This window comes from Nostocoides sp. HKS02, from assembly GCF_009707485.1.
GTDB lineage: Bacteria > Actinomycetota > Actinomycetes > Actinomycetales > Dermatophilaceae > Pedococcus.
This window is the reverse complement of sequence record NZ_CP046121.1, coordinates 3,416,057-3,471,667: the sequence shown is the minus strand read 5'-3', so window position 1 is coordinate 3,471,667 and position 55,611 is coordinate 3,416,057. Positions and strand designations below refer to the sequence as shown.

59 protein-coding genes and 4 pseudogenes (2 of these 63 only partly in view) are annotated in these 55,611 nt (G+C 70.7%); 23 read left to right on the top strand and 40 right to left on the bottom strand.

Features of this window, described 5'->3' with window-relative positions; all coding sequences use genetic code 11:
- Both GKE56_RS16735 and GKE56_RS16730 read right to left on the bottom strand, forming a co-directional pair.
- Positions 1-78 carry the beginning of an NUDIX hydrolase gene (locus tag GKE56_RS16735; RefSeq protein ID WP_154685512.1) on the bottom strand. Its footprint begins 621 nt before the window's first position, so the window shows 78 of its 699 coding nt (coding positions 1-78); its start codon is at positions 76-78; the stop codon falls past the left edge of the window.
- Positions 75-1,202 carry a glycosyltransferase gene (locus GKE56_RS16730; RefSeq protein ID WP_154685511.1) on the bottom strand — a complete coding sequence of 376 codons (1,128 nt, stop codon included), beginning with the start codon at positions 1,200-1,202 and terminating at the stop codon, positions 75-77. Before GKE56_RS16730 ends, GKE56_RS16735 begins: the two co-directional genes overlap by 4 nt.
- A 35-nt stretch (positions 1,203-1,237) precedes the next feature.
- Here GKE56_RS16730 and GKE56_RS16725 point away from each other — a divergent pair, with 35 nt between their 5' ends.
- On the top strand, positions 1,238-2,056 hold the full coding sequence (locus GKE56_RS16725; RefSeq protein WP_154685510.1) for a PIG-L deacetylase family protein: 819 nt from the start codon (positions 1,238-1,240) through the stop codon (positions 2,054-2,056).
- Positions 2,057-2,315: 259 nt separating this feature from the next.
- On the opposite strand, the gene GKE56_RS17735 is transcribed toward GKE56_RS16725, so the two are convergent.
- A complete protein-coding gene (locus GKE56_RS17735; protein ID WP_230209055.1) occupies positions 2,316-2,492 on the bottom strand; it encodes a hypothetical protein in 177 nt (58 codons plus the stop codon).
- A 35-nt stretch (positions 2,493-2,527) separates the two neighbouring features.
- Here GKE56_RS17735 and GKE56_RS17730 point away from each other — a divergent pair, with 35 nt between their 5' ends.
- Positions 2,528-3,127 carry a lysylphosphatidylglycerol synthase domain-containing protein gene (locus tag GKE56_RS17730; protein ID WP_230209054.1) on the top strand — a complete coding sequence of 200 codons (600 nt, stop codon included), beginning with the start codon at positions 2,528-2,530 and terminating at the stop codon, positions 3,125-3,127.
- 161 nt (positions 3,128-3,288) lie between these two features.
- On the opposite strand, the gene GKE56_RS16715 is transcribed toward GKE56_RS17730, so the two are convergent.
- Positions 3,289-3,972, bottom strand: a complete 684-nt coding sequence (locus tag GKE56_RS16715; RefSeq protein ID WP_154685509.1) for a response regulator transcription factor — start codon at positions 3,970-3,972, stop codon at positions 3,289-3,291.
- A complete protein-coding gene (locus GKE56_RS16710; RefSeq protein WP_154685508.1) occupies positions 3,969-6,524 on the bottom strand; it encodes a DUF4118 domain-containing protein in 2,556 nt (851 codons plus the stop codon). Before GKE56_RS16710 ends, GKE56_RS16715 begins: the two co-directional genes overlap by 4 nt.
- Positions 6,525-6,638: 114 nt before the next feature.
- Here GKE56_RS16710 and GKE56_RS16705 point away from each other — a divergent pair, with 114 nt between their 5' ends.
- Positions 6,639-7,391, top strand: a complete 753-nt coding sequence (locus GKE56_RS16705) for a DUF4118 domain-containing protein (RefSeq protein ID WP_154685507.1) — start codon at positions 6,639-6,641, stop codon at positions 7,389-7,391.
- Between the two features lie 27 nt (positions 7,392-7,418).
- Here the strand turns inward: GKE56_RS16705 and GKE56_RS16700 are convergent, their stop codons facing one another.
- From GKE56_RS16700 to GKE56_RS16670, 7 genes and pseudogenes are all read right to left on the bottom strand, one after another.
- Positions 7,419-8,150, bottom strand: coding sequence for a type 1 glutamine amidotransferase (locus GKE56_RS16700; protein ID WP_154685506.1), 732 nt, complete (start codon positions 8,148-8,150; stop codon positions 7,419-7,421).
- Positions 8,147-9,448, bottom strand: a complete 1,302-nt coding sequence (locus tag GKE56_RS16695; protein WP_154685505.1) for a Mur ligase family protein — start codon at positions 9,446-9,448, stop codon at positions 8,147-8,149. The genes GKE56_RS16700 and GKE56_RS16695 overlap by 4 nt, the downstream gene beginning before the upstream one ends.
- 87 nt (positions 9,449-9,535) lie before the next feature.
- A complete protein-coding gene (locus tag GKE56_RS16690) occupies positions 9,536-10,243 on the bottom strand; it encodes a 1-acyl-sn-glycerol-3-phosphate acyltransferase (protein ID WP_230209053.1) in 708 nt (235 codons plus the stop codon).
- A gap of 88 nt (positions 10,244-10,331) precedes the next feature.
- On the bottom strand, positions 10,332-11,363 hold the full coding sequence (locus GKE56_RS16685) for a YihY/virulence factor BrkB family protein (protein ID WP_154685504.1): 1,032 nt from the start codon (positions 11,361-11,363) through the stop codon (positions 10,332-10,334).
- A 139-nt stretch (positions 11,364-11,502) separates the two neighbouring features.
- Positions 11,503-13,114 (bottom strand): annotated as a pseudogene (guaA, locus tag GKE56_RS16680) (glutamine-hydrolyzing GMP synthase).
- Positions 13,115-13,204: 90 nt separating this feature from the next.
- Positions 13,205-13,543 carry a DUF3817 domain-containing protein gene (locus GKE56_RS16675; protein ID WP_230209052.1) on the bottom strand — a complete coding sequence of 113 codons (339 nt, stop codon included), beginning with the start codon at positions 13,541-13,543 and terminating at the stop codon, positions 13,205-13,207.
- A complete protein-coding gene (locus GKE56_RS16670; RefSeq protein ID WP_154685502.1) occupies positions 13,536-14,279 on the bottom strand; it encodes an SURF1 family protein in 744 nt (247 codons plus the stop codon). The genes GKE56_RS16675 and GKE56_RS16670 overlap by 8 nt, the downstream gene beginning before the upstream one ends.
- Before the next feature lie 129 nt (positions 14,280-14,408).
- Between GKE56_RS16670 and GKE56_RS16665 the strand changes: the two genes are divergently transcribed.
- Both GKE56_RS16665 and GKE56_RS16660 read left to right on the top strand, forming a co-directional pair.
- Entirely contained in the window at positions 14,409-16,175 is a 1,767-nt protein-coding gene (locus GKE56_RS16665) for an ABC transporter ATP-binding protein (RefSeq protein WP_154685501.1), read from the top strand.
- A 38-nt stretch (positions 16,176-16,213) separates the two neighbouring features.
- Complete coding sequence (locus GKE56_RS16660) at positions 16,214-18,010, top strand: ABC transporter ATP-binding protein (protein ID WP_154685856.1); 1,797 nt, start codon at positions 16,214-16,216, stop codon at positions 18,008-18,010.
- 138 nt (positions 18,011-18,148) lie between these two features.
- Here the strand turns inward: GKE56_RS16660 and GKE56_RS16655 are convergent, their stop codons facing one another.
- The 7 genes and pseudogenes from GKE56_RS16655 to guaB all read right to left on the bottom strand — a co-directional run bounded on the left by GKE56_RS16655 (position 18,149) and on the right by guaB (position 27,444).
- Positions 18,149-18,358, bottom strand: a complete 210-nt coding sequence (locus GKE56_RS16655; RefSeq protein ID WP_154685500.1) for a hypothetical protein — start codon at positions 18,356-18,358, stop codon at positions 18,149-18,151.
- A 40-nt stretch (positions 18,359-18,398) separates the two neighbouring features.
- Positions 18,399-20,108 carry a GMC oxidoreductase gene (locus tag GKE56_RS16650; RefSeq protein WP_154685499.1) on the bottom strand — a complete coding sequence of 570 codons (1,710 nt, stop codon included), beginning with the start codon at positions 20,106-20,108 and terminating at the stop codon, positions 18,399-18,401.
- Positions 20,105-20,647 (bottom strand): annotated as a pseudogene (locus GKE56_RS18455) (aldehyde dehydrogenase family protein); the annotation flags it as partial. The pseudogene GKE56_RS18455 and the gene GKE56_RS16650, both read right to left, overlap by 4 nt.
- Positions 20,648-20,768: 121 nt before the next feature.
- Positions 20,769-21,563: pseudogene (locus GKE56_RS18450) on the bottom strand (aldehyde dehydrogenase family protein); the annotation flags it as partial.
- A 145-nt stretch (positions 21,564-21,708) separates the two neighbouring features.
- Entirely contained in the window at positions 21,709-24,477 is a 2,769-nt protein-coding gene (locus GKE56_RS16640; protein WP_154685498.1) for a penicillin acylase family protein, read from the bottom strand.
- Between the two features lie 83 nt (positions 24,478-24,560).
- A complete protein-coding gene (locus GKE56_RS16635; RefSeq protein WP_154685497.1) occupies positions 24,561-25,682 on the bottom strand; it encodes a GuaB3 family IMP dehydrogenase-related protein in 1,122 nt (373 codons plus the stop codon).
- Between the two features lie 234 nt (positions 25,683-25,916).
- Positions 25,917-27,444 (bottom strand): annotated as a pseudogene (gene guaB, locus GKE56_RS16630) (IMP dehydrogenase).
- 257 nt (positions 27,445-27,701) lie between these two features.
- Between guaB and GKE56_RS16625 the strand changes: the two are divergent.
- Both GKE56_RS16625 and GKE56_RS16620 read left to right on the top strand, forming a co-directional pair.
- Entirely contained in the window at positions 27,702-27,995 is a 294-nt protein-coding gene (locus GKE56_RS16625) for a WhiB family transcriptional regulator (protein ID WP_154685496.1), read from the top strand.
- 32 nt (positions 27,996-28,027) lie between these two features.
- On the top strand, positions 28,028-28,267 hold the full coding sequence (locus GKE56_RS16620) for an RNA-binding S4 domain-containing protein (RefSeq protein ID WP_154685495.1): 240 nt from the start codon (positions 28,028-28,030) through the stop codon (positions 28,265-28,267).
- Here the strand turns inward: GKE56_RS16620 and GKE56_RS16615 are convergent.
- The 4 genes from GKE56_RS16615 to groES form a co-directional block, all read right to left on the bottom strand.
- On the bottom strand, positions 28,236-29,285 hold the full coding sequence (locus GKE56_RS16615; RefSeq protein ID WP_154685494.1) for a hypothetical protein: 1,050 nt from the start codon (positions 29,283-29,285) through the stop codon (positions 28,236-28,238). The genes GKE56_RS16620 and GKE56_RS16615 overlap by 32 nt on opposite strands.
- Positions 29,282-29,833: a SigE family RNA polymerase sigma factor gene (locus tag GKE56_RS16610; protein ID WP_154685493.1), complete on the bottom strand. Its 552-nt coding sequence runs from the start codon at positions 29,831-29,833 to the stop codon at positions 29,282-29,284. The genes GKE56_RS16615 and GKE56_RS16610 overlap by 4 nt, the downstream gene beginning before the upstream one ends.
- 153 nt (positions 29,834-29,986) lie before the next feature.
- Complete coding sequence (gene groL / locus GKE56_RS16605; RefSeq protein ID WP_154685492.1) at positions 29,987-31,603, bottom strand: chaperonin GroEL; 1,617 nt, start codon at positions 31,601-31,603, stop codon at positions 29,987-29,989.
- 100 nt (positions 31,604-31,703) lie between these two features.
- A complete protein-coding gene (gene groES / locus GKE56_RS16600) occupies positions 31,704-31,997 on the bottom strand; it encodes a co-chaperone GroES (protein ID WP_154685491.1) in 294 nt (97 codons plus the stop codon).
- Positions 31,998-32,252: 255 nt separating this feature from the next.
- On the opposite strand from groES, the gene GKE56_RS16595 reads away from it, so the two are divergent.
- The gene (locus GKE56_RS16595) at positions 32,253-33,482 is read left to right on the top strand and encodes a class I SAM-dependent methyltransferase (RefSeq protein ID WP_154685490.1); all 1,230 of its coding nucleotides are present in this window, start codon (positions 32,253-32,255) and stop codon (positions 33,480-33,482) included.
- Positions 33,483-33,486: 4 nt separating this feature from the next.
- Here GKE56_RS16595 and GKE56_RS16590 read toward each other — a convergent pair whose 3' ends face one another.
- A complete protein-coding gene (locus GKE56_RS16590) occupies positions 33,487-34,023 on the bottom strand; it encodes a cupin domain-containing protein (protein WP_154685489.1) in 537 nt (178 codons plus the stop codon).
- Between the two features lie 87 nt (positions 34,024-34,110).
- On the opposite strand from GKE56_RS16590, the gene GKE56_RS16585 reads away from it, so the two are divergent.
- Positions 34,111-34,767: a TetR/AcrR family transcriptional regulator gene (locus tag GKE56_RS16585; RefSeq protein WP_154685488.1), complete on the top strand. Its 657-nt coding sequence runs from the start codon at positions 34,111-34,113 to the stop codon at positions 34,765-34,767.
- Here the strand turns inward: GKE56_RS16585 and GKE56_RS16580 are convergent.
- Together GKE56_RS16580 and GKE56_RS16575 are read right to left on the bottom strand one after the other, a co-directional pair.
- Entirely contained in the window at positions 34,760-35,341 is a 582-nt protein-coding gene (locus GKE56_RS16580) for a GNAT family N-acetyltransferase (protein ID WP_154685487.1), read from the bottom strand. The genes GKE56_RS16585 and GKE56_RS16580 overlap by 8 nt on opposite strands.
- Before the next feature lie 20 nt (positions 35,342-35,361).
- Positions 35,362-36,360 carry a molybdopterin-dependent oxidoreductase gene (locus GKE56_RS16575; protein WP_154685486.1) on the bottom strand — a complete coding sequence of 333 codons (999 nt, stop codon included), beginning with the start codon at positions 36,358-36,360 and terminating at the stop codon, positions 35,362-35,364.
- A 57-nt stretch (positions 36,361-36,417) separates the two neighbouring features.
- Here GKE56_RS16575 and GKE56_RS16570 point away from each other — a divergent pair, with 57 nt between their 5' ends.
- The 4 genes from GKE56_RS16570 (at position 36,418) to GKE56_RS16555 (ending at position 40,566) form a co-directional block, all read left to right on the top strand.
- Positions 36,418-38,172 (top strand): MFS transporter, encoded by a 1,755-nt coding sequence (locus GKE56_RS16570; RefSeq protein WP_154685485.1) that lies wholly within the window; start codon positions 36,418-36,420, stop codon positions 38,170-38,172.
- Positions 38,169-38,627: a MarR family winged helix-turn-helix transcriptional regulator gene (locus GKE56_RS16565; RefSeq protein ID WP_154685484.1), complete on the top strand. Its 459-nt coding sequence runs from the start codon at positions 38,169-38,171 to the stop codon at positions 38,625-38,627. Before GKE56_RS16570 ends, GKE56_RS16565 begins: the two co-directional genes overlap by 4 nt.
- A gap of 125 nt (positions 38,628-38,752) precedes the next feature.
- Positions 38,753-39,082, top strand: coding sequence for a VOC family protein (locus GKE56_RS16560; RefSeq protein ID WP_154685483.1), 330 nt, complete (start codon positions 38,753-38,755; stop codon positions 39,080-39,082).
- 98 nt (positions 39,083-39,180) lie between these two features.
- Complete coding sequence (locus GKE56_RS16555) at positions 39,181-40,566, top strand: pyridine nucleotide-disulfide oxidoreductase (protein ID WP_230209051.1); 1,386 nt, start codon at positions 39,181-39,183, stop codon at positions 40,564-40,566.
- A gap of 15 nt (positions 40,567-40,581) precedes the next feature.
- Here GKE56_RS16555 and GKE56_RS16550 read toward each other — a convergent pair whose 3' ends face one another.
- Together GKE56_RS16550 and GKE56_RS16545 are read right to left on the bottom strand one after the other, a co-directional pair.
- Positions 40,582-41,217, bottom strand: coding sequence for a dihydrofolate reductase family protein (locus GKE56_RS16550; protein ID WP_154685481.1), 636 nt, complete (start codon positions 41,215-41,217; stop codon positions 40,582-40,584).
- 36 nt (positions 41,218-41,253) lie between these two features.
- On the bottom strand, positions 41,254-41,769 hold the full coding sequence (locus GKE56_RS16545) for a nitroreductase family protein (protein ID WP_154685480.1): 516 nt from the start codon (positions 41,767-41,769) through the stop codon (positions 41,254-41,256).
- 179 nt (positions 41,770-41,948) lie between these two features.
- Between GKE56_RS16545 and GKE56_RS16540 the strand changes: the two genes are divergently transcribed.
- Positions 41,949-42,437, top strand: a complete 489-nt coding sequence (locus GKE56_RS16540; protein WP_154685479.1) for a hypothetical protein — start codon at positions 41,949-41,951, stop codon at positions 42,435-42,437.
- A gap of 153 nt (positions 42,438-42,590) precedes the next feature.
- Complete coding sequence (locus GKE56_RS16535; RefSeq protein ID WP_154685478.1) at positions 42,591-42,794, top strand: hypothetical protein; 204 nt, start codon at positions 42,591-42,593, stop codon at positions 42,792-42,794.
- Between the two features lie 48 nt (positions 42,795-42,842).
- On the opposite strand, the gene GKE56_RS16530 is transcribed toward GKE56_RS16535, so the two are convergent.
- From GKE56_RS16530 to GKE56_RS16520, 3 genes are all read right to left on the bottom strand, one after another.
- A complete protein-coding gene (locus GKE56_RS16530) occupies positions 42,843-43,475 on the bottom strand; it encodes a phosphatase PAP2 family protein (protein WP_230209353.1) in 633 nt (210 codons plus the stop codon).
- 180 nt (positions 43,476-43,655) lie between these two features.
- Entirely contained in the window at positions 43,656-44,084 is a 429-nt protein-coding gene (locus tag GKE56_RS16525) for a cyclic nucleotide-binding domain-containing protein (RefSeq protein ID WP_154685476.1), read from the bottom strand.
- 177 nt (positions 44,085-44,261) lie between these two features.
- Positions 44,262-44,717: an ester cyclase gene (locus GKE56_RS16520; protein WP_154685475.1), complete on the bottom strand. Its 456-nt coding sequence runs from the start codon at positions 44,715-44,717 to the stop codon at positions 44,262-44,264.
- A 225-nt stretch (positions 44,718-44,942) separates the two neighbouring features.
- On the opposite strand from GKE56_RS16520, the gene GKE56_RS16515 reads away from it, so the two are divergent.
- Both GKE56_RS16515 and GKE56_RS16510 read left to right on the top strand, forming a co-directional pair.
- Positions 44,943-45,086: a hypothetical protein gene (locus tag GKE56_RS16515; RefSeq protein WP_154685474.1), complete on the top strand. Its 144-nt coding sequence runs from the start codon at positions 44,943-44,945 to the stop codon at positions 45,084-45,086.
- 60 nt (positions 45,087-45,146) lie between these two features.
- Positions 45,147-46,190 (top strand): NADPH:quinone reductase, encoded by a 1,044-nt coding sequence (locus tag GKE56_RS16510; protein WP_154685473.1) that lies wholly within the window; start codon positions 45,147-45,149, stop codon positions 46,188-46,190.
- Between the two features lie 45 nt (positions 46,191-46,235).
- On the opposite strand, the gene GKE56_RS16505 is transcribed toward GKE56_RS16510, so the two are convergent.
- From GKE56_RS16505 to GKE56_RS16485, 5 genes are all read right to left on the bottom strand, one after another.
- A complete protein-coding gene (locus GKE56_RS16505; RefSeq protein WP_154685472.1) occupies positions 46,236-47,105 on the bottom strand; it encodes a hypothetical protein in 870 nt (289 codons plus the stop codon).
- Complete coding sequence (locus GKE56_RS16500; RefSeq protein ID WP_154685471.1) at positions 47,102-47,665, bottom strand: dihydrofolate reductase family protein; 564 nt, start codon at positions 47,663-47,665, stop codon at positions 47,102-47,104. The genes GKE56_RS16505 and GKE56_RS16500 overlap by 4 nt, the downstream gene beginning before the upstream one ends.
- A 74-nt stretch (positions 47,666-47,739) precedes the next feature.
- Positions 47,740-47,994 carry a helix-turn-helix transcriptional regulator gene (locus GKE56_RS16495; protein ID WP_154685470.1) on the bottom strand — a complete coding sequence of 85 codons (255 nt, stop codon included), beginning with the start codon at positions 47,992-47,994 and terminating at the stop codon, positions 47,740-47,742.
- The gene (locus GKE56_RS16490; protein ID WP_154685469.1) at positions 47,994-48,479 is read right to left on the bottom strand and encodes a DUF2975 domain-containing protein; all 486 of its coding nucleotides are present in this window, start codon (positions 48,477-48,479) and stop codon (positions 47,994-47,996) included. Before GKE56_RS16490 ends, GKE56_RS16495 begins: the two co-directional genes overlap by 1 nt.
- Before the next feature lie 77 nt (positions 48,480-48,556).
- Positions 48,557-49,096, bottom strand: a complete 540-nt coding sequence (locus tag GKE56_RS16485) for a TetR/AcrR family transcriptional regulator (protein WP_230209050.1) — start codon at positions 49,094-49,096, stop codon at positions 48,557-48,559.
- Positions 49,097-49,273: 177 nt separating this feature from the next.
- Between GKE56_RS16485 and GKE56_RS16480 the strand changes: the two genes are divergently transcribed.
- Positions 49,274-49,789, top strand: coding sequence for a cupin domain-containing protein (locus GKE56_RS16480; protein ID WP_154685467.1), 516 nt, complete (start codon positions 49,274-49,276; stop codon positions 49,787-49,789).
- Between the two features lie 34 nt (positions 49,790-49,823).
- On the opposite strand, the gene GKE56_RS16475 is transcribed toward GKE56_RS16480, so the two are convergent.
- The 3 genes from GKE56_RS16475 to GKE56_RS16465 all read right to left on the bottom strand — a co-directional run bounded on the left by GKE56_RS16475 (position 49,824) and on the right by GKE56_RS16465 (position 51,662).
- Positions 49,824-50,687 carry an alpha/beta fold hydrolase gene (locus GKE56_RS16475; RefSeq protein WP_154685466.1) on the bottom strand — a complete coding sequence of 288 codons (864 nt, stop codon included), beginning with the start codon at positions 50,685-50,687 and terminating at the stop codon, positions 49,824-49,826.
- A 126-nt stretch (positions 50,688-50,813) separates the two neighbouring features.
- Positions 50,814-51,242 (bottom strand): VOC family protein, encoded by a 429-nt coding sequence (locus GKE56_RS16470; RefSeq protein WP_154685465.1) that lies wholly within the window; start codon positions 51,240-51,242, stop codon positions 50,814-50,816.
- A 57-nt stretch (positions 51,243-51,299) separates the two neighbouring features.
- Positions 51,300-51,662, bottom strand: a complete 363-nt coding sequence (locus GKE56_RS16465; protein ID WP_154685464.1) for a response regulator transcription factor — start codon at positions 51,660-51,662, stop codon at positions 51,300-51,302.
- A gap of 161 nt (positions 51,663-51,823) precedes the next feature.
- Between GKE56_RS16465 and GKE56_RS16460 the strand changes: the two genes are divergently transcribed.
- A complete protein-coding gene (locus GKE56_RS16460) occupies positions 51,824-52,291 on the top strand; it encodes a hypothetical protein (RefSeq protein WP_154685463.1) in 468 nt (155 codons plus the stop codon).
- Positions 52,292-52,316: 25 nt separating this feature from the next.
- On the opposite strand, the gene GKE56_RS16455 is transcribed toward GKE56_RS16460, so the two are convergent.
- Positions 52,317-52,940, bottom strand: a complete 624-nt coding sequence (locus tag GKE56_RS16455; protein WP_154685462.1) for a class I SAM-dependent methyltransferase — start codon at positions 52,938-52,940, stop codon at positions 52,317-52,319.
- Between the two features lie 105 nt (positions 52,941-53,045).
- On the opposite strand from GKE56_RS16455, the gene GKE56_RS16450 reads away from it, so the two are divergent.
- The 4 genes from GKE56_RS16450 to GKE56_RS16435 all read left to right on the top strand — a co-directional run.
- Entirely contained in the window at positions 53,046-53,540 is a 495-nt protein-coding gene (locus GKE56_RS16450; protein ID WP_230209049.1) for a sugar O-acetyltransferase, read from the top strand.
- A gap of 470 nt (positions 53,541-54,010) precedes the next feature.
- The gene (locus tag GKE56_RS17955) at positions 54,011-54,787 is read left to right on the top strand and encodes a hypothetical protein (RefSeq protein WP_304650404.1); all 777 of its coding nucleotides are present in this window, start codon (positions 54,011-54,013) and stop codon (positions 54,785-54,787) included.
- A 121-nt stretch (positions 54,788-54,908) separates the two neighbouring features.
- On the top strand, positions 54,909-55,550 hold the full coding sequence (locus GKE56_RS16440; protein WP_154685460.1) for a hemerythrin domain-containing protein: 642 nt from the start codon (positions 54,909-54,911) through the stop codon (positions 55,548-55,550).
- A 58-nt stretch (positions 55,551-55,608) separates the two neighbouring features.
- Positions 55,609-55,611, top strand: the beginning of a protein-coding gene (locus GKE56_RS16435; RefSeq protein ID WP_154685459.1) for a hypothetical protein. It continues 717 nt past the right edge of the window; only the first 3 of its 720 coding nucleotides appear in the window; its start codon is at positions 55,609-55,611; its stop codon lies off the right edge, out of view.

Genomic DNA, 55,611 nt, shown 5'->3' with positions numbered 1-55,611 from the left:
GCCGTGTCCGACGAGGAAGCTGGCGACCACGCGCTCGCCGTCCGTCGTCGCGTGCACCCGGATCGACACCTGCGTCATGACGCTCCCGCCCGGTGGTACTCGCTCTCGGCCAGCGCCGCGACCGCTGCCCAGCTCTGCGCGGGGGCGACCGTCGAGTTCTCGTCGGCGATCCGGCGGCGCAGGTCGGTGTCGGTGACCAGCGCGGCCAGGGCCGAGGCGAGCGCGTCGTCGTCACGCCCGAGGACGCCGTTCACCCCGTCGGTCACGAAGTCGCTCACCCCCGTGTCTGCGCGGGCCAGGACCGGCAGCCCCGCCGTGCGCGCCTCGAGGGCGGCGATGCCGAAGGCCTCGAGCCGCGCCGGGGTCATGTAGACGTCACTGGCCCAGTAGTGCGACCGCAGCTCGTCACGGCTCACCCGCCCCGGCAGCGACACCCACGTGCCCATGCCGTGGCGGGCGATGTACTGCTCGAGCCGCCGTCGCTCGGGTCCGTCCCCGAACAGGTCGACGTGCAGGTCCACCGCCGAGGCCACCCGGGACCGGGCCGCGCGCGCGATCTCCAGGACGGCGCCGGGTCGTTTGCGCGCGGCGAACCGCATCGCGGCGACGACGCGCACCGGACCGCCGCCGCGCGGCATCCGGCCGACCGGGGGCGCCCATGCGGCGACGTCGATGCCGTTGGGGAGCACCCGCACCTGCGCGGCATCACCGACGACCGCCTGCACCCCGGCAGCCGCGAGGCCCGACACGGCCGACAGCGCCGCCCCGCGCCGGCCCCACCGCCGCGCGTGGCCGAGGGCACGGAAGACCGGCTGGGAGCGACCCATGAGGCAGTGCCACGTGATCGCGGTCGGCAGCCCCAGGCCCAAGGCGACCCCCGCGAGGTCCGTCGCGAACGGGCTGACCACGCCCATGTGCACGTGGGCGACGTCGAAACCGCCACCCCGCAGCCGGCGGCGCACCTCGGGCGGCGCGAGCGGGTTGACGGGGAGCTCCCAGGGCAGCCGCAACGCCATCCGGTGGACGGGCACACCATCGACGTCCTCGACCGCCCCGTGCCGCTCGCCGTGTGGGCCGGGCGTCGCGGTGAACACCTCCACCTCGTGGCCGCGAGCCCGCAGATGGGCTGCGAGGTCATGCGTCTGGACCTCGATCCCGCCCAGTCGGGGCAGGTAACAGTCCGTCAGCAGCGCCACCTTCACGGTCCTGAGCCTCCCATGCGACAGGATGACTCGTGATGACCCACACCCTCGTGGCCTTTCACGCCCATCCCGACGACGAAGCCCTGCTCACGTCGGGCACCATGGCGCGCGCGGCTGCCGAGGGTCACCGCGTCGTCCTCGTGGTGGCCACCGACGGCGACCTCGGCCTGGCCTCGGACGCGTATGCCGCCGACGGCCGGCTCGGCGCGCGGCGGCTGGACGAGCTGCGCACCTCGGCCGCGGCGCTCGGCGTGGCGCGGGTCGTCCACCTCGGGTACGCCGACAGCGGGATGGGCCCCGAGCTGTTCCCCGACCCCCCGGGCCGGGTCCGGTTCATCAGCGCTCCGGTCGACGAGGCCGCCGCCCGGTTGGCCGACGTGCTTCGCGAGGAGCAGGCTGCCGTGCTGCTCAGCTACGACCGCCACGGCGGGTACGGCCACCGCGACCACGTGCGGGTCCACGAGGTCGGCGCACGCGCCGCAGAGCTCGCCGCCACGCCACGAGTGCTGCAGGCCACCGTGCCGCGCGACCTGCTGGTCCGGGCCATCGACCTGGCCGCCAAGGTCTACCGCTTCCCACCCGACTTCGACCGCGACGGGTTCACCCGGGCGTACAGCGCGCGCGCCGAGATCACCCACCGCATCACCGTGCGCCGGTATGCCGCCGCGAAACGGGCGTCCATGCGGGCCCACGCGTCGCAGGCGAGTGCGCAGGACGGTGCCGACCGCACCCTGGCCGCGTTCGTGCGGATCCCGCGCCCGCTCTACGACCTCGTGTTCGGGCGCGAGTGGTTCATCGACCCGGCCCGGCCGCCGGGGCTGCGCGTGTCACGAGACATCTTCGAGGGCCTGTGAGCGCCGAGGTGGGACGCGTCAAGACCGAGCGGGCAGGCCGGAGCCGGGCGCGCACGGCCGTCCAGGCAGTTCTGGGTCTGGGCCTCGCGGCGTTCCTGCTGGTCTGGGGGCTGCCACACTTCGGCAACACCTCCTGGGGTGCCGTCTGGGGCGTCCTGCAGCAGGTCCCGACCGCCACCGTCCTCCTGCTCGTGAGCGGGGTCGTCCTGGGGCTCTACTGCTACACCTTCACGCTGACCGGGTCGATGCCGGGGCTGCGTCACTGGCAGGCGCTGATCGTCAACGTCGCCGGGTCTGCGGTCGGCAACCTGCTCCCCGGCGGCGGCGCCGTGGGCCTGGCGGCGACGTACACGATCTGCCGCACGTGGGGCTTCTCGAGGCGCGACATCTCGACCTCGGCGATCGTCACCGGCGTCTGGAACGTCCTCTCGCGCATCGCGCTGCCACTCCCTCGCCATCATCGGCCTGCTGGTGGGTCGCTCCGCCGACGTGCCCGCGACCCTCGCCGATGCGGCCATCGCGGCCACGATAACCGGGCTGGTGATCCTGACGACGTTCATCTCGATGGTGGCCTCGGAACGCGCCGCGCTCGCGATCGGCCAGGGCATCGACCGGCTGGCCGGCCGGCTCTTCCACCGGCGCTCCATGAGCGTCCGGGCGCTGGTCGTGGACCTGCGCGCCCGGATCAACGAGGTCGTGCGCACCGGGTGGCTCAAGATGACCCTGGGACTGGTGGGCTACTTCGGCATCTACTACCTGCTCTTCCTGCTGTGCATGCACACCACGGGGGTGCACCTGTTCTACGGGCAGCTCTTCGCGGCATACGCCATCGGCCGCCTCGCCACCGCCGTCGGCGTCACCCCGGGCGGTCTCGGCGTGACCGAGTCCGTGACGGTCGCGGCGCTCGTGGCCTGGGGGGCCGGGCACCCCGAAGCAGTGGCGGGGGCGGTGCTGTTCTCGGTGTTCACCCACGTGCTGGAGGTGCCGCTCGGGGCGCTCGGCTGGCTGGCGTGGTCGCTCAGCCCCAAACAGGCACCCGCCGACAATGCTGCCCACCACCTCGCGTCCTGATCTCTGGCTCCTCCCCCTCCCTCGCTCGCTCGCTCGGCAGGAACCTCTGCTTGCAGAGGGTCGTGCCGCCAGGGCAGGTTGCACCATAGTCTCGCTGCAGCAACCTCTGCAAGCAGACCTTCCTGCAGCGGGGGCGGCACCGAACTGCGGGGGTATGCCGGTCAGTCGCCCACCAGCCGGTAGCCCTGGCCCGGGTCGGTGAGCAGGTACCGGGGACGACCCGGGTCGGGCTCGAGCTTGCGGCGCAGCTGGTTGGCATAGACCCGCAGGTAGTTGGACTCGCGTCCGTAGCGCGGACCCCACACCTCACGCAGCAGCTCCTGCTGGGTGACCAGGTGGCCCGGCGTGCGGGCCAGCACCTCGAGGAGGCGCCACTCGGTCGGTGTGAGGCGCACGGGTGACCCAGCGACCACGGCCTGCCGCTCGTCGAAGTCGAGGGTGAAGCGGTCGGTGGCGAACGGTGGCAGGGTGGGTTCGGACGTGTCGCGGTCTCGGCGCAGGGCGACCCGGACCCGGGCCAGCAGCTCCTCCATGGCGAAGGGCTTGGTCACGTAGTCGTCCGCCCCCTCGTCGAGCGCCTCGACCTTGTCGACCGAGTCGGTGCGCGCCGACAGGACGATCACCGGCACGTCCGAGACCTGTCTGATCCGCCGCAGGACCTCGACGCCGTCGAGGTCCGGGAGCCCGAGGTCGAGGACGATGAGGTCCGGCGGGGACTCGTGGAACGCCGTGAGGGCTGAACGTCCGTCGCCGGCGGTCTCCACGGCGTACTCGCGGGCCCGCAGGTTGATCGCGAGGGTCCGGACGAGGTGTGGCTCGTCGTCCACGACGAGGATCGCGCTCACGTCCTCATCCTGTCAGCCGGCTGGGCCGGCGACGCCGCGCTGGCGGGCGACGGCCTGCCCGCCGCCGCGAGCTCGAGGACCACCGTGAGGCCACCACCTGGGGTGTCCTCGGCGACGATCGTGCCTCCCATGGCCTCGACCAGGCCCCGCGCCACTGCGAGCCCCAGACCCACGCCGGTGCCCGCCCGCGGCGCGTCACCGAACCGCTGGAAGGGCGCGAAGATCAGCTCCTTCGCCTCCTCGGGGACCCCGACGCCCCGGTCCACGATCCGCACCTGGACGCGGTCTGCGACGGCCGAGGCGTGCACCACCACCTCCTGCCGTCCGGGCGAGTGGCGCAGCGCGTTCTCGAGCACGTTGGCCACCACCCGGTCGAGCAGGCCCGAGTCGGCGAGCGCCGGTGGCAGCCCGGGCGCGATGACGAGGCGCACCCGGTCGCCGCCAGGTAGCTGGGCGGCGGGCACCGACACCGCGGTCTCGACGTCGACCGGCTCCAGCCGCGGTGTGACCGATCCGCTCTGCAACCGGGACATGTCGAGCAGGTTGGTCACCAGTGCCGTGAGCCGGTCGGTCGACTCCTCGATGGTCTCGAGCAGGGATGCCTCGTCCTCCGGGCTGAAGGACACCTCGCCCTGACGCAGACCTGATGCGGCCGCCTTGATGCTGGCCAGCGGCGTGCGCAGGTCGTGGGAGACCGCGGCGAGCAGCGCGGTGCGGGCCCGGTTGTCCTTGGCCAGGGCCGACGCGCGCCGCGCCTGCTCGACGAGCTCGTCGCGGCGCACGAGCGCGCCCGCCCGGGCGGCGAAGGCGGAGACCAACCGGCGGTCGGCACCGCTGAGCACCCGCCCGAGCAGGACGAGCGAGCGTCGGTCGTCGACCGGCGCGAGGACCGACGCGGACGGGATCGCCTCGACGTCGAAGCCCTCGGTGGCGCTCACCACCGACCAGGGCTCGCGCACGTCCGACCGGCTCACCACGGCCGCCCCGTCGACCCCGAAGAAGTCCACGGCCTGGCGCAGCAGGGCGGGCAGCTGGTCGCGCTCGCCGAGCAGGGACTCCGCCGACGACGCCAGGGCGGCAGCCTCGCGCTGGGCCGCGCGCGCCGAAGCAGCACGGCGCTCGCTGAGGTGGACCACCGACGAGACCGACACCGCGACGATGAGGAACACCAGCAGCGCCACGAGGTTCTGCGAGTCGGCGATGGACAAGGTGTGGACCGGCGGGGTGAAGAACCAGTTGAGCGAGAGGCTGCCGAGCACCGCTGCGACGATGGCCGGCCACAACCCACCCAGCAGCGCCGACAGCACGGTGAGGAGCAGGAAGAGGAGCACCTCGAGGGGCAGGTCGTGCCAGTGCCCCGGGACGTGGAGTATGCCGGTCAGCCCGGCCGTGCCCAGGGTGGCCAGGACCCAGCCGAGCGCCGTGCGCCGCCGACCGAGCTCAGGTCCGAGCTGCCAGCGCACGCGCGCGCTGCGCGTCAGCTCGTGGCTGACCAGGTGCACGTCGATGTCGCCGGAGCCGTCGACCACCCGCTGGCCCACCCCGGGGGCGAACACGGCCTGCCACCGTGGGTGCCGCGAGGCGCCGATGACGACCTGGCTGGCGTTGACGCTGCGCGCGAAGTCGAGCAGCGACTCGGCGACGTCCGCGCCCTTGATGGTGGTGAAGGTGCCGCCCAGCTCGCTGGTGAGCCGGCGCAGGTCGGCGACATCCTCGAGCCGGGCGGCCACCAGCCCGTCGGGAGGGGTCACGTAGACGGCGAGGAGCTCCCCACCCGCACCTCGCGAGGCGATCTGGGCCCCACGGCGAAGGAGCGTGCGCCCCTCCGGGCCGCCGGTGAGGGCCACGACGACGCGCTCCCGGGTCGGCCAGGTCTCCACGATCGCGTGGTCGGTCCGGTACCGGTCCAGGCCCTCCTCGACCCGGTCCGCCACCCACAGCAGAGACAGCTCGCGCAGGGCCCCGAGGTTGCCCTCGCGAAAGTAGTTCGCCAGGGCCGCGTCCACCTTCTCCGCGGGATAGACGTTGCCGTGGGCGAGCCGACGGCGCAGCGCCTGGGGCGACATGTCGACGAGCTCGAGCTGGTCCGCCCGGCGGACCACCTCGTCGGGGACCGTGTCGTCCTGTCGCAGACCCGTGATCGCCTCGACGACGTCGTTGAGTGACTCGAGGTGCTGGATGTTGAGCGTGGACACCACGTCGATGCCCGCCTCGAGGAGGTCGTCGACGTCCTGCCAGCGCTTGGCATGGCCGCTGCCCGGGGCGTTCGTGTGGGCGAGCTCGTCGACCAGCACGACCTGGGGCCTGCGCGCGATGGCGGCGTAGACGTCGAGCTCGACGTGGGTCACCCCGCGGTGCTCCACCTGCCGCACCGGAAGCCGCTCCAGCCCGTCCATGAGGGCTGCGGTGTACGCCCGACCGTGGCTGTCGCACACCCCGATGACGACGTCGGTCCCCCGCTCCCTGCGGCGGTGGGCCTCCGAGAGCATCGCGACCGTCTTCCCGACGCCCGGCGCGGCCCCGAGGTACACCCGCAGCGAGCCCCTCGTCATACGGCGATTCTCGCCCCTCCCCGGCGGCGACGCGTCGTCCGACCGGCCGGTGTCCCCGTACAGATCGCGTCAAGAGCCTTGACCCGGACGCCGTCCGCGCGGCGTGATGGCGGTATGGACATCCGGAGAGTCATCTCGGAACGCCAACCAGTCATCGTGGTTACCGCGGCGGCAGCCCCGCTGGTCCTGTGCGCGGTGCTGGCGGCTTGGCGCGCGTCGGTGCCGAACGCCTCGGCCGCCTTGGCGCTGGTGGTCGTCGTCGTGGCCGCTGCCGCCACGGGGATCCGGGCCGCCGGGCTGACCGCCGCGGTGTCGAGTGCGCTGTGGTTCGACGTCCTGCTCACGGCGCCGCAGGGCCAGCTCGCCATCACCGCGCCGGCCGACGTCGAGGTCACTGTCCTGCTCGTCACCGTGGGGGTCGCCGTGGCCGAGCTGGCGTTGTGGGGCCGACGACAGCAGGCCCGGGCGAGCCGGACGACGGGGTACCTGGCTGGGCTCGTCGACTCGGCGGGCACTCTGGGCGGGTCCACGCGGGACCCGGGCAGGCTGGTCCAGGGAGTCTCCCACCGCATCACCGACGTCCTGGGGATCGACCGCTGCCACTACGTGAGCGGCTATCCCGGTAACGACCTGGAGCCGACCGTGTGGGCCGATGGCACCGTGGTCCGGTCGGGGCGGACCATCGACGTCGCCCGGGACGGTCTGCCGGTCGACACCGAGATCGTCCTGCCAGTGCGCAGCGGGGCCCGCCTCGTCGGGCACTTCCTGCTCACCGCCTCGACGCGGGTCGTCCGCCCGAGCCCCGACCAGCTGCGGGTCGCCGTCCTGCTCGCCGACCAGGTCGGCTCAGTGCTCAGCCACGCCTGACGGCGGGTCCGCCACGCCTGACGCTGCTCAGCCGCGCTTGACCAAACGTCGCACCTGGCGGGTGCGCGCCTCGTCGGCGAAGTGGTCGTCCTGCGCCGCCAGCTCGAACGGCGCCCCCGTGGCCAGCTCGGCGGCCAGCCCGATGAGCGCGTCGGCGAGGGCCGGGTTCGCCGGCAGGATCGGACCGTGGAGGTAGGAGCCGACGACATTGCCCGTCCTCGCGCCCTCGGTGCCGTCGGTGCCGTTGTTGCCGAGTCCGGAGCGCACGGTCCCGAACGGTGCCTGCCCCGCGCCGAGGGTCGTCGAGCCGGAGTGGTTCTCGTAGCCGACGACATCGCCGAACTCGGTGGACAGCACGACGGGCCCGATCATCCGCTTGGCGTTGCCCTGGGTGGTCACGTCGAGGATGCCGAGCCCCGGCAGGCGCTTGCCCTCGACGGTGATGAAGGCGTTGCCGAACAGCTGGTACATCCCGCAGATCATGAGCATGGGTGTGCCTGCCTGCGCCAGCGACCGCAGCCGGTCGGCGATCTGCTCGAGGTCGGCTTCGACGCGCACCTGCCCGGAGTCCTGTCCGCCGCCCCCGAGGACCAGGTGGGCCTGCTCGGGGAACTCGCCACCGGGATGGTGCTGGTGGACCACCGGGGTGTAGCCGTGGCGACGGATCCGGGAGGCGAGGCAGCGGGTGTTGCCGAGGTCGCCGTAGATGCTCATCTCACGCGGGTAGAGGTGGACGACGTGGATCTCACCCTTGCTCATGACGCCTCCTCGCCGATGTCGGGCAGGTCGTACCGGGCGGCCAGCGTGCGACGCAGCGCCATCATCGCCGTGTAGGTGCAGAAGATGCGCTTCGGCTCGTCCGGATGCCGGGCCAGGAACAGGTCCAGCGCGCGGTCCAGCTCGGTCTCGACCACAGCCACGGGCACGTCGTCGTACTGCAGCCGGAGCGCCATGTCGTACCCCCGCACGCCGCTGGTCACGCCCACCCCGCGCGAGCGCAAGCTCTCGAAGCTCACGTCGTAGAGCCACGAGACGTCGCGACCGTCGGCGTAGTTGTCGTTGATCGCGATCATGGTCGCGACCGGCGTCGAGCCGTAGGTGCCGAGCGCGACCGTGAACCCGGCGGGGTTCTTCACGAGGACCAGCTCGAGCGGCTGGCCGTCGACCATGACCACCTCACCGCGGCCGAACGGCGGCGTCACCGCGCGCAGCGCCTGTGCGGTCAGCTCGGGGTCGAAGTCGGCGCCCAGCAGGGCCCGAGCGGTGGTCGTCGCGGCGGTGGCGTTGATCATGGCGGCCAGTCCGCGCTGCTGGAGCTCCAGCGGCCCGACCGCGCGACCGCCGAACAGCACCTCGAACGTCCGCTCGTCGGACGGCTTGAGCAGCCCGTCGTCAGGCCCGGCAACCGGTGGCGTGAAGCCGTCGTCGAACCGGACGTCCTGCTCCTGAAGCTCGGGCAGCCGGTCGGCGATGGACGCGTCCACGCCGAAGTAGGTGACCTGCACCCCGTCGGACACCCGGTCGCGGATCCGGGAGACGAACGAGTCGTCGAGGTTGAGCACCACGCCGGTGGTGGTCTGCTCCGCGAGGGTCGCGAGCAGCTGCGCGGTGTGGTCGATCTCGGCGAACCGGTCGAGCTGGTCGCGGGCGACGTTGAGCAGCAGCGAGTGGGTCGGCCGCACCGCCGCCGCGAACTTCAGGGCGTGCGCCTCGTCGAGCTCGAGGACCGCAAGATCTGCCTGGAGCCGACCCCGTAGCGGCAGCTCGCCGAGCATCGAGGAGATGACGCCGCGGGTGAAGTTGCTCCCCGTGGGGTTCGTGAAGACCGTGTGGCCGTGGGCGCGCAGCACCGCCACGAGCATCTTGGTGGTCGTGGTCTTGCCGTTGGTGCCACTCACGACGACGATGCCGCCGCGGACCTCGGAGAGCGCGTGGGTCAGGAATCCCGGGTCGAGCCGCTCGGCGACCAGCCCGGGTAGCGCCGATCCCCCGCCGCGCAGTCGCGACGCGGCCCGTGCCGCCTTGCCCGCGACCACGGCCGCCGTCGTCCTCAACACCCGACAAACCCTAACCGCCCGCGCCCAGGTCGCGGACACGCGGCATACCTCAGGTCTGCACGCAGAGGTTGCTGCAGGAGGGCGGGGTCACGGAGAAGGGGACGTATGCCGCGCCTTGACGTCCGAGGCGTACAACCCCGAGCGTTCCTGGCCGGACAGGGCGCCGATCGCGTCCATGACGGCATCGGTGACCGCACGCAGGAGCGCGGCCTTCTGGTGGGTCTCCTTGAGGCTGTCGACGTCGACCGGAGGGCCGAACCGGACGGTCACCTTGGCGGGACGAAAGCCGTTGGACCCCGGCGGCTGGACCTTGTCGGTGCCGATGACGGCGCAGGGCACCACCGTGGCGCCGGTCGCGAGCGCCATGCGCGCGACCCCGGTGCGGCCGCGGTGGAGCCTGCCGTCAGGCGAGCGCGTGCCCTCGGGGTAGACCCCGAAGGCGTCGCCGCGGCGCAGCACCTCCTCGGCGAGCTCGAGCGAGCCGGCTGCGGCACGCGGGTCGGCCCGGTCGACCGGGATGGTGCCCGCCGCGGAGTGGAACCACCGCACCACCGCACCCCGCAGGCCGGTGCCCTGGAAGTACTCGGCCTTGCCGAGGAAGTGCACCTGGCGACCCGACGCCAGCGGGATGACGATCGAGTCGATGAACGACAGGTGGTTGGAGGCGACGATGAGGGCACCACGGGGCGGGACGTGCTCGCGCCCCTCGACCGCCAGCCGGGTGGCCAACCGCAGCGGAGGACCGACGAGCACGTGCCGCATCAGCTCACGGCTGACGAGATCGGTCGCGCTCACTGGACTACTCCTGCTCGGATGGGACTCCTGCACCACACCAACGTATCGACCACTGGGCAGTCCTTGGGCGTCGCGTCCGAATTGCGACTCAGGGGACTCTCCCCGGCCCATCGGAAGGGCTGTCGTGGTCGGCGCGGCGGGCGTTGAGGCCGTCGTTGTCGAAGCTGACGTCGACGGTCTCAAAGCCCTTTGCCCGTTGGGCTTTGGCCGAATCGGTGTAGCTGCGGCGGTCGCCCCGCGTCAGGTTCACGTCGTCGGTGAACGGTGTGAGCAGGGCACGTGGCCACAGGCGCTTGGCCAGCACCACGTTGAGCTCGACCGAGAGCGCGATGCTCACGGCCGTCACGTACAGCCACGCCACCAGCCCGAGCACGAGACCGAAGACTCCATTGACAGCCGTCGCGTTCTTCAGGACGTTGCCGACGAGCAGGGCGCCGAAAACCTGAAGGATCTGCCACGCCACGGCCGCACTCAGCGCGCCCGGGGCTGACCGCCGCCACGACACGTCGCGGGCCGTCGCAATCCGGAAGGCGAGCAGGAACACGCCGGCGTTGACCACCACTGCGGTGAGGATGAACAGTGCCTTCACGCCCACCCCGAACGAGCTGGCACCAAAGGACTCGGCCGCGGCCCCCAGAGCGGACAACACGGTCGTCGCGATCACCGCGGCGCCCGCCGTGGCCAGCAGGAGGAGGCTGCGAACGCGAGCCAAGATCGGGTTGGGCCGCCGGTTGCGCGGCACCGCCCAGGCGACGTTCATCAGGTTCTGCATGGCCTGAGCGACGCCCAGGGCCCCGTAGAGGGAGCCGAGTACGCCGATGAGGACTCCCATCCCGCTGCCGCGCAGTCCGGTGCTGCGCAGCTGGGCCCCGATGACGGGAAACTGGCTGACCGTCGAGGTCAAGATCTCCAGCTGCAGGTGCGGGTTGCCCTGCAAGGCAAAGCCGAGCAGCGACGACAGCAGCAGGAGGAGCGGAAAGAGGGACACCAGCCCGTAGTAGGCGACCAACGCGGCCAGGTAGCTGCCCTGGTCATCGAAGTACTTGTATGCCACGGCGATGGGCAGCGCGACCCAGGGCCTGTCCCGCTGAAAACGGTCGAATCGGTCCACGATCCTCACCGCTGCTCCTGACGTGCTCGAACGGCCCCGCCCTCAAGGCTATCGGTGGTGGGATGGGTAGTCGGCCATGTCGCCTGCGTCCGATCGCCGATGGCGAGCCGCGAGCCGCGAGCCGCGAGCCGCGGTCAGGCTCGGTGGCTTACTCCCACTCGATGGTGCCCGGGGGCTTGCTCGTGACGTCGAGCACCACGCGGTTGATCTCGCGCACCTCGTTGGTGATGCGCGTCGAGATCTTGGCCAGGACGTCGTAGGGAACTCTGGTCCAGTCCGCGGTCATGGCGTCCTCGGAGGACACCGGCCGGAGGACCACCGGGTGGCCGTAGGTGCGGCCGTCTCCTTGCACGCCAACGGATCTCACGTCGGCGAGCAGGACCACCGGGCACTGCCAGATGTCGCGGTCGAGGCCAGCAGCGCTGAGCTCGTGGCGGGCGATGGCATCTGCCGCTCGCAGGATCTCGAGGCGCTCGGCCGTCACCTCGCCGACGATGCGGATGCCCAGGCCAGGGCCCGGGAACGGCTGGCGCCACACGATCGCCTCGGGAACCCCGAGCTCGAGGCCGACCTGGCGCACCTCGTCCTTGAACAAGCGAACGCAGCGGCTCGACGAGTCTGAACTGGAGGTCCTCGGGCAGGCCCCCGACGTTGTGGTGGGACTTGATGTTGGCCGCCCCCGTGCCGCCGCCCGACTCGACCACGTCGGGGTAGAGCGTGCCCTGGACGAGGAACTCGACCGGGTGCTCGTCGTCGCCACGTGAGCCGACGACATCGCGCGCCGCCTGCTCGAACACCCGGATGAACTCGCGCCCGATGATCTTGCGCTTCTCCTCGGGGTCGGACACCCCGGCCAGGGCCGCGAGGAACCGGTCGCGGGCGTCGACGACGACCAGGTCGACGCCGGTCGCGGTCACGAAGTCCTTCTCGACCTGCTCCGCCTCGCCCGCGCGCAACAGGCCGTGGTCGACGAAGACACAGGTGAGCTGGTCACCCACCGCCCGCTGGACCAGGGCGGCCGCGACCGAGGAGTCGACCCCACCGGACAGGGCGCACAGCACCCGCGAGGATCCGACCTGCTCGCGGATCGCGGCGACGAGCTCGTCGACGACGTGGGCCGCGGTCCAGTCACCGGTGAGGCCGGCGCCGCGGTAGAGGAAGTTCTCGAGGACGCGCTGCCCGAACGTCGAGTGCATCACCTCGGGGTGCCACTGCACGCCGTAGAGACGTCGCTCGTCGTCCTCGAACGCGGCCACCGGCGCCCCCGCCGTCGAGGCGGTGACCCGCATACCCTCGGGGGCCTGGGTGACCGAGTCGCCGTGGCTCATCCACACGGACTGGTCGGCGGGCTGGCCGTTGAACAGCGTCGACTCGACGTCGGCGATCGCGGCTGGAGTGGCGCCGTACTCGCCGAGCCCGGTGTGGGCGACGGTGCCGCCCAGCGCCTGGGCCATCGACTGGAAGCCGTAGCACATGCCGAACACCGGCACCCCGGCCTGCAGGAGTGTCACGTCGAGCTCGGGCGCGCCCTCCTCGTAGACCGACGACGGCCCACCCGAGAGCACGATCGCCGCGGGGTCCTTCGCCAGGAGCTCGTCCACCGACGCGGTGTGGGGCACGACCTCGCTGTAGATGTTCGCCTCGCGGACCCTGCGGGCGATCAGCTGGGCGTACTGCGCGCCGAAGTCGACCACCAGCACAGGCCTGGCCTGCAACGGCGTGGTCGGGGGCTCGACCCGGTCGGCCTCCGGGGCCTCCACGCGGTCGTCGTCCTGGGCCTGCGTGATGTCGGCGGTGTCGGCGGTGTCGGTGGTCTGGTCGGCGGCTGCGGGGTCGCTCACGAGGAAAGGCTACCGGCGGGCCGGGGCCAGCCGGGCCTCGACCTCGGCGACGAAGCGCCGCTCGGCCCAGAACGGCAGCAGCGGCACGAAGCCGGTCATCATGATGCCCACCATCTTGGGCAGGCTCCAGCCGACCTTGAACCCGAGGTTGGCGATCGAGATGACGTAGACGAAGTAGATCATCCCGTGGATCGGGCTCCAGACGGCCGAGGCGCCGCCCTTCCCGAACCCGCCGTTGAGCACGATGATCGCGATCAGCACGAACAGCGCCAGGCCGGACAGGATCGCCATGACCTTGAACAGGGTCAGGGCCTTCAGGGTGCTCGCGGGGTCTTTGATGTCAGTCACGGGCAGCATCATCGCGCACCATCCTGAACCACATGAACGCGGCAAAGGCCGCGAACATCCACCACTGCACGGCGTATGCCGCGTTGCGCCATTTCAGCCCGCCCCCCACCTGCGGCGGTGGTACCCGCTGCAGGCCGGCCGCGGGCGTCACGTCGGCGCCGGTGGCGCTCCGTTCGGACTGGGCGAACACGAAGGCGTTGTAGAGCTGGGTCGGCCAGCGGTTGACCAGGATCGACAGGTCGATCGACCCGAGGGCCGGTGGCGCACCGACCGGAAGGCCCGCGGGCGCGTCGGCCGGCGACTCCCCCGGAGCGAGCGAGCCGTCCACCGTGACCTGGCCCGTTGGTGGCAGGCCGACCGCGGTGAGCGAGGTGACGAACCCGCGCACGACCACGAGGCGGGCCCCGCTGCTGGCGACATCCAGCGGTGTCACGACCCAGTAGCCACTGCGGCCGTCGAGGCGGCGCGGACCGACCACGAGCTGGTCGCTCGCGGCATACCGGCCGACGGCGGTGACCGTACGCCCGGACTGGGGGTTCGGGAAGGGCTGGTGCGGGGTGATGACGGTGTCCACGACGGCTGGTCGCGCGTCGTGCGCGGCGCGGAGCGAGTCGGCCAGACCCTTGTCCTCGGCGACGTGGAGCTGCCAGAGGCCGAGTTGGACGAACGTCACCACCAGGGCAACCAGGAGTGCGAACAGGCCCAGCCAGCGGGGCTTGAGGGCGGTTCGCAGCACGGCGTCAGGCTACGTGACCCGAGGCAGCCCCCAGAACGAGGGAGACCAGGGAGGCGCGCCGGCCAGACCGGCGGCCGCGGGAAAACCGGTATCGAACCGTCGGGGCCGCCCCCTACCGTGGGTCACCTGATGCGCCAGATCCCGTTTCCCGACCCGGGCCGCCCCGACACCCGCAGCACCGTGCGGTTCCTGCTCTGGGTCGGCCGGCAGCAGTGGCGCACCCAGATCCTGGGCATGGTCAGCGGCATGGTCTGGATGTTGTCCATCGCCCTGATCCCGGCCGCCCTCGGTCGCGGGGTCGACGAGGGCATCGTCGGGCACGACGGCACCGCCCTGGTGCGCTGGGCCCTGGTCCTGGTCGGCCTCGGCGCGGTCGCCGCCGCGATGGCCTCGGCCCGGCACTTCTTCGCCGTGCACAACTGGCTGTCCGCCTCCTACCGCGGGGCCCAGCTGACAGCTCTGGGCGCGGAACGCGCCGGGCCGGCGCTGACTCGTGCCATGCCCTCGGGTGAGGTCGTCGCTGTCTTCGCCAACGATGTGATGCGCCTCGGCGGGCTCTACGACGTCATGGGACGGCTGTCCGGCGCGGTCGCGAGCTACATCGTCGTCGGTGCGATCCTGCTGGCGGCCTCACCGCCGCTCGGGTGGCTCGTCCTCGCCGGTGGCCCAGTCATGCTGGCGAGCCTCACCCTGGTCGTCCGTCCGCTCCAGCGCCGCCAGGCCGCACAGCGCGAGGAGGCCGGCCGGCTGACGACGCTCGGGGCCGACACCGTCGCGGGGCTGCGGGTGCTTCGCGGCATCGGGGGCGAGCACACCTTCCTGCGCCGGTACGAGCAGCAGTCGCAACGGGTGCGCGAGCGCGGCGTCCACGTCGCCGGCATCCAGGCCGCGCTCGACTCGGCCCAGGTGCTGCTGCCCGGCATCTTCGTCGTCCTCGTCACCTGGTTGGGGGCGCGTCAGGCGGTGACGGGTGAGATCACCGCGGGTCAGCTCGTGGCGTTCTACGGCTACACCGCGTTCCTCACCATGCCGCTGCAGACGGCCATCGAGGTCGTGGACCGCGGCATCCGGGCCCACATCGCCGCCGGGAAGATGCTGCGGATCCTGGCGGTCACCCCGGACCACGACCGTGCGAGGTCGTCGTCGGTGCCCGTGCCGGCAGCCGACGCCGACCTGCACGACCCCGTCTCAGGGACCCGCATCCGGGGCGGCGTGCTCACGGCGCTGGTGTCGGCGCGGCCCGAGCACTCGACCGCGGTAGCCGACCGCCTCGGCCGCCACGGCCCCGGCCCGCACCAGACGACGTGGGGTGGAACCCGGCTCGATGACCTCTCGCTGACCGAGGTGCGCCGCCAGGTGGTCGTCAGCGAGTCCGACCCCAGGCTGTTCACCGGCGTCCTGCGCGACCAGCTGCTGACGCCCACAGCCACTGCCGCGTCTGAGCGGGCTGGCACGGCGACCACCACCGCGGACGCCGGCGACGACCGGCTGATCCGGACCGCCCTCGACACGGCGAGCGCACTCGACGTCCTCGACGCCGTGCCCGACGGCCTCGACGGCCTCGTCGAGGAACGCGGCCGGTCCTACTCGGGCGGTCAGCGCCAGCGCCTGGCCCTGGCGCGGGCGCTGCTCACCGACGCGCCGGTGGTCGTGCTGGTCGAGCCGACCAGCGCCGTCGACGCCCACACCGAGGCGCGCATCGCGGGTCGCCTCGCCCAGCACCGGCGTGGTCGCACCACGGTCGTGACCACCGCGAGCCCCCTCATGCTCGGGCACGCCGACGACGTCGTCCTGCTCGAGGACGGTCTCGCGGTCGCCCGGGGCACCCACCGCGAGCTCCTGGAGCACCCGGCATACCGGCGCATCGTCATTCGCGGCGAGGAGGACGACCAGTGATCACCGACCACGCCCGGCGCACCCTGCCGGTCGCCGACATGAGCTCGGTCTGGCGGCACACCCGGTCGCTCATGACCGAGCACCGCCGCCTGTTCTCCCGGGTGCTGGTCCTGCATGCGCTCGCGGCCCTGGCTGCGCTCGCCGGCCCGTGGCTCGTCGGTCGCCTGGTCGATGCCGTCAGCGGCCGCCCGGGGCCGAGCCACCTGTCCGTCGTGGACCACCTCGCCGTGGGGCTGGCCGTGGCGGTCGCGGCCCAGACCGTGCTGACCTGGGCGGCCCGGCGACTGTCGTTCATCCTCGGCGAGAGCGTGTTCGCCCAGCTGCGCGAGCAGTTCATCGGCCGCGCGGTCAACCTGCCGCTCTCGACCGTCGAGCGGGCCGGCACCGGTGACCTCGTGGCCCGCACGACCAACGACGTCGAGGCCCTGTCGCACGTCGTCCGGTTCGGCATCCCCTCGCTGTTCGTCGCGGGGGTGACCGTCGTGATGACGGTGGTCGCGGCGCTCTTCACCTCGCCGCTGGCGACCCTGCCGATCCTGCTCGGGCTGCCGTTCTACTGGTTCTCCACCCGTCGTTACCTGCGGTTCGCCGCCGACGGCTACCTCTGGGAGCGCGCCACCTACGCCCAGCTGAACGGCGTCGTCGCCGAGACCGTCGACGGCGCGCGCACGGTCGATGCCCTCTCCCTCGCCGACGTCCGCCGGGCGCGCTTCCACGAGGCGCTGCGAGAGTGCTACCGCGCCGAGCGCTACACCCTCGGCCTGCGCCTGCGGTGGTTCCCGTCGGTGATCCTGGGCTACCACGTGCCGACTGCCGGTGCGGTCGTCTGGGGCGGGTGGCTGGCGATGAACGGTCACGTGACGGCTGGGGCTGCGACGGCCGTGACGCTCTACATCCACCAGCTGACCGGCCCGCTCGACGAGGTCCTGAGCTGGCTTGACGAGATCCAGGTCGGGGCGACGTCGCTGGCCCGGGTCATCGGCGTGGGTGAGGTCCCGCCCGACCGGGTCGCGACCGGCGCCCGGCCCGACGGCTCCGAGATCGCCGTCGACGGCGTCCGCTACGCCTACCGACCGGGCCGCGACGTCCTGCGCGGGGTCTCGCTCGACCTGCGCCCGGGCGAACGGCTCGCGATCGTCGGGCCCTCCGGCGCCGGCAAGTCGACCCTGGGGCGGCTCATGGCCGGCATCGACGGACCCCGTGAGGGACGCATCGAGGTCGGCGGCGTGCCGCTGGTCGACCTCGAGCTCGCGGACCTGCGCGGCGAGGTCGCGCTCGTCACCCAGGAGCACCACGTCTTCGTCGGCACCCTGGCCGACAACCTGCTGCTCGCGCGACCGGGTGCGTCTCGTGACGAGCTTGCCTCCGCGCTGCGGGCCGTCGACGCGCTGGGGTGGGCGTCGCTCCTGCCCGACGGGCTCGACACGACGGTCGGCAGCGGCGGCCACGTCCTCACCGAGGCCCAGTCCCAGCAGCTCGCCCTCGCGCGGCTCGTGCTGGCCGACCCGCACACCCTGGTCCTCGACGAGGCCACCTCGCTGCTCGACCCGGGGGCCGCGCGTCACCTCGAGCGTTCGCTGGCCGCGGTGGTCCAGGGCCGCACCGTCGTCGCCATCGCACACCGGCTGCACACCGCCCACGATGCCGACAGAGTGGCGGTCGTCGAGGACGGCCGGGTGAGCGAGATCGGCACCCACGCCGAGCTGGTCGCCGCCGGCGGTCCGTATGCCGCGCTGTGGGCCTCGTGGCGCGACCAGGGTGCCGCGACGGCCCCCTCAGGGGCCGCGGCCGCCACCCCGGGGTCCGTCACCCAGATTTCTCCTGGCCGCGCGTAACTCCCACCCCCACAAGTCGTTTTCTGGGTGGTGCGGTTGGAGACCCATCCCCGGCTCGTCTCCAACCGCACCATCCGAAGGCGGCTGTTGCTGCGGCGCAGGGGACCTCAGCACTGGCCGCCTTCCGTGCTGCCGTGCCTACGTCGGGCGCCCGTCGCCTGCTGGCGCCAGGGCGGCGAGGACCGCGCCGGGCAGGTCGCGCATGGCGACGATGCGCTGGTCGGCCTCGGTCAGCAAGCTGGCCGGCGTCAGGGCGCAGTACGCGACGATGCGCGTGTGGGACCCCGACGACGCCACGCAGGTCTGGGCCCCCGCCTCCTGGAGGTGCCGATCGCTGTCGACCAGCACGCCGTCGCGTCGACGATGACCAGCCCACGAACCACCTGCCTCAGACCACAGCGCTCTCGTGGGTGTACCGCACCACCGCAGGGCGCCCCGCCCTGACCGGCTCGACGACGGCATACGGTTCCCGCTGCGAGGGCCGCGGGTCGGCCTCGCCCTTGTTGGGCCACAACGACATCGCGCGCTCGGCCTGGGCCGTGATCGTCAACGAGGGGTTGACGCCGAGGTTCGCCGAGACGGCCGACCCGTCGACGACGTGCAGGTCGGGGTAACCCCAGATGCGGTGGTACCCGTCGATGACGCCGCGCTCCGGGCTCGACCCGATCGTCGCCCCGCCGAGGAAGTGCGCGGTCATCGGGATGTTCACGATCTCGCCGATGCTGCTACCGGCAAAGGCACGCAGCCCGGTGGCCTCGCTGAGCCTGCGGGCCAGGGCCACCATCGCCGTCTGCCCCGCGGGGATGTACGTCGGGTTGGGCTCCCCGTGGCCCTGGCGCGAGGTGAGCCCCCGGCCGCCGAAGAGGCCGACCCGACCGCGCACCTGCAGCGAGTTGTCGCGCGACTGCATGACCAGGCCGATGACGGTCCGCTCGCTCCAGCGGTACTGCGACAGCGACCGCACGAAGATCACGGGGTGCCGCACCGCCTCGACGACGAACCGCAGCGGCCGCGGCAGCCACCCGCCGGGCACGAGGATCGTGGCCATGACACCCATGGCGTTGGAACCCTTGCCGTAGCGCACGTTCTCGACATGGGTGTCGGCGTCCGGGTGGAACGACGCGGTGATGGCGACCCCCCGCGACAGGTCGGCCGCGGGGCTGGCCTTCTCCATCATCACGCCGTTGAGGGCCTCGGAGTTGGTGCGCGTGAGGTGGCCCAGGCGCGCGGAGATCCGCGGCAGGACCCCCGTCTGGCGCATGGCATGGAGGAGCTTCTGGGTGCCCCAGGCGCCGCCCGCGAACACGACCTGGTCGGCCGTGACCGTATGCCGCGCGCGGCGGAACCACGCGCCACTCGCCTCGTGGGTCACGGCATACCCACCGCCGGCGCGGGGCGCGACCCGCACCACCGTGCGCAACGGCTCGATGGTGACCCCGAGTCGCTCGGCGAGGGCGAGGTAGTTCTTGACGAGGGTGTTCTTCGCGCCGACCCGGCAGCCGACCATGCAGTTGCCGCACTCGGTGCACCCCGTGCGGTCCGGCCCGGCGCCGCCAAAGTAGGGGTCCGGGACCCGTCGTCCCGGCATCCCGTAGAACACGCCGGTAGGCGTCTTGCGGAAGGTGTCCTCGACCCCGAGGTCGCGCGCCGTGGCCCGCATGACGTCCTCGACGACGCCCTCGCAGGGGTTGGTGACGACGCCGAGCATCGTCGAGGCCATCGCGTAGTGCGGGGCGAGCTCGCGCTGCCAGTCGGTGATGTCGGCCCACTGGTGGTCGGCGAAGAACGGCGCCGGCGGCACGTAGAGCGTGTTGGCGTAGTTGAGCGACCCGCCACCCACGCCGGCACCGGCGAGGATGACCACGTCGGGCAGGCGGTGGATCCGTTGGACGCCGAAGCACTTCAGCCGGGGCGCCCACACGTAGTTCCGCAGGTCCCACGAGGTCTTGGCGAAGTCCTCGTCTCGGAAGCGCCGGCCCGACTCGACGACGTGGACGCGGTACCCCTTCTCGGCCAGGCGCAGCGCCGTCACCGACCCGCCGAAGCCGGACCCCACGACGAGGACGTCGTAGTCAGCCGGCGCCGAGCTCGCACTCACCGGCGGCCCAGCGCCTTCAACGTCTTGAGGGCGCCGGTCATCAGCCGGACATAGGTCTCCTCCGACATCCCACGCACGGGGGCGACCGGCACGAGGTACTGCGCGGTGACGTTCTGCGACTCGGTGTACTTGAGGATGCCCTCGGCGCCGTGGCGCCGACCGATCCCCGACTGCTTCATGCCGCCCATCGGAGCGGCCACGCTGCCCCAGGCGGCGGCATACGCCTCGTTGACGTTGACGGTGCCGGCCTGGATCGCGGTCGCGATGCGCCGACCGCGCGCGACGTCGCGGGTGTAGACGGCGGCGTTGAGCCCGTAGTCGGTGTCGTTGGCGAGCCGCACGGCCTCGTCGTCGGTGTGGACGCGGTAGATCGCGACGACGGGGCCGAATGTCTCGTCGTCGCGCAGGTCCATGGCCGCGCTCACGCCCTCGAGCACCGTGGGCTCGTAGAAGTACGGGCCGAGGTCCGGGCGCGGTCGGCCCCCGGTGAGGACCCTCGCACCCTTGGCCCGCGCGTCGTCGACGTGCGCGGTGACCCGCCTCGAGCTGCGCGGCGGAGACCAAGGACCCCATGTCGACGCCGTACGCGAGGTCGGCCCCGAGCCGCATCGTCTTGACGGCCGCCACGAACTTCCGGGTGAACTCCTCGGCCACCGACTCGTGCACGATCAGCCGTTCGACCGCGATGCAGAGCTGACCGGCGGAGGAGAAGCACGCCCGCACGGCGCCCTCGACGGCCTTGTCGAGGTCGGCGTCCTCGGCGACGTACATCGAGTTCTTGCCGCCCAGCTCGAGGGAGTAGCCGACGAGCCGCCCCGCCACCGACGTCGCCACGGACCGACCGGTCGCGGTCGAGCCGGTGTAGCAGACGTAGTCGGTGAGGTCGACGACCGCCTGGCCGACCGTGGGGCCGTCGCCGAGCACGACCTGCAGCACGGACTCGGGGAGCCCGGCCTCGGTCAGCAGGGCCACGGCCTGCAACGCGGTGAGCGACGCCTGCAGGTCGGGCCGCAGCACCACGGCGTTGCCGGCCATCAAAGCCGGGATGGCGTCGGTGACGGCCAGGCTCAGGGGGTAGTTCCACGGGCTGACCACCCCGACGACGCCGCGCGGGTGGTGGTGCTCGATCGTCTGGGTCAGCAGCGGAAAGAGCCCGGCCCGGCGGCGTGGGCGCAGGTATGCCGCGCCGGACCGCGCGTAGTGCCGGGCCACGATCGCCACGTCGGCGACCTCCTCGAACGCCTGCCGGCGCGTCTTGCCCGACTCGAGCTGGACCGTGTCGAGGAGCTGGGCCTGACGCTCGAGGACGAGGTCGTGGTAGCGCAGGAAGATGCGCTCGCGCAGCTCCATCGGCGTCCGGGACCACGACCGCTGGGCCGCCCGCGCGGCGTCCACCGCGACGGTCACGTCGGCCGGGGTCGACAGCGGGAGCGTGGCCAGTGGTGCGCCGGTCATCGGGGTGTGGCTCGTGTGGGTGGCTGCCCGGGGGGTGGCAACCACCCGCCGAACCAGCCGTCGCACGAGAGCCGGGTCCACGGCATACGTGGCAGTGGGGTCGGTCTCGGGGTCGGCGATGAGTTCCGGAGCCATGGGGGTCAGCCTAGGTCCGGGGCCGGTGAGCGGTGAAGGCCACCACTTGCTGGAAGGTGGGCCGGTTCTGCCAGTCGATCGGTCGCACGCCCACCACCCCCGCGGTGACCGAGCGGATGTCGTCGAGGTGCTTGTCGTAGGTCAGCTGGTCCACGCTGCTCACTCCCTCGTCTGCGAGCGCCCGGTGGATCGCGTCGGCCAGGGACGTGCGCAGCGTGGCCTGGCACGCCACGGCGTCGCCGGCACCGCAGTAGTGGTTGGCGTACGACGACGCGAACGGCGTCCCCGCCAGCTCGCGCAGGTCCTTGTTGACGTAGCCGTACCAGGCGATCTCGTTCCAGCTCGAGCCACGTCCCTGTCGCGGGTGGTCGTCGATGGGCTGTGGCAGCTCACTGGTGAGGGTTTCGCCGAGTCGACCGGCGAGCACGTCCCGAGCCACCGCCGAGCCGCCGCCGTCCCACCACTCGTCGAACAGGCGGATCGCCGCCTCGTGCTCGTAGTGTCCGGTCCTCGCCCGGTCGACCCGATGGGCCCCGTCCGCGAGCCACGCCTGCAGCAGCGCCCGGGCCTGGGCCGTCGCAGGGTCGTCGCCGATGGCCCGCAGCAGGGCGGGCAGCGTGTAGACGGCCCGGCTGTCCACGGTGGCGGCGTCCTCGACCAGACCGGTCACTCGACCGATGTCGACCTTGCCGCCGTTGGCAGTGGCCGCCTTGATGCGGTCCTCGAGCGCGAGGCTGCGGTAGACGGTGCCGTACGCCCACACACTGTCGGCGGCAGCGAACCCGGGCGCCGGCTTGTTGTTCCACGACACGAAGTAGCCGCGGCTGGGGTTGACCTGCTGCGGGTGCGCCGAGTCGGCCAGCCATCCGGTCCAGTCGTACCGGGCGTCGCCCCAGCGCGGCAGGTCGAAGTCCGTGCCCGCGGCTCGCAGCGGCAGCCGACCCGAGGAGAAGTACGCGATGTCCCGGTCGTCGGCGTAGAACCAGTTGAAGGTGTAGTCGATCCCCGCTGCCGCTGCCTTGAACGACGTGGCATCCCGGGTGTAGCCGGGGTCGTTGAGCCGGGCGAACCCAGCGATCGAGTCGACCTCGTGCTGGTAGGTGCTGCGCTGGGTCACGATGGCGACCGGCACCCCCTTGACGGTGGTCCGCAGCTGCACGATGCCGTGCCGGCTCCGCAGCACGAGGTAGGTGTACTTCTGGGGCGGCGTCGGCGATGCCGGGCTGGGCGTGGCGAGGTAGGAGTGCTGGTAGCGCTCCAACGGCACGCACGTGCCGTCGCGGAGGTATGCCGTCGAGCTCACCGTGGCCGGGGAGCCGTCGGTGTTGCACAGGCGTTCGGCGACGGTGTCCACCAGGTCGCTGGAGGCGCTGGTGGCTGACCAGGCGTAGTCCACCCCGCGCCCGAGCTGCACCACGAGGTTGGTTCCGGCGAACGACACGCCCCGCGCCTTGATGCCGGGGCCGTCGAGGACCTCCTCGGTGAGCAGCTGCGGCGTGTAGTAGCCGGTCTGCGGGCCGAACACCGTGACGGGGTGGCCGGTGGTTGAGTGCTTGGCGTCCACCAGCATCGCGTTGGACATGCCCCGGCTGACGATGGGCACGTCGATGGTGCCCATCGGGGTGTTCATCGACAGGTCCCGCGACGGACCTCCCGGGGTGAGCGCGGGCAGGCCCGACGGCAGCGTCGTGCCGTCGATGGCCGCGCCCGTCCCGGGCGCCTGTGGCCCGTTGACGTCGGGTAGGGCCACCCCTGGCTGGCGCTCGTTGACGGGGCCGCCACCGTACGGGAACCGTGTCTCAGCGGTCGTGGGCGCGTCGGCGTCGTTCTTCTCCCGGAGGTCGTTGTAGATGGAGCGACCTTGCGCTGCACCGAACTTCGCCTGCACGCGCTGGAGCCAGAGGGCGTTCTGGTACTCGTTGCCGCCGCCCTTGCCGAAGATGCCGCCCACGAGCGAAGCGACATAGGTGACGTCGGCGCGGGTCCACGGCTGCGGGGTCTTGCCGAGCGCGGCATACTCCGCCGGGCAGCTGGGGGCGACGGGGCTCCCACCGGGGCACATCGCGTCCTGGGCGGCGTTGATCCCGGCGATGAACGCGTCGGCCCCCTGCAGGAGGCGCTGGCCCTCGGCCCCGAACCGGATGGCCGCGTTGCCAAGCTGGGCCTGGGCCTCGGCCTCGGTGTAGAACGCCGACCGGAGCTGTTCGCGGTCCATCTCGAGGTTGCCGGGGGTCGCGCCCGCGAACTCCGCGAGGCGGGCTCGGCCGGCGTGCCGCAGCACGTCCATGAGGAACATGCGGTCCTTGGTGCCCGCATACCCGGCGCCCCACATGGTGTCGTCGTACGTCGCGCCGGTGATGTACGGGACGCCGTACGAGTCCCACCGGATCGACACCCCGGACTTGGGGGCACTCTGGCGCACGACCGTGTCGGGGGTGAATCCCGCGCGCTTGTAGTAGGACCCGATGTCGGCGGTCGTGATGCCGGCCGGGTCCCGCCGGTTGAGGCCGTCGTACTTCTCGAGCTGGTCGGCGAAGTTCGGCGGCGCGTTCTTCCCGTCGACGGCGATCCGGTTCGGGTCGCCGCTGGCCACCTGGACCAGGTCCGGGGCAGTGATGGTGCCCGACTGGCCGGGGGGAAGGATGTTCCAGAGCGAGCCGTAGTCGTCCGCTCCAGCCCCGGTGGCGGGTGCGGCCAGCGTGACCGCCACGAAGGCCGCGCACACCCCCGCCCCCACCAGTGCCGTGGTCCCGCCGATCCCGCCGATGGGTGTGCGCATGCCTCAGTCCTCCGTCACCGCCGTTGGTGTGCAGGCTGACAACGAGACGGACGACCGGAAGTTACTGTCGGTAACCTGACGAGCTAGCTGCGCTGGTAGGGCGCCACGACGACCTCGACGCGCTGGAACTCCTTGAGGTCGGAGTATCCGGTGGTGGCCATGGCCCGCCGCAGCGCACCGATGAGGTTGCCCTTGCCGTCCGCGGTGCGGCCGGGTCCGAACAGCACCTGCTCCAGCGGGGCGATGGCGCCGACCTCGACGCGCTCGCCGCGGGGCAGGTCGGGGTGGTGCGCCTCGGGGCCCCAGTGGTGGCCGCGGCCCGGTGCGTCGGTGGCGCGCGCCAGGGCCGCCCCGAGCATGACGGCGTCGGCGCCGCAGGCGACAGCCTTGACGATGTCGCCGCTATCTCCCATTCCCCCGTCGGCGATGACGTGGACGTAGCGGCCGCCGGACTCGTCGAGGTAGTCGCGACGCGCGGCCGCGACGTCGGCGATGGCACTGGCCATCGGGGCGTGGATGCCCAGCGTGCGCCGGGTGGTGTGCGCCGCTCCCCCGCCGAAGCCGACGAGCACGCCCGCCGCACCGGTGCGCATGAGGTGCAGCGCCGCGGTGTAGGACGCGGCCCCACCGACGATGACCGGCACGTCGAGCTCGTAGATGAAGCGCTTGAGGTTGAGTGGCTCGGCGCGGCTGGAGACGTGCTCGGCACTGACGGTGGTGCCGCGGATGACGAAGAGGTCCACGCCTGCGTCGACGACGGTCTTCCAGAACTGCTGGGTGCGCTGCGGGCTCAGCGCGCCCGCGACGGTCACCCCGGCGTCGCGGATGTGGCGGAGCCGCTCGGCGATCAGCTCAGGCTGGATCTCGGCGGAGTAGATCTCCTGCATGCGCGCCGTGGCGACGGCCGGGTCGAGAGTCGGGATCTCGGCAAGCAACGCGCTGGGGTCCTCGTAGCGGGTCCACAGACCCTCGAGGTCGAGCACCGGCAGACCGCCCAACCGGCCTAGCGCGATGGCCGAGTCCGGTGACATGACCGAGTCCATCGGGGCGGCGATCACCGGGATGTCGAAGTGGTAGGCGTCGATCTGCCAGCTCACGGACACCTCCTCCGGGTCGCGCGTGCGCCGGGAGGGCACCACCGCGATGTCGTCGAAGGAGTACGCCCGACGGCCGCGTTTGCCGCGTCCGATCTCGATCTCAGTCACCGGAGGATGCTATCGGGCTCCTCGTGCCGGGTGGACGTCCCGCCGCCGGGGGTGAGGGGGCGGCCGGCGACGGGACGCCACGGGTCGCCTACGCGGACAGACCCGCGTGGGCGAGGTCCTCGGGCGAACGCGCCCCTGCACCGGCCGCCAACGTGGGCCGTTCCCAGCGTAGATCGATCGTTGCCCGACTGTGTTCACACCGATGGCGTATGCCGGTCGGGCGCGTACCGGGCGTCAGCGCCCGCTGTAGTTGGGCGCCTCGATGGTCATCTGGATGTCGTGGGGGTGGCTCTCCTTGAGCCCCGCCGAGGTGATCCGCACGAAGGTGCCTCGCGCCTTGAGCTCGGGCACGGTGCGGGCCCCGACGTAGAACATCGACTGGTGCAGGCCGCCGACGAGCTGGTGCACGACGTTGGCGAGCGGGCCGCGGTAGGCCACCTGGCCCTCGATGCCCTCGGGCACGATCTTGTCGTCGCTGGTCACGTCGGCCTGGAAGTAGCGGTCCTTGGAGTACGACTTCTTCCCGCGCGAGGACATCGCCCCCAGCGACCCCATGCCGCGGTAGGACTTGAACTGCTTGCCGTTGACGAAGATCAGGTCGCCGGGGCTCTCCTCGCAGCCGGCGAGCAGCGAGCCGAGCATGACGGTGTCGGCACCGGCGACCAGGGCCTTGGCGATGTCGCCGGAGTACTGCAGCCCGCCGTCGCCGATCACGGGGACGCCGGCCCGACGACAGGCCAGCGACGCGTCGTAGATCGCGGTCACCTGGGGCACGCCCACGCCAGCGACGATCCGGGTCGTGCAGATCGAGCCCGGTCCGACACCGACCTTGACCGCGTCGACGCCTGCGTCGACGAGCGCCTGGGCGCCGGCGCGGGTGGCGACGTTGCCGCCGATCACCTGGACCTGGCGCGTGGCAGGGTCGGCCTTGAGGCGGCGGATCATGTCGAGCAGCAGCCGGGCGTGGCCGTGGGCCGTGTCGACGACGAGGACGTCCACCCCGGCCTCGATGAGGGTGGTGGCGCGCAGCCAGGCATCGCCGAAGTACCCCACGGCGGCACCGACCATGAGCCGTCCGTGGTCGTCCTTGCTGGCGTCGGGGAACTGCTCGGACTTCACGAAGTCCTTGACGGTGATCAGCCCGGCGAGGCGACCCTGCTCGTCGACCAGCGGCAGCCGTTCGCGCTTGTGCTGGCGCAGCAGCGTGGTGGCGTCCTCGCGGGAGATGCCGACGGCGCCGGTCACCAGCGGCATCGGCGTCATGACGTCGCGCACCCGCGTCGTCGCCCACTCGGCGACCGGCGTGAACCGCAGGTCGCGGTTGGTGATCATGCCGAGCAGGGTGTTGCCCGGGTCGACCACGGGCAGACCGGAGACGCGGTACTCGCCACAGCGCCGGTCGAGCTCCTCGAGGGTGGCGTCCGGCCCGATCGTCACGGGGTTGGAGATCATGCCGGTCTGGGTGCGCTTGACGAGGTCGACCTGGTAGGCCTGGTCCTCGATCGACAGGTTGCGGTGCAGGACCCCGAGGCCGCCCTGGCGTGCCATGGCGATGGCCATGCGGGACTCCGTGACCGTGTCCATGGCACTGGAGATCAGGGGGGACGCGCAGGGAGATCTCGCGGGTCAGCCGTGCGGTGGTGTCCACCTCGGACGGGATGACCTCGGTCTCGCCCGGCAGGAGCAGGACGTCGTCGTAGGTCAGCCCCAGCTTGGCGAAGGGGTCACGTTCGTCGTCGGCGCTGGCGTCGGACTGGCTCAGCGCGGGCTCCGAAGCGGCGAGATGGGGCAGGCGGTCGTCCACACCAAGGCTCATTGCACAATCCTAACCGGCGCCGACCGGGCCCCTCGACCGGCTCGCGCACCTCCCCTTCCCACGCCCGTCCAGCATCTGATATGGCACCCCGGCGGCTGCCAGGTCCTTGAACAACTCCTTACTTTGCGAGTCTGTTTCCGCAGGTCACAGCGGGGTAGCGTCCTTTGACGAGCGGCACCGTGCCGCGGGGAGGTGACATCGACATGGCTGAACTGTCGCGGCTTCCGGGTCCGGTTGCGGATCTGTGGGACTGGCAGCTCGAGGGGTCCTGCCGCCAGGTGAACCCCGAGGTGTTCTTCCACCCCGAAGGCGAGCGGGGTCCCGCCCGTCGCTCGCGTGACTCGCAGGCCAAAGAGGTCTGCCTCGCCTGCCCCGTGCTGCGCCAGTGCCGCGACCACGCCCTGCGCGTTCGCGAGCCCTACGGCGTCTGGGGTGCCATGACCGAGGACGAGCGCGAGGCCCACTACGCCGGTCACAGCGTCCCGGCGGCCAGCTGAGCCGCGCCAAACTGGGTGCCTAGACTCGGGGGGTGAGCAGCCCCCTCGAAGTGCCCATCCGTGACGAGTCCATCCGGCTCGGCCAGCTGCTCAAGCTCGCCGGCGTCGTCGATGACGGGTCGATGGCACGGATGGTGATCGAGAACGCCGAGGTCACCGTCGACGGAGTGGTCACCGTTCGGCGCGGCACCCAGGTGCGGCCCGGCCAGACCGTGACGTATGCCGGCCAGTCCCTCGTCGTCACGGCCCCGGAATCCCCAGAGCGGCGTTGAGCATCCTCGTGGTGGCCAGGCTGGCGACGACCTGGTCCCCCTGCACCCAGTTCACCAGCGCCGCAACGGTGCCGCCGCTGCCGTCGCCGCACACGCCCGACAGCACGACCGACTGGCCGCTCGTCGTCACCGTGTTGACGACCACCATCCCGGTCTGCGGGATCGCACACCGGGTGGCGACCTTGGCGGACCCCTTCCGCCCGATGTCAGCGTTGAGCACCGCGATCTGCACCGTGCTCAGCACGGTTCGCCACGGTGGTTCGCTCGCGCGCGGGAGCCGGCTCGCGTCGGGTAGCGGGTAGAAGCAGGCCGTCGCCTGCGCGAACACGCTTCCCGGCCGCAGGGCCGCAGGCGCATCGGAGGCGGGGAGAAGCCGCTGCTGGAGCACCGAGGGGCACTTGAGGAACGGATCGGTCTGGGTGCTCGCCCACTCCTGCCACTGCTGGTCACCGAGCGCGATGAAGTAGCGGTCAAGAGCGGGCCAGCCGTTGCAGGCGAGCGTCTGGTTGTCGCGGACGCTCACCACGCCGTCGAGACCGAGCACGAGCATCCGGTATGCCGGTCCCGCGGGCAGCGCGGCGCACGCCCGGGTGCGGTCTGGCGGGTCGAACCGCAGGAAGTCCAGGTCTGCGGGCGAGGAGACCGGTTCGTCGGCTGGCAGCGACCCGGGCCACACCGAGGCAGCGCTGCCGTCGGCGCACACGAGGACCTCCCGCGCGGTCGAGCTCATCGGTTCGGTGCGCGACATCGTCGCCGAGGGCAGGTCCTGGCCGGACAGCGCGCAGGTCAGGTGACCGACCCGCACCACCGGGGTGACGGCACGGTCGCGAAAAGCCCCTGACGCGACCGCGCCGCCCCCGGCCAGTACGAGGACCAGACCGGCAGCCACGCTGGCGAGGCGCACACGGCGCGCGTGCGCGGCATACCTGCGGGCCCCGTCGGCCAGGCCGTCGGTGGCCGGGTCCAATGGCGCCGACTCGGTCAGCGCCGCACGCAGCAGGCTCTCGATGTCCGTCATCCGAGTCCTCCGTCCGCTTCCGCGCCGCTGTCGCCCCACTCGTCCTGGTAGGTCAGCAGGGGGCTGCGTCGCAGCACGGCCAGGGCGCGGGCGGTCTGGCTCTTCACCGTGCCGACGGAGCAGTCCAGCGCCTCGGCCGTCTGCGCCTCGGTGAGGTCCTCGAAGTAGCGCAGGACCACGACTGCCCGCTGACCCCGCGGCAGCTGGGCGAGGGCAGCGAGGACATCGCGACGCAGGGTGGCCAGGTCCTCCTCGTCCGGGTTGTCGCCGGGCTCGGGCACGACCTCGGTGGGGTACTCGGCGTTCCACCGCCGGCGCCACCAGGCGATGTACGTGGTGAGCATGACGCGGCGGACGTAGGCGTCGTAGGAGCCGTCACCCTGTTCGGAAATCCTCCGCCACTGCGGCCACGCCTTGCCGAGCGCCGTCTGCACGAGGTCCTCGGCACGCTGGTGGTCACCGGTGAGCAGCCAGGCCCGACGCAGCAGGGCCGCCCCACGCGCCGCGACGTAGTCGTCGAAGGTCGGCGCGGCCACCGGTCGTGTCATCACCACCACCTCGCCCCAAGCCAGCCCTCGCACATCTCCTGAAAGCGGTCGGGCCCCCGACAAGGTTGTCACCGATGACCGCGAACCACCTCCACCGCCGACGAAGGCCCGCCCCCGCAGCAGCGGGGACGGGCCTTCGGGGAGCAGGCTGGGTCAGTGACCGTGGCCGTGGCCGTGGCCACCGGCTGCGGGCTCTTCCTCTTCCTTCTTCTCCACGACGAGCGTGTCGGTGGTCAGGACCATCGACGCGATCGACGCGGCGTTGCGCAGGGCGGAGCGGGTGACCTTGACCGGGTCGATGACCCCGGCCTTGATCAGGTTGACGTACTCGCCGGTCGCGGCGTCGAGGCCGTTGCCGACCTCGAGCTCGCGCACCTTGGAGACCGCCACGTAGCCCTCGAGACCGGCGTTCTCGGCAATCCAGCGCAGCGGCTCGGCCGCGGCCTTCTTGACGATGAGCGAACCGGTTGCCTCGTCGCCGTCGAGGCCGAGGCCGTCGATGACCGCCGAGGCGTGGACGAGGGCCGAGCCGCCGCCGGCGACGATGCCCTCCTCGATGGCCGCGCGGGTCGCCGAGATGGCGTCCTCGATGCGGTGCTTCTTCTCCTTGAGCTCCACCTCGGTGTGGGCACCCACCTTGATGACGCAGACGCCACCGGCGAGCTTGGCGAGGCGCTCCTGGAGCTTCTCGCGGTCCCAGTCGGAGTCGGTGCGCTCGATCTCGGCCTTGATCTGGTTGACCCGGCCGGTGACGTCGTCGCTGTTGCCGCCGCCGTCGATGATCGTCGTGGTGTCCTTGGTGACGACGATGCGGCGGGCCTGGCCCAGCACGTCGAGGTCGACCTGGTCGAGCTTGAGCCCGACCTCCTCGGAGATGACCTGGCCGCCGGTGAGGACGGCCATGTCCTGGAGCATCGCCTTGCGACGGTCGCCGAAGCCGGGCGCCTTGACCGCGACCACGTTGAACGTGCCGCGGATCTTGTTGACGACCAGGGTCGACAGCGCCTCGCCGTCGACGTCCTCGGCGATGATCACCAGCGGCTTGCCGGACTTGACGACCTTCTCCAGGACCGGCAGGACGTCGGCGATGGCCGAGATCTTGCCCTGGTGGATGAGGACGTAGGCGTCCTCGACGACAGCCTCCATGCGCTCGGCGTCGGAGATGAAGTACGGCGAGATGTAGCCCTTGTCGAACTGCATGCCCTCGGTGAACTCGAGCTCGGTCGTCGCGGTCGAGGACTCCTCGACAGTGATGACACCGTCCTTGCCGACCTTGTCGAACGCGTCGGCGATGGTGGCGCCGATGGCCTGGTCCTGTGCGGACAGGGCGGCGACCTGGGCGATCTCGTCCTTGCCCTCGATCTCGCGAGCGGTCTTGAGCAGCTGCTCGGACACGGCCTCGACGGCCTTGTCGATACCGCGCTTCAGGCTGGCCGGGGCGGCACCCGCGGCAACGTTGCGCAGGCCCTCCTTGACCATGGCCTGAGCCAGGACGGTGGCCGTGGTGGTGCCGTCACCCGCGACGTCGTTGGTCTTGGTGGCGACCTCCTTGGCGAGCTGGGCGCCGAGGTTTTCGTACGGGTCCTCGAGCTCGATCTCACGCGCGATGGTGACACCGTCGTTCGTGATGGTCGGGGCGCCCCACTTCTTGTCGATGACGACGTTGCGACCCTTTGGGCCGAGCGTCACCTTGACGGCGTTCGCGAGCGCGTCAACGCCGCGCTCCAGCGACTTGCGAGCCGAGTCGTTGAACTCCAGCGTCTTAGCCATGAATGTCCTTCTCTAACAGTGAATCTCGGGGTGAGAGGCGACATGCCCCGTATGCCGGGTAGCCGGCATACGGGGCATGTCACTCACATGGTGCGATTGCTCAGCCGACGACGGCGAGGACGTCGCGGGCGGAGAGGATGAGGTACTCCTCGCCGCCGTGCTTGATCTCGGTGCCGCCGTACTTGCTGTAGATCACGCGGTCGCCGACCTTGACGTCGAGCGGGACGCGGTTGCCGTTGTCGTCGATGCGGCCCGGGCCGATCGCGAGGACCTCGCCCTCCTGGGGCTTCTCCTTCGCGGTGTCCGGGATGACCAGGCCAGACGCGGTGGTCTGCTCGGCCTCGACGGACTTGACGACGATGCGGTCTTCGAGCGGCTTGATGGAAACCGACACGTTGAGGACCTCCCCTTCGGGAATGTCGAAGTTGGACAGGTGGATGGTGCTGGGTGCTGCGGTACTGCCGAGTCAGCCACCGATCGGGTCGCCGTCGCGGGGGTCGACCCTGGTGGTGGCGTTAGCACTCGGCGAACCGGAGTGCCAACGGCAAATCTAGGCTCGTCGTTAGCACTCGGTCAACTCGAGTGCCAGAAGTGCTCGAGGCGTTCGCCCACGGCGGACACCGCCGCGGCATACGACAGAATGCGGCGCATGGATCTCGCCCTGCTGCGCCAGCTCACCACCGGCGAGGGCTGGGGCCTGCTGCAGTCGCTGCCACCCTACGACGAGACGTCGGCACTCCCCCTCCAGCAACGCCTCCGCGCCGCCGGTTTCGACCCCGACCTGGTCGCTGCGGCGCTCAACCAGTCGCGGCTGCGAGCCCGCGCCATGGACAAGTTCGGCGAGTTCGCCCGCGGCATGGTCCTCACCTCGGACGGCCTCGAGCAGGCCACCCGGCTGGGCGTCGCGGCGCAGCACGCCCAGCGCTTCCGGGCGGCCGGCATCCACACGGTCCACGACCTCGGCTGCGGCATCGGCGCCGACGCGATGGCGATGGCCGGCCTCGACCTGCGCGTGCGTGCGATCGACGTCGACGAGGTGACGGCGGCGATGGCGGCCGTCAACCTGCGGCACTGGCCCGACTCGACCGCCCGGCACGGGGCGGTCGAGTCGTTCCGGCCCCCGGCAGGCGAGGGCGCCCGCGGCGTCGGCGCGTGGCTCGACCCGGCCCGGCGCACCCCCGGAGTCGCGGACGCGGCCGGACGCACCCGGCGGGTCTTCGCGCTGGCCGAGATCTCACCGTCCTGGGAGACCGTGCAGTCGATCGCCGCGGCGCTGCCTGCGACGGGGGCCAAGCTCAGTCCGGGCTTCCCCCACGCTGCGGTCCCGGCCGGCGTCGAAGCCCAGTGGACCTCGTGGGACGGCGACGTCGTCGAGTGCGCACTCTGGTGGGGCCCGCTCGTGCGCACGGCAGGCCGGACTGCCGCGGTCCTGCGCTCAGGGGCACCCTCGGTCGTGGTCACCGAGGCCGAGGGTGACGACACTCCCAGCCTGGTCAACCTCGCCCAGGTCGGGGCCTGGCTCTACGAGCCCGATCGGGCCGTGTTGCGCGCCGGCCTCGTCTCTGCGCTGACCGCCGCCACCGGGGGCTCCGAGCTCGACTCCGGCGTCGGCTACGTCACCGCCGACCAGTCCGTCGAGGTCCCCTACGCGCGCCGGTATGCCGTCGTCGAGGCGATGCCGTTCAACGTCAAGGCGCTGCGCGGCTGGCTGCGCGACCACGGTTTCGACCGGCTGACGATCAAGAAGCGCGGGGTGAGCGTGGACGCCGACCTGTTGCGCCGTCAGCTGCGGCTGCCCCCGCGGGGCACCTCCGAGGCCGTCGTCGTGCTCACCCGGGTGCGCAGCAACCAGGTCGCCCTGATCGTCCGACCGGCCTGAGCCCTCAGGCCCCCTCGGGTATCGGCGGCCCGACGACCTCGAGCCCGTACCGCGGGCCGACCTCGTTCCAGCGCTTGATCTCCTCGGGCATCGGCCGGCCGTCGGCACCGGGCAACCGGTGCTCGGCGGCGGGCAGGCCCACCTCGTCGTAGAGCGCGAGCAGGTGGCCCGGGTCACTGAGGCCGAGGAAGCGCACCGGGCTGGTGCCGGTGACGCGGAACGCGTGGGGCACGAGGGCCGGGAGCCAGATGAAGTCGCCCGCCTCGAGGTGGAACGTGTCGTCGCCTGCGCGGTAGGTCATCGAGCCGTCGAGGAGGAAGAACGCCTCGGCCTCGCGGGTGTGTCGGTGCAGCGGCGTGGCGATGCCCGGTGGCTGGGTCACGACGGCGACGCCCAGCGTCCCGCCGGACTCCTCGGCCGTGAGCAGGTGCTCGAACAGCGAGCCCATGGCCCACGTGCCCCGAGCGGTTCCCGCTGGACGGAAGACCGCCCGCCCCGGCGTTGACGCGTCGGCGTCGGCTGGCGTCGCGACCTGGACCATGCTGCCTCCTGGGGCTCGTTCACCGGGCTGGGTCACCGGCTAATTGACCGGAAGCGCCTTCGGGTGAATATTGCTACAGTAGGACTCGTGGCCGAGCCCGTCAAGACCCGCCCGTACCGATCCGAGGTCCGCGCCGAGAAGGCAGCCGCCACCCGACGGGCCGTGCTCGACGCGGCGCGCGGCTTGATGGTGGCGAAGGGCTACGACGCCACCACCGTCGCCGAGATCGCCCGGGTCGCCGGGGTCGCCATGGACACCGTCTATGCCAGCGTGGGTCGCAAGCCCGAGCTCGTCGTCGCGGTCATCGACATGGTGCTCGGGTCGTCCGACGAGCCGATCCCGGCGCAGCAGCGCGACTACGTCGTCGCCATCCGCGCCGCCCGCACGGGCCAGGAGAAGCTGCACCTGTATGCCGCGTCGATGGGGGTAGTCATGCCCCGCACCGCGCCGCTGATCGATGCCCTGCGGCGCGCCGGCGAGACCAACGACGACTGCGCCGCGGCGTGGTCCGCACTGGTCGACCGCAGGGCGCGGAACATGCTCCTGTTCGCCGCCGACCTGCGCGCGTCGGGCGACCTGCGCACGGATCTCGACGACCGCGAGGTGGCCGACATCGTGTGGTCGACCAATGCGCCGGAGTACTACCTCCTGCTGGCTGCGCGCGGCTGGTCGACCGAGCGGTACGTGCGCCTGCTGGAGGACCTCTGGTGCCGTCTCCTGCTCGAGCCCGGACCGGCTACCTGACCGGCGGGCTGACCGGCACCGTGCGGCGCATGACGCAGTTGTTCGCGCCCTTGCTGCGGACGTAGGTGAAGCCGGCGCGCTCGAACAGCGCACGGGTTCCGTTGTACAGGACCGCCTGCTTCTTCCCGGCGGTGTCGTGCGGGTACCCCTCGACCACACCACCGCCCGCCGCCGCGATCAGGTCGACGGCGCCCTCGAGGGCGACCGACGACAACCCCCGTCGGCGGTAGCGCTTGTCCACGAAGATGCACGTGATCCGGTAGTCGGGGAGGACGTCGAGCTCCGCGGCATACTGCTTGCGGTGGTAGATGTTCGGCAGCTCTTGTGGCGTACCGAACTCGCACCAAGCCACGACCTCGTCCCCGTCGTACACCAGCGCCGCGTGCGCTCGGCCCTCGTCGACGAGGCGCCGCTTGAGGGAGCGGTTGCCCTCGTAGGTGCGTTCCTTGTCGGCGCTCAGGGTGTGGAACCAGGTGCACCAACAGCCACCGAACACACCGTTGTGCCGCTCCGCGAGCCCGGCGAACCCGTCCCAGCTGTCCGGCGCCAGCGGCCTGACCACGTACTCGCCCATGATCCCTCCCTCTCACGACCTCACTGCAACGGTAAGGGCGGCTCGACCCACCACGGGCCGTCGTCGTGGCTGATCCGGACCACCCACTTGACCCAGTGGTACCCGCGTCGGTCGGGAACCACCAGACGGGCCGGCGACCCGTGCGCTGGGGAGAGGCTGCGGCCGTCGATCGCCGTGGCCAGCAGCAGCTGGTCGGTGAGCGGCAGCCGTCGGGAGTAGCCCGTCGCGCTGGTCACCTCGACCGATCCGGTGGTGCCCGCCGGCAGCAGCCTGCTGAGGCGCACGCCCGACCACTCGTGCTCGGTCCACCAGCCGCCGGTGCAGTCCAGGACGGCCACCTGCCGGTCGCTCCACCGGGCGAGCTCGGCCAGTGTCCAGTCGCGGGACGTGCCGCCGGTCGTCACCGTCAGCCGCCAGGCCGCCGGGTCAAGATCGGGCACCTGGTCGAACAGCCACGACGTGGCGGGGATCGCGCCGACCGAGGACGACGCGAGCCGGAACGACCCGGTCGGCCGGCGTATGCCGCGCTGCGCCGTGAGTGCGCCGCTGGCCTGCACGCCCGCCTCGAGCACGCCCGCGACCGAGGTGAGCACGCCCAGGCGGAGGAACGCGCGGCGCGAAAGGCCGGCCCGGCGTGCACGGACCGGCCGCTGACGGGCGTGCACGAACGTCAGGACCGCGGCGAGGACGCCGACGCCCACGTGGAGCTGCATCGTCGTCAGGGGTGCGTCGGCGAACAGGGCGCCGTCGACGTGGGCGACCCCCGTGGCCAGGGCGATCGCCACGCTGGCTCCGAGGGCTAGCGCGGTGACCCGGCCGGGCCTGCGTGGCCGCCGCAGTCCTCGGCGCACGACCACCGACTTCCACGGCACGAGGGCGACCACCAGCAGGGCGACGACTCCGTGCACGATGGCGACCGGCCAGACCGCTCCGCTGCCCAGCAGGAACATCGTGAAGCCGGACGCCGCGGCCAGCGGCACCACGACCAGCAAGGCGAGGTTGGCCAGTCGACCGGTCACCCCACCATCGTCCACCCGTCAGCCAGCACCAGAGAGTTAGTTAGTATGCTTGAACTAATGAACTCGCACCTGACTCCCCCCGCCCTCGGGCCCCGCTACAAGTGGGTCGCCCTGTCCACCACGACGCTCGGCGTCCTGATTGCGACGATCAACTCCTCCATCCTGCTGATCGCGCTGCCGGACATCTTCCGTGGCCTGCAGATCAATCCGCTGGCTCCCGGCAACTCCAGCTACCTGCTCTGGCTGATCATGGGCTACCTCGTGGTGACCGCCGTGCTGGTCGTCACCTTCGGACGGCTCGGCGACATGTACGGCCGCGTCAAGATGTTCAACACCGGCTTCGCGATCTTCACGTTCTTCTCGGTGGCCCTGTCGGTGACCTGGTTGACCGGTACGCCCGGCGTGATGTGGCTGATCATCATGCGGATCCTGCAGGGCGTCGGTGGAGCACTCCTGATGGCCAACTCCTCGGCGATCATCACGGACGCGTTCCCGGCGGACCAGCGTGGGCTCGCGCTCGGCCTGAACATGGTCTCGGGCATCGCCGGCTCGTTCCTCGGCCTCGTGATCGGCGGCGTCCTCGCGCCGGTGCACTGGCGCTACGTGTTCCTGGTCTCCGTGCCGTTCAGCATCTTCGGGACCCTGTGGGGCTACCTCAAGCTGCGCGACCTCAGCCCACGGCGGCACCACGTCATGGACTGGTGGGGCAACATCACCTTCGCGCTCGGCCTGATCGGCGTGCTCGTCGCGATCACGTACGGCATCCAGCCCTACGGCGACCACCTGATGGGCTGGACGAACCCGTGGGTGCTGGCCTCGATGATCGGCGGCCTCGGCATACTCGCGGCCTTCTGCGTGATCGAGACGCGAGTCGCGCACCCGATGTTCCACCTCGACCTGTTCCGCATCCGGGCGTTCACGTTCGGCAACATCGCCAGCCTGCTGTCGGGCCTGGGTCGCGGCGGGCTGATGTTCATCCTGATCATCTGGCTGCAGGGCATCTGGCTGCCCCGACACGGCTACTCGTTCGAGTCGACGCCCTTGTGGGCTGGCGTCTTCATGCTGCCGATGACCGTCGGCTTCCTCGTGGCCGGGCCGCTGTCGGGCTGGCTCTCCGACCGCCACGGCGCCCGTCCGTTCGCCACCGGCGGGATGCTGATCGCGGCCGTGAGCTTCTTCTGGTTCGCCGCCCTGCCGGTGAACTTCAGCTACTGGACGTTCGCCGCCGCGCTCTTCCTCAACGGCTTCGGCATGGGCCTGTTCGCCTCGCCCAACCGCGCCGCGGTGATGAACGCGCTCCCGGCCAACCGACGCGGCGTCGGCGGTGGCATGAGCACGACGTTCCAGAACTCCTCGATGGTGCTCTCGATCGGCATCTTCTTCTCGCTGATGATCGTCGGTCTGGCGGGCTCGCTCCCCCAGACGATGCAGGCCGGCCTCACGGCGCACGGCATACCCGCGGTGCAGGCACACGGTGTCGCGTCCCTGCCACCGGTCGCCGTGCTGTTCGCGTCGCTGCTGGGCTACAACCCCGTGCAGTCGCTGCTCGGCAGCCACACGCTCGCCCAGCTGCGCCCCGCGGACGCCCAGTACCTCACCGGCCACGCCTTCTTCCCGTCGCTGATCTCCGAGCCGTTCCACAACGGGCTCATCGTCGCCTTCGGGTTCGCCATCGCGGCCTGCCTGATCGCCGCTGTGGCTTCGTGGTTCATGGGCGAGAAGTTCGTGCACGCCGACGACCAGCACGAGGGGCTCGTCGACGTCGCGCAGCCGGAGGTCCGCGCCGCGCAACCCGAAGAAGTGCGGTCGTGACCACGCGCCGCACGGTGGCAGCTGACATCGGGCGGCTCGCGGGCGAGGTGCGCACGGAGGTGGGTCGTCTGGCCTACCACCTGCGCACACCCGCGACCCGCTCCGGGATCACGCCGACCAGGCTGGCTGCACTCTCCGCGCTGACCCGCTACCCCGATGGCGTCCGGCAGGGTGACCTGGCCGAGCTGATGAACATCTCGGCGCCGAGCATGACCCGGCTGGTGGAGATCATGGAGGAGGCCGGCTGGGTGGAGCGGCGGCGCGACCCGGCCGACCAGCGCTGCCTTCTGCTCGTGCTGACCCCGGTCGGTCACACCACGATCGACACCCTGCGTGACGAGGCCGCCACGCAGCTGAGCACCGAGCTGGCCGACCTCACCGAGGACGAGCGCATCGCACTGGCCGCAGCGGTCCCGGTCCTGCGCAAGCTCGCCGACCGGCACCTCGACGGCTGAGTGCATGGTCAGGAATCGAGAAGCGCCGGTCCGCCACCGGCTCGTAGCCTGTTCCTCGTTGATGACTCCTCATTGATGACGTGGCGGTCAGTGAAACTGACCGTCCTGACCCGGAGGTTTCGAAGATGAGTCCCACGATCCGCAGCCTGGTGATCCCGGTGTCCGACCTGGACGCCACCAAGGCCGTGTACACCGCGTTGCTCGGCGCACCGCACACCGACCAGCCGTACTACGTCGGGTACAACGTCGACGGATTCGAGGTCGCCCTCAACCCGGCCGGCGCAGGCGGAGGACCGGTGGCCTTCGCCGATGTCGAGGACCTCGACGCCACCCGCGAGACCCTGCTGGCGGCCGGAGCCACCGAGCGTGAGGCGCCGCGTCAGGTCGCACCCGGTTCGCGGGTGTGCGTGCTCGCCGACGCTGACGGCAACCCGATCGGCCTGCGCGGCGCGTAGTTCGGCGGGGTCGGCTGGCGCCGAAGTGGCGCACCCGTGCGCGCCTACGTCGTCGAACCGAGGACGCACCACCGCGCGGGTGGCAGCGTGGAGTCGTGATGCACACGATCGACGCTGACTACCTCGTGGTGGGTGCCGGCGCCATGGGCATGGCCTTCACCGACGCGCTGGTCGACCACGCCGACGTCCGCGTGGCCCTGGTCGACCGTCGGTACGGCGTCAGCGGGCACTGGCTCGAGGCATACCCGTTCGTGCGGCTGCACCAGGCGTCTGCCTTCTACGGCGTCGCGTCGACCCTCCTCGGCGGCGGCCAGCTGCAGCAACGCGGGCCGGAGAAGGGTCTGCAGGAGCGGGCCACCCAGCCGGAGATCTGCGCCTACTACGCCCAGATGCTCGACCGCATGCGCGAGGCGGGCCGCGTCGAGTTCTTCGGCAACAGCGAGTATGCCGGCGACCGCCGCTTCTTCTCGCGCATCTCGGGCGAGTGGTTCGAGGTGCCCGAGCGGTGCCGGGTTGTCGACGCCCGGTACCTGGCCCCGAGCATTCCCGCGGAGAAACCAGCTCCGTTCGAGGCTGCCGACGACGTCCGGGTGATACCGGTCAACGACCTGGTCCGGCTGGAGGAGGCGCCGAGCCAGTACGTCATCGTCGGGTCGGGCAAGACCGCGACCGACGCCTGCATCTGGCTGCTCGCGCTCGGGGTGGATCCGGGGGCGATCTGCTGGGTGCGGCCCCGCGACCCGTGGATGATGAACCGGGCGGTGGTCCAGCCGGACCCCGCGATCTTCCTGGGCATGGCGGCCGACACGATGCAGGCAGCGCACGACGCGAACTCGGTCGAAGAGCTGTTCCTGCGACTCGAGGATGCCGGCATCATGCTGCGCATCGACCGGACCGTCATGCCGACCATGGCCAAGACGCCGACGCTGGCGACGTGGGAGCTGGAGCGGTTGCGCACCGTGGAGAACGTCGTTCGACGGGGACACCTCGAGACCGTCGATCGGGGCAAGCTCACCTTCGCCGATGGCTCGGTGGCGATCGCGCAGGATGCCGTCGTCGTGCACTGCGCGGCTGATGGTCTGAAGTACCCGCCGCTGGTCCCCGTCTGGCGTCCCGAGGCGATCACCCTGCAAGCGATCAGGGCCGGCTTCCCCTGCTTCGGTGCGGCCCTGATCGGCTACGTCGAGGCAACCCGTCGCGAGGACGAGGAGAAGAACCGGCTGTGCACGCCATCGCAGTTCGGCAACTCGATGGCGCAGTGGGCGCGGATGAACGTCCAGGGCACGCGGGCCACGGCGTCCTTCTCGTCCGAGCCTGACATCAAGGAGTGGTCCAACCAGGTGGCGATCAACCCGGCGCGGATCCCGCCCGGACATCCCGAATCGGCGCGACTGGACGATGCTCGCGAGCGCCTGGCGACGTACACGCGCCCCGGTCTCGCTCGACTTGCCGAGCTGATGGAGCCGGATCTCCGCCGCCCATGACGTCCTCGCGGCGGCTCATGCCGTTCCGGCGCGCGTGAAGGTCAGGTGGGTGACGCCGCTCGGGGACGAGAGCGCCTCGACGTCGTAGCCGTCCTCGATGGCCTCCAGGCCGTCCCAGACTCGGACGCCACGACCGAGGACGATCGGGACCTGGACGAGATGCATGTGGTCGACGAGCCCGGCAGCAAGGAAGTCGCGCACCACGGTCGCGCCGCCGCCGATCCGGACGTCCTGGCCACCGGCTGCTTCGCGAGCCATCGCGAGCGCCTCGGCCGGGGTGGCCTGGATGAAGTGGAACGTGGTGCCCCCCTCCATCTCCAACGAGGGCCGCGGATGATGGGTGAGGACGAACGTCGGGGTGTGGAACGGCGGGTTCGGGCCCCACCAGCCTGCCCAGGCCGGGTCGTGCCGCCAGCCGGGCGGCCCGAACTTGTTGGCGCCCATGATCTCCGCGCCGATGCCCTGGCTGTGCCGCTCGGCGAAGGCGTTGTCGACCCCATCGCTCCCGGCCGCGTCCCAGAACTGGGTAGCGAACATCCACTGGTGCAGTCGCTGCCCCGCATGACCGAACGGTGCCTCGAGGGTCTGCGGTTCGCCCGTGGCGAAGCCGTCGAGGGAGATGGAGAAGTTGTGGATCCGTGCGAGTGACATCGAGCTCTCCTGGTCGTCGATTGCGCGCAAGCCTGACTACCACACTCCGCGGTGCACGACCTCGTCGAACGGGCGCCGGTTCAGCTGCTTGATGACGGCCAGCGGCTTGTCCGCCGGGTAACCGACGGAGAGCAGGTAGGCGAGGAATCGCCCCTCGGGGAAGCCGAGGACGGCTTGCGCCTGGGCCTGGTCGGTGGCCGCAGCATGGCCCGTGCCGACGCCCAGGTCGGCCGCGGCGATGGTCATCGCGTAGGTGGCCTGGCCCAGGTCGTACTGGAGCAGGGCCGACTGCCGATCGTCCTCTGGCTCCGGCGCGACGATCGCGATCGCGGCTGCCGCTGCGGCGACGTGCCGGGCGCCCTGCCAGACCTTCGCCAGCTCCACCAGCTGCGCACGGTCGGTGACCAGCACGAAGTCCCACGGCTGCCAGTTGCCCGCCGACGGGGCCCGCCGCCCAGCTTCGAGGATCCGGTCGAGCACCTCGTCTGGGACAGGCTGCTCAGTGAACTGCCGAACGTTTCGTCGCGCGCGCATGGCATCCCAGGTCTCCACAGGCTCATCCTGCGCCTCGTATGCCGTTCGTGGCCACCATCGGGCGCCTTGCGCTCACGCCACTCCTGCCTTCACAGCATGCGCGTAGGCCCACGACAGCGGCGACGAAGCATCGAGCCCGAAAGTCGAGGCATACCAAGCACGAACGCCTGGTTCCTTCGACCCTCAGGAGAGATGACATGCAGCGCAACTCACGACTCGCAAAGACCGGCTACGCGGCCGCAGGCCTGATCGCCGGCGCAGTACTGGCCACCACGCTCGGCGCTCAGGCCGCCACGGTGTCGCCCAGCGCGGCCACCACGCCCTCGACCACGGCGACTGCCGACGCCCACCCCGGCGACAACGGCGCCGACGGTGTCCCCGAGGCCAACGAGGTGCACGGTCCGCGTGGCGGGGCCCTGAACCTCAGCGGGACGGTGACCGCGGTGGGCGCCTCGAGCGTCACGATCAAGACCTCGACCGCCACGACCGTGTACTCGGTGACCAGCGCCAGCGACATCGACAAGAACGGCGAGGCGACCCTGTCCGCCCTCGTGGTCGGCGACAAGGTCACGTTCAGCGTCGCCAGCACCAACGCCAAGCAGATCGACAAGCTGCACACCGGTGACGAGACCAAGAACATGCCCACCGGAGCAGCGTCCTCGGGCACATCCTCGAACGCCGGCTGACACCGACCACCCGGAGGAGGGGCCCGCACCGCGGTGGGGGCCCTTCCTCACGGCGGGTGATCCACACCGGGCGTTGGGGTCCAAACCCGGGCTACCCTGCATAGAACAGGACAGGCCGTGCTTCGAGAAGCGGCCGCGGCAGGGAGGCCAGCGATGGTGGCACGGCTCATCGGGATTCTCGTCATCCTCTGGCTCGTGGTCGGAGTGGTCGCGACCTACCAACGCGGCTACTTCGCGACCGACCCGTCGAACTGCGCCAAGGCCGGCACCATCGTCGCGACCGTGGTCGCCGGGCCGCTGAACTACCTCGGCGTCAACCCGAAGATCTCCTGCGTCATCCCCCAGCCGTCCACCTAGGCAGTGCACCTGGGCAGTGCACCGGGGCAGTGCACCTGGGCAGTCCATCTACGCCCTGGTCCGGCCCGCCAGCCATGACCTCACGATCGGTCGGTCCAGGAGGAGGGCAAGCCCGCAGACGGTGCCCAGACCGACCGCGGCACCCGCCACCGTGTCAGTGAGGTAGTGCCAGCGCAGGCCAATGACAGCGCCCGAGACGGTGCATCCCAGCAGGCACATCGCTGCCGGGAGCGCTATCCGCAGCCCCTTCGCTTCCCGCGGCTGCTCCGAAGCGAGGAGCAGCACCGCCGTTGCCGAGGCGACCGCGAACATGGCGGTGGCGTGGCCGCTCGGGTAGGCGAGGCTTCCCAGCGAGGTGCGGTCGAACAGGGGCTTGAGCAGACCCTCGGCCAGGCCGACCGACACCGGTACGGCCAGGGCAAGCAGGGCGCCGTTGAGTCGCCCGGCCAGCAGGGAGGCGACCGCGAGGGCGGCGGTCAGCACGGTGGCAGGAACCAGGGAGCCGGGAGAGGCAAGTCGTGCGGCCAGACCCGGATGGCCGGCGAACCAGGCAATGACGGGCGCGTCGAGGGTGCGGTCCACGCTGTCCGCGTGGGTCTGGTGGGCGAACAGCACGCCGAGCAGCACCACCAGGAAAGCCGAGCAGGCCAGCAGCACACCCGCCAACCGCCGGACGGGCACGGCCAGCAAGGGCCGCCCCTCCCGAACCCGCAAACCCCCCATGCCGCTCCTCCCACTCTCCCCCCGGGGTCCGCCGGGAGGCCGCGTCGAGCCGCATACCAGGGCCCCGTGGCCAGCCAGCCTAGGCACGAGCAACGTACGCGTGCCTGCCGATCGGTGGATGCAGGGTCCCGCTCGTCCCTAGCTCCCGGCCATGGATGCCTCGGCCTGGCGCAGCCGACGGCACAAGACGAGCAGCAGGCCCCGGGCGATCTCGGGGTGGTCGTCGAGCAACAGCACGAACGGCTCGCGCGGGATCGCGAACGTGCGCAAGGGGCCCTGTGCGATGACGGTGGCGGAGCGGGGCTCTCCGTCGATGAGGCTGATCTCACCGAAGGAGTCCCCGGGTCCGATGATGCGGCGCTCCACTCCGGCACTGGTCACGACGCCGTGACCATCGAGGACCACGTGAAAGGCCATGGCAAGGTCGCTGCCCTCACCGATGACTCTGTGGCCGTCCTCGTGCAGCACCTCACGGCCGGACCCGATCAGTCGACGGATGGCCTTGTCGGACATGTCGTGGAACAGGTCGATGCGTGAGAGATGCTCCTCCAACTGGGTGGCTTTCATGTTTCCTCCCTTTCGCTGGGTGGGACTGCCAGGGGCCTTCGACCGAGTGTCCGGGCGGTGACGGCGCGCGTCTGTGCCGGCGGTGACACAAGGCGGATCGACCTCGTCTCGACAGCAGCGGAGACCGCGGCAGTGGGGGGACCACGGAGCGGGGCAGGTGCCGGTGTTGGTCAGGTACTACTGTTCCCCAGCCTGAAGCTGGGTGGTGGCCGCCTGCCCGGTGAGCCCGAGCTGGGCGGTGAGTGAACCGCTGTCCAGGTATGCGTGCTGGGAGCGGACCTTGCCGTCCCGGAACTCGTACACGTCGCAGAGCTGCAGCGTGACGGACTTGCCTGTCGCAGGGAACACTCCCATGGGTGTGACCAGGTCGCCTGTGTGCGTACCGCGGCCGGTGAACTCGACCGCCACGGTTTCGCCTGAGGGGATGACCCGATCGATCGTGATGGAGCCGTCGGGGAACGCATCGGCCCACATCGTTCCGTACTTCCGGGCGCCTTCAGGTCCCCGGAGGGTTTCGCCACTGCCGACCAGGACGATCTCGGTGTCCGGGCCGGCGAGGCTCGCCAGCGTGTCGAAGTCACGCCGGTTCCACGCCTCGTAAAGGCTGGTTGCAAGGTTTGCACTGTCTGCCATCAGAGCCTCCGCTCTTGGCACCTGCTGCTCCGCGAGAGCCAGCCTAGGACCCGAAAGCGAGCGCCCACAACGCTCTTCGAGACCGGTTTTGGGGGCACACTGGAAATGTTCCGTTTGCCCTGAAGGACGTGTTTCATGTTTATGTCGAGGTTCATGCCGTGCACGGAGTGTGGCGACTCAGTCGAGCGCTCTACCGAGTTGGGCCACCGCTGCGATCCGGACCGCTTGGTTGACTACCGCATGTTCGAGCTGCGCCACCGCGTCGCGGACTTCGAGCCCCAGCTCCACAGGTTCCTCGCCTCGTCGCGCGGACGGTTCGAGTCGTGGCTGGCTGCCCGTGACGTGGCAGCCAGTGGGCCCGACAGCTGAGCTCATCTGCGGACACGCGCACCGCAGGGAACCCTGCCCGTCCAGGAAGGCTCATCGGTCATGAAGGCGATCGTCTACACCTCCGCCGGCGGGCCTGAGGTCCTGCACCTGGTCGACAGGCCGATCCCCGAGCCCGGACCAGGCGAGGTCCGCGTGCGGATTCACGTCTCAGGCGTCAACCCCACCGACTGGAAGCGCCGCGCAGGCGGGCTTCCGCCCGGGATCGCCGCGCAGGTGCCGAACCAGGATGGTGCCGGAATCATCGACGCAGTCGGTCCAGGGGTGCCCGCGTCGAGGCTCGGCGAGCGGGTCTGGATCTGGGAGGCCGCTTGGCAGCGCCCGGACGGCACCGCCCAGGAACAGGTCGTGCTGCCCGAGCGACACGCCGTGCCACTGCCGGACCATGCCCCATTCGCACTCGGCGCAGCCCTTGGGATCCCAGCCCTCACCGCGCACCGCACCCTCACCGTGGCCGAAGGAGGTCCAGAGCGGCTGGCTCGGGGCGCTCTGTCCGGAAAGACAGTGCTCGTCGCGGGCGGCGCGGGAGCTGTGGGCAACGCCGCCATCCAGCTCGCCCGATGGGCGGGGGCGCACGTGATCACGACCGTCAGCGGGCCGGCCAAGGCCGCGCTGGCCCTGGCGGCGGGCGCGGACCAGGTCGTCAACTACCGCAGCGGGAACGCCGTCGAACAGGTCCGCGCGATCGCTCCCGAAGGAGTCGACCTCTTCGTCGAGGTGGCTCCAGACGCGAACGCCACTCTGGATCACACGGTCGCCGCACCGAACGCGACGATTGCCTTCTATGCCGACGACGGCTCCGACGACGTCCGCCTCGCCATCCGGCAGGCCATGACCAAGAACCTGCGCTGGCAGGGCGTCCTCGTCTACACGGTGTCGGAGCAGGCCAAGGCACACGCCATCGCTGGCGTCCGCGCGGCCGTCGAGGACGGTGCGCTGAAGGTCGGTGAGAGTGCGGGCCTGCCACTGCACTGGTTCGCGTTCGAGGACACCGCCGAGGCGCACGCGGCAGTCGAGACCGGCGTCGTCGGCAAGGTCCTCATCGAGGTCGCGCCCAACGCCCGTGGTGGCCACCACCGCTCCTGACACCTCGTCTCGACGGAAAGGCCTGGCCCCCGCGCGGATACGCCGTCAGAGGGGAATCTGCGGGTGCAGGTCGTTCATCGGTGGGACGAGCAGGTCGCCACCCTCGCTGCGATGCATCGCATCGGCCAGCAGCTCGTCGACCCGCTGCACATTGAACCGACCGAGCCCGTGCGCGTAGCCGAGCAGCAGGAGGTCGAGCGACTTGATGTAGCCGGCACCCTTGACGACGACCGCGGCACTGACCGCCGCCCGCATCACGTGGAGTTCCGCCAAGGTGGACCGGTCCGAGGTGAACCACGACCCACCTTGCAGGATCCGCGCGCCGGCCTCCTCCGCCAGCCGGCATCCCCGGACCAGTTCGGCCTCGTCGAGTCCGCCCGTCAGGAAGACGACCTTGAGCGCCGCGTCGTGGTCGGCCGCGAGCCCTGCGAGCGAGCGGACCTCCCGGGCCAGCACCGCGTCACCGTGCTCACGCCACCACCGGTTCGCGACGATCACGGCGATCTCGGTCGCGCCAGCATCCAAGGACTGCTTGGCCTTTGACATCGTGAGCGAGAGGTCACCGGTTGCATCGGACCCAGGAACGACCGTGCCGACGCCGACGCCCGACCCGGCGAGCTGATCCGCGGCGGCCTTCACCCTGTGGCCAAGGCAGTACACGGTCGCCAGATGTGCGCGGGCGGCGGTGCCGCACGCGTCGGCAACGTCCTGCGCTGACCCGCTCGGATCCAAGACCAGGAGGTCCACCATCCCCGCGACCTCACGAACGCTCAACCTGGCCTTGCCGTAGTGGTCACCCTGCACGACCGTCCCCCCTTCCATCACGCGCCGGAGTACCGCGCCGACCACAAGCCCGGCGTACCCACGAGTAAAGCGCGACCGAGGTGGACGCGAAAGCCCGAGCGCGACGCTCACGGCATACGGTAGGTCAGCAGCACCGCGCCGCTGGGGGTCGGCCGTGCGCTGATGAGGTCAAGGCGGCGGATGTCGTCGGTGCTGCTGAACAGCCTCCGTCCCGTGAATCCGACCGTCGGGCCCACCACGAGCTGCAGCTCGTCCACAAGTCCCGCCGCGAGCAGCGATTGCGCCAGCTGGATGCTGCCGTGGACACCGATGTCACCCCCGGGCGTGGCCTTCAGGTCGCGCACCCAGTCCTCCACTGGCGCATGGACTGCCTCTGCGTTGCGCCACGTGCTCGACAACGGCGAGGACGTCACCACGTACTTCTTGACGCCGTTGATGAAGCTGGCAAACGGCTCGTAGTCCGCGGTCGGCCAGAACCGCGACCACTGGTCGTACATGGAGCGGCCGAGCAGCACCGTGTCCTGCGCGGCGATGATCCTCTGTTCGTTGTCCAGCATCGCGGAGTCGAACTCGGGGACCTCGGCCCGCTCCTGGCTCTGGGCGAAGAACCGATCGGGATCGTCGACCGCCCCGTCGAGGGACTGCAGGGTGTAGAGCACGACCTTGCGCATGCGGCCTCCGGGATACCTGGTGTCTGGTCGGTAGAGAGACCCTGCGCGAGCGCGAAACTCATCGCCCGACAGGGTCAGGACGATGCTGCGGGTGATCGGCGATCCAGCTCATGGGCCTGCGCGTCCTCGGCCTCCCAGCGCAGCAGGTCGCCCGGCTGGCACCTGAGCACCTCGCACAAGGCAGCAAGCGTCGCAAAGCGCACCGCCTTGGCACGCCCATTCTTGAGGACGGCCAGGTTGGCGGGCGTGATGCCCACGCGGTCCGCGAGCTCGCCCACGGACATCTTCCGCCTGGCCAGCATCACGTCGATGTCGACGGCGATCGGCATCAGATCACCTCGTCCAGCTCGGCCTGCAGCTGCGTCGCCTCGACGTCGCGCGCCACGGCCTGGGCGAGCAACATCCGCAGCACCAGCACGATGAGGGCAACCCCCAGGATGGCCACCCCGATTCCGCCCATGATGATGGTGACGCCTGGGTCGGCCCGCTGACCCGGGGCGTTGAGGATGGTGACCGCGAACCACACGCCCGAAGCCGCCACGATCGCGCCGATCACGCCGTCCACGTACCGAAAAGCGGCGTGCGAGAAGACGGTTCCGCGTCGCACCATCGTCACCAGCCGCCACACGCACACCACGGCGACCTGGACCGCCGCCATGCCCAGGATCGTGACGGCGCGCAGCGGAGTCAGCGGGAGCGCCCCGTCCCCCGGGCGGGTGACCAACGCCCACACCATCAAGGCCTGGACCAGCACGGTCCCGACGAGTACGCCGAGGAGCACCGCCCGCAGCGCGCCCACTGTCAGCTTCCCCATCGCATCCCCCTTCCATCGAATGACGATGTGAATCTATCGATTCTCGATAGATTCAGCAAGCATCGGCGCCGCCAGACTCATCGCCGTGGAGACCTCCGTTCCGCTGGGGCGACGGCGTGGGCGAGCGCGGTCATCGCAGACACCGCGGAGGGGTTCGTGAGCCCGTTGTCGATACAGAGCGATCGCCAGGTCCAGAACGACACGGCGTGCCCCAGGACGGCGACCAGCCGCTTGGGTCGTGAGGGGCCAAACGGCTCGAGAAGTACGTCACGCAGAGCAACGTCCCGCCGTGAGAGCTCGGCCTGGATCGTCGCGGGCAGGCAGTCCCAGTCCCCGTAGATCCGTCGAAGCATGGGCTCACCAGCCCGGTAGAAGCGGTACAGGTCGGTCAACCCGACCCGCAACCGCTCCTCGGGGTCGGCGACGCCGGCCCACGCTGCCGGATCGGGAAGACGCTGCTGAGCAGTCCAGTGGGCCGAGCAGGCCGCGAACAGGGACTCGTCGTCCGGAAAGTGCCGATAGACCGTCAGCCGCGTGACACCGGCGCGCTCCGCGATCCCCGAGATCGTCGTGTGCGCCGGCCCGACGCTCTCGTGGAGCAGCGAGGTGGCTTCCACGATCCGAAGGCGCGTCTCCGCCATGCTCTCCGCGCGCTGCCGCATCCGGTACGCGCGACTTTTGGATGAACGGGATTGTTCAGTCAAAGCGTTGACACCGCCTGGGGTCGGGAGGACATTGGATGAACACCAGTGTATTTCCATATCCGTCGCTTCACCGTGAGGAAGAGGTGTTTCGTGCCAGATTTCGAGGCTCCGCCGCTGACCGTGCTCCAGCCCGGCGAGGGGCGCGAAGGGTCCCTCGGCTCGATCGGGGTGGTGTTCAAGCTGTTCGGGGAACAGACCAACGGTTTGGTCTCCGTCGTCGAGCACCCGTTTCCGGTGGGCGCTCTCGTCCCGCCCCATCTGCACACGCTGGAGGACGAGTACTCCATCGTCACCGAGGGTGCGATCGGTTTCCGATCCGGTGACCGTGAGGTCGTCCTCGAGGCGGGCGGTTACATCACCAAACCGCGCGGCGAGCTGCACACGATGTGGAACGCGGGCACCACCCCGGCGAGGATGGTCGAGATCATCAGTCCCGCAGGCTTCGAGCACTTCTTCTGGGGGCTGGCAGACCAGCTCACGGACGGGCCACCCGATCCCGACGAGCTCGCGCAGCTCGCCGAGAAGCACGGCCTGGTCTTCCAGGACGCGCCCTGGGTGCCCGACCTGGTCGAACGGTACGGCCTGACGCCTCTACCGCCTCGATAGGCGAGCGCGGCGGTGAGCTGGCCGCGCGGGGACCTCAGCCGAGGACCTCACGGAGCGTGCGCGCGAACTCCTCGGGCTTGCCGGCATACCCCGAGTCGCCGCCGACGAACCCGCCGTGGTGGCTCGGGAACACCGTCGGCTCCTGCCCGAGAAGCCCGGCGACGGCCAGGGAGGTCCGCCCGGTGAAGATGTCCAGCGACTCTTCGCCGACGGCGACCACGATGCGGGTGGGCGACGCGGCCAGGGCCTCGAGTTCGAGTCGGTAGCCGCTCACCGCCGAGGAGCGGTCAGACAGGAGCGGGTCGTCGCGGGATCCGTCGTCGTCGCCGGGCATCCCGAACGCGGCGGGGTCGGCGGGCGGCAGGTCGAAGTAGGCCGGTGTGAACTCTCCACGCCAGGAGATCATCGTGATGAATGCCGCCATGCCGGCGTTCCGCCCGCCCGCCTGGTAGGCGTCCTGGACCTCCGCGAGGGCGCGCTCTATGGCTTCGGCATCGGGGAGCACGTGGATCAGCGGCGGTTCGTGGGCCACCAGCGTGGTGACGTCGTCGGGGTATGCCGCGACGAGCGCGAGTGCGGTCACGGCGCCACCGCTGCTGGCGAACATCTCGACCGGGCCGGCGGCGAGCGACTGGATCAGCGCGTGGACGTCTTCGGCCTGGCCGGTGGGGGCGTGGTCGACGCGACCGTCGTGGCGGGTGCTGCGACCCAGCCCACGGGGGTCGTAGGTAACGACCGTTCGGTCAGGGAAGTAGGAGGCCAAGGCCATGAAGCCGCTGGCGTCCATCGGCTGGCCGATCATGAACAGCGGCGGGCGCCCGTCAGGGGACGGCAGCTCGCCATGGACGTCGTAGACGATGTCGGCGTCGGCGAGCCGGAGGGTGTTCGTTGTCGTCACGACGTAGCTCGGCGAGCAGCTGGCATGAACGCATCTTGGCAGCCCAGTGCCGAGAACAACAGGTTCGGGAACCCACCTGCATTCCCCAGCCAGCGCCGCGGCGTGCGACGTCAGCCCTTCCTGGTGCTAGGCGTTGCTGTCCCAGGCCACCTCGAAGAGGTGTCCGTCGGGATCGGTGAAGTAACCGGAGTAGACGCCGAAGGGCCGAAGGTGGGCGGGAGCGGTGAGGGTCCCGCCCGCGCGGCTCGCTTGCTCGAGCATCGCGTCGACATCTTCTCGAGAGGTGGCCGGTATGCCGAGACTGAACTGCGCCGAACTGGGGTGGCCAAGGGGCAGGCTGGCGTCCTTGGCGAGGTTCGTTCGCTCGTAGAGGCCGAGCTTCAGGCCATCCTCGAGGGTGACGAAGGCGATGGTCCCGTCCGCGCCGGTGACCTCGTCATGGAACTCGCTGCCCACCACTCCCTCAGTCGGCCAGCCCAGCCCGTCGCGGTAGAAGCTGACGGCGCGGTCGAGGTCATCGACAGCCAGGGTGATGAAGAAGATCTGTGCTCGCACGGGGGACTCCTGTCACGACAGGTCGAATGGCGGACGCTGTGCACCTGGCGCTCACAGCTACCTGGCCGTCAGCGACCTGACCCGGCTGACCAGCTCGCTGCCCCGGAACGGCTTGACCATGTAGTCATCGGCTCCCGCGGTAAAGGCCTGGTCGATGTCGGCCTCCTGGGCCTTGGACGTCAGCATCAGGACGGCGATGTTCTTCGCCCGAGGGTCCGCACGCATGGCCCGGCATACCTCGACCCCGGTCATCGCCGGCATCATCCAGTCCAGGACCACGAGGTCGGGTTGCTGCGTCAGCGCGGCAGCCAGGCCGGCCTCACCGTCGCCCTCGACCACGACGTCGTACCCGGCGCGCCCGAGCAGGTGGATAGCAAGATCCTGGATGTCCACGTCGTCCTCTACAACAAGAACCTTCATCGATGATCCCTCTCAGACGCCGTTGCGCCAGCCTACGCGTGGAGGACCCGGCTCGCGGCAGACGGGGCACGCCAAGCCAGCCAGACGCGGCACGCGAAGCCAGTCACGCGAGGCAGTTGCTCATTCGACCGTCGTCGTGCAGTCTCACCAGCGTGGACCGCGTGGAATTCTTACGACTCAGGACCGCGGTGACGACCAGCCTGCCGCCAGCCTCCGGTGCGCTGATCGACGCTGCCGCGTCCAGGCTCCGTCAACGGCTGGCGTCCAGTGTCATGTTCACTGGGGTCGAGGTGGAGGTCACCGACGACCCCGAGCGTCTGCTGGTCGCCCTGGTCCACTACCGCCCTGGCACGTCGGAGCGTCAGGTGTCGAGCTTCCTTGAGGCGGTGTGGATCTCGGAGCTGCGCCTCCCGGGCCTGGACGCGTTCCACTTCCTCGCCGAATCAGGTCACGTCGAGCTCGAGTCCGTCACCGGAGACCAAGAGTCTGGCTACTTCCTCAGTCTCCAGCTCATCGCCCTCGAGGGCACCGCCGAAGCTTTCGAGGGCACCGCATCGGACGTCGAGACCCCGCCTCGCGACAAGGCAGATGCGCCGCCCACCAAGAAGCGGTGGTTCCGCGCGGGCTGACCGAGGTGCCGTCACTCGGCTCGGCTCAGGCGCCCTTGGTCGCCGTGCACAGGAACACGCCGAACTCGCGGTCGCCCTTGCGGATGGTCGTGGCCTCAACGAACCTGACCGCGCCGAATCCGGCCTGGGCCAACTGCTCGGCGAGACGGTGCCTGTCGAACCCGTCGTGTCCGTCGAAGTCCGCCTTGTCGGCGTGGAAGGCACCGTCGCGATCCTCGTCGAGGTCGGCGATGGCCAGTCGACCGCCCTCGACCAGGAGTCCCGCCAGGGACCGCAGTAGTGCGTCGAGGTCGTGGACGTGGTGCAACGCCATGGAGCTCCACACCACGTCGTAGGTGCCCTCCAGCGGGTCTGCCGTGAGGTCGACCTGGACGGCGCGCAGTCGGTCACTGAGCCCGGCCGCCTGGATCCGCTCCCGGGCTACCTGCACCATCCCCGCGGACGGGTCTGTCACGACAACGGAACCGACCCGTCTGGAGAGCAGGATGCTCAGCCGACCCGTGCCACCACCCACGTCGAGTGCACTCATCCGAGGGGTCAGCGTCACGGCCTCCTCGATGGCCCGGGCCACCGCGACCTGCCGCTCCTCATGGCCCGGGTCGTCGTCCCACGTCGCGGCCGCGTCATCGAACCCCTGGTGTTCGTGCATGTGTTCGACCCTAGCCGTGCCAGCATCGACCTCGTGCGCAACGAGCAACGACTACAGACCCGAACGGCTGAGTCACGAGCCTTCGCCGAGCGTGTGCAGCTCGTGATGAGCCTGACCTCTCGCCTCAACCTGCTGGCGTTCGACGACCTCGACGAGCGCAGGACGTTGCTCGCCGAGATCTTCGGTGGCCCCGTGCCCGAGTCACTGTCGATCCTCCCGCCGTTCTACTGCGACTACGGCCTCGGCGCTTCGTTCGGAGAGCGCGTGTTCATCAACCAGGGATGCTTCTTCCTCGACCTGGGCGGCATCTCCATCGGTGATCGGGTGCTCATCGGTCCCCGGGTGACGCTGAGCACCGCTGGCCATCCCGTCGAGCTCGATGAGCGGTACGACTTCATCACGCACGCCCCGATCGCCATCGAGGAGGACGTCTGGATCGGCGCCGGGGCCACCGTCACGCCCGGAGTCACCATCGGTCGTGGTTCGGTCGTCGGGGCGGGTGCCGTCGTCGCAACGGACGTGCCACCCATGAGCGTCGTGACAGGTACGAGCATCATCGAGCGGAGGCGCCTGAGACCGGCGCCTGCCGCGACTTCCTGACGACTCGGTGAGGCGCAAAGTCCTGTCCCACTGCGCCGATGGCCGGCACGGTCGGCGCCTACAGTTGGTCCGTGAGGGGATCGGTGAGATCCTGGCGGCGGTCCTCTTCACCGGCATCGCGTCATGGGCCACAGCTCGTCGCATCCGTGACCGGCAGCTGGGCGAGACGGTCAAGCCGTAGTTCGCCAAGCCCTGGTTCGCACGCCAAGAGCACTGAGTTGCCCCCCCGGGTGGTTGACCCGCGTCCTGCGGTGGTACGTCGACGCCCGCACCGGAGCGCGGTATCCGGCAAAACGGGCCGATCACGGGCATACCGAGATGAAAAGTCATGAACAGGGCCGTTGTTCATCAAACTCAGGCTTTTGACCGATAGCGCATCGTGCGGCTCTGAGTAGCGTCCAACGCGGGCGACGCAACGCATCCGGCAAAGGGCCGGATCCTACGCACCCTTCTGACCGGAAGGATCCACGATGTCTCGACCCAACTGGCGAGTTTCCTTGGCGGTGATCGGTTCCGCTGCCCTGCTCCTGACGGGCATGCAAGCCGTCGCCGCGAAGACTCCACCGGCTCAACACGTGCCCGCCTCGGGCGTCATCAATGCCTGCTACCAGAAGAACCAGGGGATGCTGCGGCTGCTCGTCGGGAGCAAGACGTGCCGACCCTCTGAGGTCCCGATCTCCTGGAACATGCAGGGCATCCAAGGACCCGCCGGGCCTGTCGGCGCAACCGGACCCGCGGGACCCGTTGGTCCCATGGGTGCCACGGGACCCGCGGGACCTGCCGGGCCGCAGGGCGTGCCCGGAATCACCGGGCTGGCCGGGCTGACGTGTCCGACCGGGCAGTCCGTGACGGGCTTCACGATGGCCGGCGCATTGGTCTGCAGTGGGACGACCCCACCGCCCACCTGCTCCTCCACGACGCTGACGAACTCGATCACCGGGGTCAAGGACACTGACTTCGCGCAGCACTGGCCGGGTGGGATCGTCACCTTGGGCACGGCGACCTGCAACGTGACCCTCCAGCGTCCCTCGGGCAGCATCCTGCTGATCGGCACCCTCGGTGACGCGTGGCAGATCACCGGGAAGACGGGCTTCGGTGCGGCGACCCTGACCGTCAACCAGCCGAGCTGCAACTCGCCCGCGGCGATCCCGAACGTCACGGCAAACCGGCCCTCGTGCTCGTCCGCCTACGTGGGGATCCTCGGTGGCAGCCTCTCGACGGCCTCGGTCTCCATCGCGGCCAGCTGACCGCTCGCACGCCGCTCGCCCACCCGTATGCCGCGCGGCATACGGGTGGGTGAGCGGCACCGCCGGCTGGTAGCGCAAATGTCGGATCCGACGACAGAGGTGGTCCACTAGCGTCGGCCGGATGAGCAGCCCCATGACGATGAACCGGGTGATCCATGCGGCGGTCCGCCGTGATCTCACCCGCCTCGAGTCCGCGCTCGACGCTTCGCCCGATGGCGACCCGGCTCGCGCGCGCCAGCTGGAGGCGGCATACGCGAACCTGTACCGCGAGCTCAAGCACCACCATGTGGGCGAGGACAGCCACGTCTTCCCGTTCCTGGCCAGCGTCGAGGGGGCGAGTGCGCTCGTGCAGGTCATGGAGGCCGAGCACGAGGCCATGGCGGACGCGCTTGCCGAGGCAGGAGCAGCCATGACCGCCTACGCCGCGACCGGTTCGGCCATGGATGCGCACGCCGCTCGGGACACGATGCGGCGAGCGCACGAGGTCGTGGAGCGGCACCTGAACCATGAGGAGAGGGAGCTCGAGCCGCTGCTGCTGCCGCATCTCGAGACGCCCGAGTGGAAGGCCGTCGAGAAGCGCCTGCGGCCGGAGTCCCTCGCCGCCTCGGGGCGCTGGATGGCATGGGTGCAGGACGGGATGCCCGACGAGGAGCGCGCGTACTACCGCTCGACGATCCCGGCGCCGGTCACCTTTCTCCTGAGCAGGGTCGCGGGGAGGTCGTACTACCGGCAGGTCGCTCCGGCCTGGCAGGGCACGGCCTAACCCGGTCGCTGCACGGTGGCCACGAGTTCGATGCCGACCACGACCGCGGAGGTGCGCCATG

Coding starts and splice junctions, on each gene's coding strand:
- GKE56_RS16610 (WP_154685493.1), bottom strand. CDS start 29,833: ATGACACGACCGGTGGCCGCGCCGACCTTCGACGACTACGTCGCGGCG.
- GKE56_RS16455 (WP_154685462.1), bottom strand. CDS start 52,940: ATGCACGAACACCAGGGGTTCGATGACGCGGCCGCGACGTGGGACGAC.
- GKE56_RS17735 (WP_230209055.1), bottom strand. CDS start 2,492: ATGCGCGAGAGGACGTTCCAGACGCCGGTGACGATCGCCGAGGTCGAG.
- GKE56_RS16595 (WP_154685490.1), top strand. CDS start 32,253: ATGGATCTCGCCCTGCTGCGCCAGCTCACCACCGGCGAGGGCTGGGGC.
- GKE56_RS16665 (WP_154685501.1), top strand. CDS start 14,409: ATGCGCCAGATCCCGTTTCCCGACCCGGGCCGCCCCGACACCCGCAGC.
- GKE56_RS16550 (WP_154685481.1), bottom strand. CDS start 41,217: ATGTCACTCGCACGGATCCACAACTTCTCCATCTCCCTCGACGGCTTC.
- GKE56_RS16520 (WP_154685475.1), bottom strand. CDS start 44,717: ATGGCAGACAGTGCAAACCTTGCAACCAGCCTTTACGAGGCGTGGAAC.
- GKE56_RS16580 (WP_154685487.1), bottom strand. CDS start 35,341: ATGGGCGAGTACGTGGTCAGGCCGCTGGCGCCGGACAGCTGGGACGGG.
- GKE56_RS16660 (WP_154685856.1), top strand. CDS start 16,214: ATGAGCTCGGTCTGGCGGCACACCCGGTCGCTCATGACCGAGCACCGC.
- GKE56_RS17955 (WP_304650404.1), top strand. CDS start 54,011: ATGTCTCGACCCAACTGGCGAGTTTCCTTGGCGGTGATCGGTTCCGCT.
- GKE56_RS16465 (WP_154685464.1), bottom strand. CDS start 51,662: ATGAAGGTTCTTGTTGTAGAGGACGACGTGGACATCCAGGATCTTGCT.
- GKE56_RS16705 (WP_154685507.1), top strand. CDS start 6,639: ATGGACATCCGGAGAGTCATCTCGGAACGCCAACCAGTCATCGTGGTT.
- GKE56_RS16590 (WP_154685489.1), bottom strand. CDS start 34,023: ATGGTCCAGGTCGCGACGCCAGCCGACGCCGACGCGTCAACGCCGGGG.
- groL (WP_154685492.1), bottom strand. CDS start 31,603: ATGGCTAAGACGCTGGAGTTCAACGACTCGGCTCGCAAGTCGCTGGAG.
- GKE56_RS16625 (WP_154685496.1), top strand. CDS start 27,702: ATGGCTGAACTGTCGCGGCTTCCGGGTCCGGTTGCGGATCTGTGGGAC.
- GKE56_RS16615 (WP_154685494.1), bottom strand. CDS start 29,285: ATGACGGACATCGAGAGCCTGCTGCGTGCGGCGCTGACCGAGTCGGCG.
- GKE56_RS16725 (WP_154685510.1), top strand. CDS start 1,238: ATGACCCACACCCTCGTGGCCTTTCACGCCCATCCCGACGACGAAGCC.
- GKE56_RS16450 (WP_230209049.1), top strand. CDS start 53,046: ATGAGCCTGACCTCTCGCCTCAACCTGCTGGCGTTCGACGACCTCGAC.
- GKE56_RS16540 (WP_154685479.1), top strand. CDS start 41,949: ATGCAGCGCAACTCACGACTCGCAAAGACCGGCTACGCGGCCGCAGGC.
- GKE56_RS16570 (WP_154685485.1), top strand. CDS start 36,418: ATGAACTCGCACCTGACTCCCCCCGCCCTCGGGCCCCGCTACAAGTGG.
- GKE56_RS16510 (WP_154685473.1), top strand. CDS start 45,147: ATGAAGGCGATCGTCTACACCTCCGCCGGCGGGCCTGAGGTCCTGCAC.
- GKE56_RS16560 (WP_154685483.1), top strand. CDS start 38,753: ATGAGTCCCACGATCCGCAGCCTGGTGATCCCGGTGTCCGACCTGGAC.
- GKE56_RS16495 (WP_154685470.1), bottom strand. CDS start 47,994: ATGCCGATCGCCGTCGACATCGACGTGATGCTGGCCAGGCGGAAGATG.
- GKE56_RS16535 (WP_154685478.1), top strand. CDS start 42,591: ATGGTGGCACGGCTCATCGGGATTCTCGTCATCCTCTGGCTCGTGGTC.
- GKE56_RS16525 (WP_154685476.1), bottom strand. CDS start 44,084: ATGAAAGCCACCCAGTTGGAGGAGCATCTCTCACGCATCGACCTGTTC.
- GKE56_RS16710 (WP_154685508.1), bottom strand. CDS start 6,524: ATGACGAGGGGCTCGCTGCGGGTGTACCTCGGGGCCGCGCCGGGCGTC.
- GKE56_RS16700 (WP_154685506.1), bottom strand. CDS start 8,150: ATGAGCAAGGGTGAGATCCACGTCGTCCACCTCTACCCGCGTGAGATG.
- GKE56_RS16640 (WP_154685498.1), bottom strand. CDS start 24,477: ATGCGCACACCCATCGGCGGGATCGGCGGGACCACGGCACTGGTGGGG.
- GKE56_RS16555 (WP_230209051.1), top strand. CDS start 39,181: ATGCACACGATCGACGCTGACTACCTCGTGGTGGGTGCCGGCGCCATG.
- GKE56_RS16500 (WP_154685471.1), bottom strand. CDS start 47,665: ATGCGCAAGGTCGTGCTCTACACCCTGCAGTCCCTCGACGGGGCGGTC.
- GKE56_RS16490 (WP_154685469.1), bottom strand. CDS start 48,479: ATGGGGAAGCTGACAGTGGGCGCGCTGCGGGCGGTGCTCCTCGGCGTA.
- GKE56_RS16440 (WP_154685460.1), top strand. CDS start 54,909: ATGAGCAGCCCCATGACGATGAACCGGGTGATCCATGCGGCGGTCCGC.